Annotated in this window: 48 protein-coding genes; 33 read left to right on the forward strand and 15 right to left on the reverse strand. The window is 72.6% G+C overall.

Annotated features, from left to right (window positions below; genetic code table 11):
* Positions 1–164: 164 nt before the first annotated feature.
* Positions 165–3,026, reverse strand: a complete 2,862-nt coding sequence (locus ACIPAE_RS17365; protein ID WP_402445949.1) for a discoidin domain-containing protein — start codon at positions 3,024–3,026, stop codon at positions 165–167.
* Between the two features lie 393 nt (positions 3,027–3,419).
* Between ACIPAE_RS17365 and ACIPAE_RS17370 the strand changes: the two genes are divergently transcribed.
* Positions 3,420–3,839 carry a PPOX class F420-dependent oxidoreductase gene (locus tag ACIPAE_RS17370; RefSeq protein WP_329361646.1) on the forward strand — a complete coding sequence of 140 codons (420 nt, stop codon included), beginning with the start codon at positions 3,420–3,422 and terminating at the stop codon, positions 3,837–3,839.
* Positions 3,840–3,921: 82 nt separating this feature from the next.
* Here ACIPAE_RS17370 and ACIPAE_RS17375 read toward each other — a convergent pair whose 3' ends face one another.
* Positions 3,922–4,848 carry a zinc-binding dehydrogenase gene (locus ACIPAE_RS17375; RefSeq protein WP_402445951.1) on the reverse strand — a complete coding sequence of 309 codons (927 nt, stop codon included), beginning with the start codon at positions 4,846–4,848 and terminating at the stop codon, positions 3,922–3,924.
* Positions 4,849–5,087: 239 nt separating this feature from the next.
* Here ACIPAE_RS17375 and ACIPAE_RS17380 point away from each other — a divergent pair, with 239 nt between their 5' ends.
* The 15 genes from ACIPAE_RS17380 to ppk2 all read left to right on the forward strand — a co-directional run bounded on the left by ACIPAE_RS17380 (position 5,088) and on the right by ppk2 (position 22,107).
* Positions 5,088–5,642: a helix-turn-helix domain-containing protein gene (locus ACIPAE_RS17380; RefSeq protein ID WP_329361642.1), complete on the forward strand. Its 555-nt coding sequence runs from the start codon at positions 5,088–5,090 to the stop codon at positions 5,640–5,642.
* A 364-nt stretch (positions 5,643–6,006) separates the two neighbouring features.
* Entirely contained in the window at positions 6,007–8,232 is a 2,226-nt protein-coding gene (locus tag ACIPAE_RS17385; protein ID WP_402445954.1) for a glycoside hydrolase family 27 protein, read from the forward strand.
* 113 nt (positions 8,233–8,345) lie between these two features.
* A complete protein-coding gene (locus ACIPAE_RS17390; RefSeq protein ID WP_329361640.1) occupies positions 8,346–9,641 on the forward strand; it encodes an extracellular solute-binding protein in 1,296 nt (431 codons plus the stop codon).
* A gap of 1 nt (position 9,642) precedes the next feature.
* Entirely contained in the window at positions 9,643–10,599 is a 957-nt protein-coding gene (locus tag ACIPAE_RS17395; protein ID WP_329361638.1) for a sugar ABC transporter permease, read from the forward strand.
* Between the two features lie 89 nt (positions 10,600–10,688).
* Positions 10,689–11,504, forward strand: a complete 816-nt coding sequence (locus ACIPAE_RS17400) for a carbohydrate ABC transporter permease (RefSeq protein WP_402446477.1) — start codon at positions 10,689–10,691, stop codon at positions 11,502–11,504.
* Entirely contained in the window at positions 11,501–13,726 is a 2,226-nt protein-coding gene (locus ACIPAE_RS17405) for an alpha-galactosidase (protein ID WP_402445957.1), read from the forward strand. The genes ACIPAE_RS17400 and ACIPAE_RS17405 overlap by 4 nt, the downstream gene beginning before the upstream one ends.
* Positions 13,727–13,887: 161 nt before the next feature.
* Entirely contained in the window at positions 13,888–14,649 is a 762-nt protein-coding gene (locus ACIPAE_RS17410) for an SDR family NAD(P)-dependent oxidoreductase (protein WP_328473119.1), read from the forward strand.
* 43 nt (positions 14,650–14,692) lie between these two features.
* On the forward strand, positions 14,693–15,553 hold the full coding sequence (locus tag ACIPAE_RS17415) for a FadR/GntR family transcriptional regulator (protein WP_402445959.1): 861 nt from the start codon (positions 14,693–14,695) through the stop codon (positions 15,551–15,553).
* On the forward strand, positions 15,550–16,695 hold the full coding sequence (gene dgoD / locus ACIPAE_RS17420; RefSeq protein WP_328473123.1) for a galactonate dehydratase: 1,146 nt from the start codon (positions 15,550–15,552) through the stop codon (positions 16,693–16,695). Before ACIPAE_RS17415 ends, dgoD begins: the two co-directional genes overlap by 4 nt.
* A gap of 5 nt (positions 16,696–16,700) precedes the next feature.
* Positions 16,701–17,615: a hypothetical protein gene (locus ACIPAE_RS17425; RefSeq protein WP_402445962.1), complete on the forward strand. Its 915-nt coding sequence runs from the start codon at positions 16,701–16,703 to the stop codon at positions 17,613–17,615.
* A 124-nt stretch (positions 17,616–17,739) separates the two neighbouring features.
* Positions 17,740–18,363 (forward strand): bifunctional 4-hydroxy-2-oxoglutarate aldolase/2-dehydro-3-deoxy-phosphogluconate aldolase, encoded by a 624-nt coding sequence (locus tag ACIPAE_RS17430; RefSeq protein ID WP_329361629.1) that lies wholly within the window; start codon positions 17,740–17,742, stop codon positions 18,361–18,363.
* Positions 18,360–19,373 carry a sugar kinase gene (locus ACIPAE_RS17435; protein ID WP_402445964.1) on the forward strand — a complete coding sequence of 338 codons (1,014 nt, stop codon included), beginning with the start codon at positions 18,360–18,362 and terminating at the stop codon, positions 19,371–19,373. The genes ACIPAE_RS17430 and ACIPAE_RS17435 overlap by 4 nt, the downstream gene beginning before the upstream one ends.
* A gap of 171 nt (positions 19,374–19,544) precedes the next feature.
* The gene (locus tag ACIPAE_RS17440) at positions 19,545–20,693 is read left to right on the forward strand and encodes an inorganic phosphate transporter (RefSeq protein WP_329361625.1); all 1,149 of its coding nucleotides are present in this window, start codon (positions 19,545–19,547) and stop codon (positions 20,691–20,693) included.
* Between the two features lie 124 nt (positions 20,694–20,817).
* Positions 20,818–21,048 (forward strand): hypothetical protein, encoded by a 231-nt coding sequence (locus ACIPAE_RS17445; RefSeq protein WP_329361623.1) that lies wholly within the window; start codon positions 20,818–20,820, stop codon positions 21,046–21,048.
* 180 nt (positions 21,049–21,228) lie between these two features.
* Positions 21,229–22,107: a polyphosphate kinase 2 gene (gene ppk2, locus ACIPAE_RS17450; RefSeq protein WP_328474848.1), complete on the forward strand. Its 879-nt coding sequence runs from the start codon at positions 21,229–21,231 to the stop codon at positions 22,105–22,107.
* A 96-nt stretch (positions 22,108–22,203) separates the two neighbouring features.
* Here the strand turns inward: ppk2 and ACIPAE_RS17455 are convergent, their stop codons facing one another.
* Positions 22,204–22,527: an L-rhamnose mutarotase gene (locus tag ACIPAE_RS17455; protein WP_402445967.1), complete on the reverse strand. Its 324-nt coding sequence runs from the start codon at positions 22,525–22,527 to the stop codon at positions 22,204–22,206.
* A 266-nt stretch (positions 22,528–22,793) separates the two neighbouring features.
* Between ACIPAE_RS17455 and ACIPAE_RS17460 the strand changes: the two genes are divergently transcribed.
* From ACIPAE_RS17460 to ACIPAE_RS17485, 6 genes are all read left to right on the forward strand, one after another.
* Positions 22,794–23,642 carry an FCD domain-containing protein gene (locus tag ACIPAE_RS17460; RefSeq protein WP_366413687.1) on the forward strand — a complete coding sequence of 283 codons (849 nt, stop codon included), beginning with the start codon at positions 22,794–22,796 and terminating at the stop codon, positions 23,640–23,642.
* A 671-nt stretch (positions 23,643–24,313) separates the two neighbouring features.
* The gene (locus ACIPAE_RS17465; protein ID WP_402446480.1) at positions 24,314–26,674 is read left to right on the forward strand and encodes a discoidin domain-containing protein; all 2,361 of its coding nucleotides are present in this window, start codon (positions 24,314–24,316) and stop codon (positions 26,672–26,674) included.
* Positions 26,675–26,756: 82 nt separating this feature from the next.
* Positions 26,757–27,854, forward strand: a complete 1,098-nt coding sequence (locus tag ACIPAE_RS17470) for an enolase C-terminal domain-like protein (protein WP_402445971.1) — start codon at positions 26,757–26,759, stop codon at positions 27,852–27,854.
* Positions 27,855–27,960: 106 nt separating this feature from the next.
* Positions 27,961–29,367, forward strand: coding sequence for an ABC transporter substrate-binding protein (locus ACIPAE_RS17475; RefSeq protein ID WP_402445974.1), 1,407 nt, complete (start codon positions 27,961–27,963; stop codon positions 29,365–29,367).
* Positions 29,364–30,296, forward strand: coding sequence for a sugar ABC transporter permease (locus ACIPAE_RS17480; protein ID WP_329361613.1), 933 nt, complete (start codon positions 29,364–29,366; stop codon positions 30,294–30,296). Before ACIPAE_RS17475 ends, ACIPAE_RS17480 begins: the two co-directional genes overlap by 4 nt.
* Positions 30,297–30,300: 4 nt before the next feature.
* Positions 30,301–31,281, forward strand: a complete 981-nt coding sequence (locus tag ACIPAE_RS17485; RefSeq protein ID WP_402445977.1) for a carbohydrate ABC transporter permease — start codon at positions 30,301–30,303, stop codon at positions 31,279–31,281.
* A gap of 40 nt (positions 31,282–31,321) precedes the next feature.
* On the opposite strand, the gene ACIPAE_RS17490 is transcribed toward ACIPAE_RS17485, so the two are convergent.
* Positions 31,322–32,575: a Gfo/Idh/MocA family protein gene (locus ACIPAE_RS17490; protein WP_402445980.1), complete on the reverse strand. Its 1,254-nt coding sequence runs from the start codon at positions 32,573–32,575 to the stop codon at positions 31,322–31,324.
* 72 nt (positions 32,576–32,647) lie between these two features.
* On the opposite strand from ACIPAE_RS17490, the gene ACIPAE_RS17495 reads away from it, so the two are divergent.
* The 5 genes from ACIPAE_RS17495 to ACIPAE_RS17515 all read left to right on the forward strand — a co-directional run bounded on the left by ACIPAE_RS17495 (position 32,648) and on the right by ACIPAE_RS17515 (position 38,180).
* Entirely contained in the window at positions 32,648–33,862 is a 1,215-nt protein-coding gene (locus ACIPAE_RS17495; protein ID WP_329361608.1) for an ROK family transcriptional regulator, read from the forward strand.
* Positions 33,863–34,155: 293 nt separating this feature from the next.
* A complete protein-coding gene (locus ACIPAE_RS17500) occupies positions 34,156–35,391 on the forward strand; it encodes an ABC transporter substrate-binding protein (RefSeq protein ID WP_402445984.1) in 1,236 nt (411 codons plus the stop codon).
* Between the two features lies 1 nt (position 35,392).
* Complete coding sequence (locus ACIPAE_RS17505) at positions 35,393–36,376, forward strand: sugar ABC transporter permease (protein ID WP_366413681.1); 984 nt, start codon at positions 35,393–35,395, stop codon at positions 36,374–36,376.
* Entirely contained in the window at positions 36,369–37,202 is an 834-nt protein-coding gene (locus ACIPAE_RS17510) for a carbohydrate ABC transporter permease (protein WP_328473148.1), read from the forward strand. Before ACIPAE_RS17505 ends, ACIPAE_RS17510 begins: the two co-directional genes overlap by 8 nt.
* Positions 37,203–37,247: 45 nt before the next feature.
* Positions 37,248–38,180 carry a spherulation-specific family 4 protein gene (locus ACIPAE_RS17515; RefSeq protein ID WP_402445987.1) on the forward strand — a complete coding sequence of 311 codons (933 nt, stop codon included), beginning with the start codon at positions 37,248–37,250 and terminating at the stop codon, positions 38,178–38,180.
* Positions 38,181–38,260: 80 nt separating this feature from the next.
* Here the strand turns inward: ACIPAE_RS17515 and ACIPAE_RS17520 are convergent, their stop codons facing one another.
* From ACIPAE_RS17520 to ACIPAE_RS17545, 6 genes are all read right to left on the reverse strand, one after another.
* A complete protein-coding gene (locus ACIPAE_RS17520; protein WP_328473152.1) occupies positions 38,261–39,577 on the reverse strand; it encodes an alpha-glucosidase/alpha-galactosidase in 1,317 nt (438 codons plus the stop codon).
* Positions 39,574–40,566, reverse strand: a complete 993-nt coding sequence (locus tag ACIPAE_RS17525) for a carbohydrate kinase family protein (RefSeq protein WP_402445990.1) — start codon at positions 40,564–40,566, stop codon at positions 39,574–39,576. Before ACIPAE_RS17525 ends, ACIPAE_RS17520 begins: the two co-directional genes overlap by 4 nt.
* Before the next feature lie 4 nt (positions 40,567–40,570).
* Entirely contained in the window at positions 40,571–41,467 is an 897-nt protein-coding gene (locus ACIPAE_RS17530; protein WP_329361597.1) for a carbohydrate ABC transporter permease, read from the reverse strand.
* Positions 41,464–42,426: a sugar ABC transporter permease gene (locus ACIPAE_RS17535; protein WP_329361595.1), complete on the reverse strand. Its 963-nt coding sequence runs from the start codon at positions 42,424–42,426 to the stop codon at positions 41,464–41,466. The genes ACIPAE_RS17530 and ACIPAE_RS17535 overlap by 4 nt, the downstream gene beginning before the upstream one ends.
* 9 nt (positions 42,427–42,435) lie before the next feature.
* Positions 42,436–43,764, reverse strand: coding sequence for an ABC transporter substrate-binding protein (locus ACIPAE_RS17540; RefSeq protein ID WP_402445993.1), 1,329 nt, complete (start codon positions 43,762–43,764; stop codon positions 42,436–42,438).
* Between the two features lie 376 nt (positions 43,765–44,140).
* Positions 44,141–44,962, reverse strand: a complete 822-nt coding sequence (locus ACIPAE_RS17545) for an endo alpha-1,4 polygalactosaminidase (RefSeq protein ID WP_402445996.1) — start codon at positions 44,960–44,962, stop codon at positions 44,141–44,143.
* A gap of 308 nt (positions 44,963–45,270) precedes the next feature.
* Here ACIPAE_RS17545 and ACIPAE_RS17550 point away from each other — a divergent pair, with 308 nt between their 5' ends.
* The 3 genes from ACIPAE_RS17550 to ACIPAE_RS17560 all read left to right on the forward strand — a co-directional run bounded on the left by ACIPAE_RS17550 (position 45,271) and on the right by ACIPAE_RS17560 (position 48,195).
* Positions 45,271–45,621, forward strand: coding sequence for a hypothetical protein (locus tag ACIPAE_RS17550; RefSeq protein ID WP_402445998.1), 351 nt, complete (start codon positions 45,271–45,273; stop codon positions 45,619–45,621).
* A gap of 70 nt (positions 45,622–45,691) precedes the next feature.
* Entirely contained in the window at positions 45,692–46,810 is a 1,119-nt protein-coding gene (locus ACIPAE_RS17555) for a P1 family peptidase (protein ID WP_402446001.1), read from the forward strand.
* Positions 46,811–47,022: 212 nt separating this feature from the next.
* Positions 47,023–48,195, forward strand: a complete 1,173-nt coding sequence (locus ACIPAE_RS17560) for an AI-2E family transporter (RefSeq protein WP_402446003.1) — start codon at positions 47,023–47,025, stop codon at positions 48,193–48,195.
* Positions 48,196–48,255: 60 nt separating this feature from the next.
* Here ACIPAE_RS17560 and ACIPAE_RS17565 read toward each other — a convergent pair whose 3' ends face one another.
* Complete coding sequence (locus ACIPAE_RS17565) at positions 48,256–49,545, reverse strand: low temperature requirement protein A (protein WP_402446006.1); 1,290 nt, start codon at positions 49,543–49,545, stop codon at positions 48,256–48,258.
* 176 nt (positions 49,546–49,721) lie between these two features.
* Entirely contained in the window at positions 49,722–50,831 is a 1,110-nt protein-coding gene (locus tag ACIPAE_RS17570) for an alkene reductase (RefSeq protein ID WP_402446009.1), read from the reverse strand.
* A gap of 62 nt (positions 50,832–50,893) precedes the next feature.
* On the opposite strand from ACIPAE_RS17570, the gene ACIPAE_RS17575 reads away from it, so the two are divergent.
* Entirely contained in the window at positions 50,894–51,289 is a 396-nt protein-coding gene (locus ACIPAE_RS17575; RefSeq protein ID WP_329361583.1) for a MerR family transcriptional regulator, read from the forward strand.
* An 86-nt stretch (positions 51,290–51,375) separates the two neighbouring features.
* Here the strand turns inward: ACIPAE_RS17575 and ACIPAE_RS17580 are convergent, their stop codons facing one another.
* Both ACIPAE_RS17580 and ACIPAE_RS17585 read right to left on the reverse strand, forming a co-directional pair.
* Positions 51,376–51,846: a MarR family winged helix-turn-helix transcriptional regulator gene (locus ACIPAE_RS17580; RefSeq protein WP_402446011.1), complete on the reverse strand. Its 471-nt coding sequence runs from the start codon at positions 51,844–51,846 to the stop codon at positions 51,376–51,378.
* 80 nt (positions 51,847–51,926) lie between these two features.
* Positions 51,927–52,661, reverse strand: a complete 735-nt coding sequence (locus tag ACIPAE_RS17585) for an SDR family oxidoreductase (protein WP_329361580.1) — start codon at positions 52,659–52,661, stop codon at positions 51,927–51,929.
* 372 nt (positions 52,662–53,033) lie between these two features.
* Here ACIPAE_RS17585 and ACIPAE_RS17590 point away from each other — a divergent pair, with 372 nt between their 5' ends.
* Positions 53,034–54,416: a glutamate decarboxylase gene (locus tag ACIPAE_RS17590; protein ID WP_402446015.1), complete on the forward strand. Its 1,383-nt coding sequence runs from the start codon at positions 53,034–53,036 to the stop codon at positions 54,414–54,416.
* Positions 54,417–54,647: 231 nt separating this feature from the next.
* A complete protein-coding gene (locus tag ACIPAE_RS17595) occupies positions 54,648–55,544 on the forward strand; it encodes an ornithine cyclodeaminase family protein (protein WP_402446483.1) in 897 nt (298 codons plus the stop codon).
* Positions 55,545–55,703: 159 nt separating this feature from the next.
* Here the strand turns inward: ACIPAE_RS17595 and ACIPAE_RS17600 are convergent, their stop codons facing one another.
* Positions 55,704–56,873, reverse strand: coding sequence for a S1 family peptidase (locus ACIPAE_RS17600; RefSeq protein ID WP_402446018.1), 1,170 nt, complete (start codon positions 56,871–56,873; stop codon positions 55,704–55,706).
* Positions 56,874–57,057: the final 184 nt, after the last annotated feature.

Here is a 57,057-nt window from a genome sequence, read left to right on the forward strand (position 1 = left end):
GGCGGGGGGCGGCCGGCGCGCGTCCCCGCCGCGCCCCCCGGGGGGGGGGGGCCCCCCCCCCGGGGGGGGGGGGGCGGGCGGGGGGGGGGGGGGGGCCCCCCCCCCCCCCCCCCACGGCGTTTCGTCGATCCGGCGCACGCCCTTGCGTAGCGCCCCCGGTCCGCTCAGCTGGTCCAGATCTGGAACTCCGCGATCTGCCCCGCGGGCCAGCCGGTGTTGGCGGTGATGTTCAGCCGGAAGTAGCGCTGGGTGGTGGCCGGGAAGGTGATCGTGACGGTGTTGCCGGTCGCCGGATCGAAGGTGTAGGCGGCCGAGGACTTCACGGTGCCGAAGGTCGTGCCGTCGGTGCTGCCCAGCACGGACAGTGTCTCGGTCCGCGCGCCCCAACCGGCGGGCAGTTGCAGCACGATCCGCGACGCGCTGTGCGCCGCGCCGAGGTCGGTCTGGAGCCACTGCGGAAGCGCGTTGTCGGCGCTCTCCCAGTACGTGCTCCGGGAGCCGTCGGTCGCGTTCGACGAGGGGTAGACGTCGGTGTGGCTCGACTCGCTCGTCGGACGGTTCGCGGCGAGGTCGACGGCGGCGGAGCTGTCCGCGGTGAAGGTCAGGGAGTTGACGTTCCAGCCGCCGCTGTCCTGGTTCAAGGTGAGCACCTGACGGCCCGCGGGCAGCGTGACCTCGGTGTTCACGGTGGCCCAGTCCTGCCAGTCCCCGGTGCCGGGCAGGTCGACGGCGCCGCTGAGGTTCGCGCCCGCCGCGTCGGACAGGTGCAGCGCCCCCGGCACCGCCGCCGGATCGGCCACCCGCAGGCCGACGGTGTACGTCCCGGCCGTGGCGACGTCCACGGTGTAGCGGAACCACTGCCCGCTGTCGCTCCAGCCGAGGTCGTAGCCGCCGCCGGTGTCCGAGGTGGTCTCCAGATTCACCCCGTCCGCACGGTAGTTGTCGGCGTTGCCGTTGACGCTGGTGACGTGGTACGCCACTCCCTCGCCGCCGGTGTCGTAGTTCTCCGCCTGGACCGTGCCCGGGACGGCTGCCGCGGTGCCGCCGAACGGGCCCTCGGGTGCGGAGGGTTCCCAGTTGTTGCCGCTCAAGGTGGCGGTGAATCCGCTGGAGTTGTTGATGTACGCGGTGGCCCCGGTGTGCAGGCCGCTGACGGTGTTGCCGGTGATGGTCGCCGAGCCGGTGGGCGCGGGGTAGAACGGCGGCGCGATCACCACGCCGTTGCGGCCCGGGTCGGTGACGGTGTTGTCCTGTAGAAGGGAGTTGGTCGAGGTGGAGAAGTCGATCCCGTCGTAGAGCGAGTCCGTGACGGTGTTGCCGGTGGCGGTCACCGAGTCGACGACGCCGGTGTTCTGCCCGTCGCCGCCGTTGCCGATGTGGAAGGCGGGCTGGCCCTGGCTGTAGGCGTTGCCGCCGGAGCGGACGACGGTGTTCCCGGAGATCGTCGCGGACAGCAGGTCGCTGCCGTTGACGCCGAACCGCCCGGCGCCCAGGCCGATGTAGCGGGCGGTGTCGCTGATGTAGTTGTCGGTGACGTGGTGGCCGCTGCCGCCGTAGATCCCGATGCCCTTGCCGCCCCAGGGCGCGATCGAGGTGTTGTTGCTGACGGTGATGTTCGTCATCGGGTTGTAGAACGTCTGGGAGCCGTCGCTGTTGGTGTTGTAGTGCACCGAGTTGATGGCGATGGCGTCGTCCCCGGTGCCGCGGACGAAGTTGTTGGTGACGGTCAGGTTGTTGCCGGTGTCGGCGTTGAGCGAGACGTTGTTGACGTTGATGCCGTCCGCCCAGACCGAGGTGAGCCGGCTGTTGCGGACGGTGCCGCCGGTGCCCGAGGCCCAGAAGCCGGACATGGTGTGCTGGGTCCAGATGCCGTCGGCGACCCAGTTGGTGCCGGTGGTGTCCATCGCGCCGCCGTCGCCGCCGACGGTGCCGCGGCTGACCGCGTTGGCGTCGATGTGGAAGTTCTGCACGGTGCAGGAGGTCACGTCGAACAGCGCTGCCAGCGGCGTGCTGTTGGGCACGGGCACGTCGCGGTAGACGGTGCTGTACCACAGCCCCGCGCCCGCGATGGTGATCCCCTGCGCGGTCAGGCCGGTGGTGCCCTTGACGTAGAAGGTGCCCTGCGGAATCCAGAGGATCTTGCCCTGTGACTGGGCCTGGTTGATGCAGCTCTGGATCGCGGCCCGGCTGTCCACCGCCTGGCCGTCGGCCGCGCCGTTGGTCGGGGTGTCGTCGGAGACCGCGCCGCAGCTGGTGATCGAGATCGAGTTCGCCGGCTGGGCGAGCGGCGCCGGCGGGTTCTCCACGTCGACGGAGTCCACGTCGTAGGAGGACGCGCTGTTGGCGGCGTCCTTCTGGAGCGAGAAGGTGGCGCCGGCCGGGATCGGCGTGCCGGTGACGAAGGTGTGCGACTCGTCCCAGAAGACCCGGGGGTCGCCGTCGGCCGGGTTCTGGTTGTCGCTGGTGTTGTAGTTGTTGTTGCCTTCGTACACCCAGCTCTGCTTGGAGTTGAGGTTGAGCGCCTGCCGGAACACCCCGTTGACGTACAGGTCGAGCGTCGCGGTCTGGCCGCCGCCGGACGCCGAGTCGGGGATGCTGGCACGCACGTTGAGGAAGCTGATGGGCGATCCGGTGCTGTTCGTCCACCGCACGGAGTTGCCGGTGCCGCCGAGGTGCACGTAGGCGTGGCCGGACGCTTCGAGGGCGGCGCTGGAGTACTGCGTGGTCGGCGCCGACGTCAGCGAGGTGACGGTGGCGCCGCCGCCGGTGGTGCCGGCCTCGGCCTCGTAGGTCGTGAACGAGGTGGTGGCGCCCACCCCGGCGGTGGCGGCCGGCGCCTGCCGGGCCGCCTTGCGCGCCGAGGACGAAGCCGAAGGAGAAGCAGAAGCCGAGGACGAGGCTGGGGCCCGGCTCGCGGCCTGGGAAGCGGAACCACGTGCGGTGTGCGAAGCGGAGGGGGAAGCGGCGGCTGCCGGCACGGCCGACAGGCACAGCGCGCCGATCGCCGCGAGGGCAGTCGCCGCCAAGGTGCGCCCTGCGTGGCGGGTACCACGCGGAGGTCTGGGGATCGCCCGCATCTGAAGCTCCTTCAGTACCAGGGGAAATCGGCGCCCCGACCGTACAGATTCGCCCCATAGCCCGCAAGGTTCCGCGCAGGAAAAGAAAATTCGCGGCACGAACGTGGAAGATCCCCGCCGACGTGGGATCGCGGGGCGCCCGCCGGGAACCTCCCGGTCCGGCGCCCGCCCCCCGGTTCGCCCCCGGGCCGCCCCCGGTTCGGGGGGCCTTGTGCCTGCTGCGCACCGGCGGGTTCGGTGGGTTCAGCGCGTTCGGCGGGTTCGGTGGGTTCGGCGCGACGCGGGCGATGCAGAATGACGGTGATCCGGAACGCGACCACCGCACCACCGAGGAGGACCCTCATGTCCAAGCCGCCGCTGCCCGAGGACGCCGTCGCCATGCTGGGCAAGGCGAACCCGGCCGTGATCACCACGCTGCGCCCGGACGGCCAGCCGGTCTCCACCGCCACCTGGTACCTGTGGGAGGACGGCCGGGTCCTGGTCAACATGGACGAGGGGCGCAAGCGGGTGGAGCACCTGCGCAACGACCCCCGGGTGACGCTCACCGTGCTGGACAAGGACGGCTGGTACACGCACATCAGCCTGGTCGGCCGGATCGGCGAAATCGTCCCGGACGAGGGGCTCGCCGACATCGACCGGCTCTCCCGGCAGTACACCGGCAAGCCGTACGCGCGCCGCGACCGCGCCCGGGTGAGCGCCTGGATCGAGGTCGAACGCTGGCACGGCTGGGGCGCGTTGAAGGACAGCAGCCAGCCCGGCTGACCGATCCGCCCCGGGCCGGCGGGGGAGACCGGCGGTGACGGCCGGCGGGGGAGGAGGGACGGTCGGCCGGGCCGGGAGACGGTCAGCCGATGCTCAGCACCGCCTTGCCCCGCAGCCGGCCCGCGGACATCCGCTTCAGCAGCGGGCCGGCGCCTGCCCAGTCACCGCGGTGCCCGATCTCGACCTGGAGCCTCCCCTGCGACGCCAGGTCCAGCAGCGCGGCCATGTCCGCGGCGTCACGGCTGCCGTCGCCGTCGCTGTAGACGAAGTGGCGCAGGGTCAGGGCCGAGCCGTCCTGGAGCTGGCGGAAGAAGTCCAGCGTGATGGGGTCGCCGCTGGCCTGCCCGAACCAGAGGAACTGACCGCCGGGGCGCAGCTTGTGCGCGGTCTTCGAGCCCAGCTCGCCGCCCACGGACTCCAGCACGACGTCGAACGCACCGCTCTCGACGGCGTCGATGTCGAGGGCGACCTTGGCGCCCAGTGCCGCCATGTGCGCGGTCGGCTGGCCCTGCGCGGCGACAGCGGTGATCTCGGCGCCCTCCGCGACGGCGAGCTGGATGAGGACCTGGCCGACCCCGCCCCCCACGCCGGTGGCCAGGAGACTGCGCCCCCGGAGCGGGCCGGCCAGCGCGAGGAGCCGCTGGGCGACCAGGCCGCCCAAGGGGAGTGCGGCGGCGGTGGCGGAGTCCACGTTGCCGGGGATGGTCGCGAGGCGGTCGGCCGAGGCGGCGACGTACTCGGCGCCGGCGCCCCCCGAGGGCAGGTGCAGGACCACCCGAGTGCCCTCCGCCGGCCCGCTGCCGTCGGCCGCTGCCTTCGCGACGACTCCCGCCGCGTCGATACCGGGGCGGAACGTGCTCGAAGGGTCGCTCAGATACAGGAAGTCGGCCCGGTTGAGCGCGATGTCGGTCACCTGGATCAGCGCTTCGCCGCTCCGCGGTGACGGGAGATCGACCTCTCCCAGCGCGGTGAGAGTCTCCGGGTTGCCGGTCGGGATGAGCGCGCGCATGAACACACCTCTCTGAGAAACGGGAGTACCACTACCGGATTACCGTAACGCTTGAAACGGTAGTGGTGCAACCGGATCGAGCTGAGGTGGGTGGGGAGGGGCGAGGTGGGGCCTGTCCGGCGAGCGCTGCCGCCACAAGAAGCGGTAGTATCGCTACCGAATCTCTGCCGAATCCACCGCCGCTGCCGAGATGGGCGAACCGCCCCTGCTTCGGTGGGTGTCACGACCAGGAGTCCGGTTTGACCGCCACGCCACCGCGCGCACCGCGCAAGGACCAGGTCCGCAACCGGCGGCGCCTGCTCGACGCCGCCCGGCTGGCTTTCGCCGAGCAGGGGGTCGAGCTGAGCATCGAGGCGCTGGCCCGGGCCGCGGGCGTGGGGGCGACCACCTTCTACCGGCACTTCCCGACCAAGGACGACCTCGTGCTCCAGTTGCTGGAGGACCTGGCGGGCGGCGCGAGCCAGGTCGCGGAGGAGGCGGCCGCCCTCGCCGACGACTGGGACGCCTTCCGCACGGTGTTCGCCCGCGGATGCGTGCTCGACGACGAGGGGCTGCGGTTGTTCGACGCCCTGTGCAAGACGAGCCCGCAAGCGGCCGAACGCGGGCGGGCGATCACGGCCTCCCTGGTCACCCCGGTCGTCGACCGGGCCCGGCGCGGCGGTCGGCTGCGCCAGGACGTCGCCACCGAGGACGTGGTGGCGCTGATGCGGATGGCCGACTCGGCCTCGACCCCCGCGCAGCGAGAGACCGCGCACGAGGTGATGCTGGCCGGCCTGCGCGCCCCTGCCGCGTAGCGCCCTCGCGCACCGGGACCCGGGCGGCGACCTGTCGGCGGGCCGCGCGGGCCCTGCTGGTACGGCGGTCGGACCGCCCGGGCGGTCCGACCTTCTCGCCGCGCGGGCCGAGGGCCTTCTCGCCGCGCGGGCCGACGGCCTTCTCCCCGCGCCGCGCGCCCGCGCGCGCCGGTCCGCTCCCCACCGTGGACGGCCCTCGGCACCGAGCCGGCGGCTCCCCCTGGCCAGAGTTTTAGTTTATTAGTAATAAACGTTGACACGCTCCGGCGCCCCCCGCACAGTCTTCGCGTGGCGGGGCGTCCCCGAGTGCTCGGGTGACGCGGTCCCGCGACCTTCGCGTATCCCCGACTCCTCGGAGAATCAAGTGACTTCGCATCACGCAGGGCTCACACGCGTGCGGCGGGCGGCGCTGGCCGCGGGCGCCGCCACGCTGCTGGCGGTGGCGCTGCCCGGCGTCGCGCAGGCCCGCAGTGGCGGCCCGACGCCGAACGGCGCCACGCACGCGACCCCCGCCGGCCTGAAGGCCGGCTCCGCCCCCGGCGCGGCTGCGGGCGCCGCCCCCACCGGCGGATACGACAGCGGCCTCGCGCCGACGCCGTACATGGGCTGGAACACCTACTACGGCCTGGGCGCCCCGACCGAGGCGCAGGTCAAGAGCGTGGCCGACTACCTGGTCAGCAGCGGGCTGCGCCGCAGCGGCTACGACATCGTGTGGCTGGACGGCGGCTGGCAGGCCGACAACCCCCGTGACGCGCAAGGGAACCTGACGGCCAATCCCGAGCGCTTCCCCGACGGCATCCCGTCGCTGGTGAACTACCTGCACGCGCGCGGCCTGAAGGCCGGCATCTACACCGATGCCGGCGACTACGACCCGGCGAGCTGCGGGCTGGGCAGCCGGGGCCACTACCAGCAGGACGCCGACCTCTTCGCGAGCTGGAAGATCGACGCGATCAAGGTCGACTTCCTCTGCGGGATCGGCGAGAAGCTGACGCCCGGCCCGGCGTTCCGGCAGTTCAGCGACGCCGTGGCGAAGTCGGGCCGCGCGATGCTGCTCAACCTGTGCAACCCGCTCACCGACGACTGGGGCGTGCCCCACGACCCCGACCAGGACGCGCACAACACCTACGTCTACGGCCCGACCACCGCGGACTCCTGGCGCACCGGCACCGACATCGCGTGGGGCACGCCGACCGCGGGCGAGTTCCCGAACGTGCTGCGCAACATGGACGCCAACGCCGCGCACCCCGAGGCGCAGGGCCCCGGCCACTGGAACGACCCGGACTACCTGATCCCGATGCGGCCGCTGGCGGACGGGTCGTACGAGATGAACCAGGAGGAGTCCACCACGCAGCTGGTGATGTGGGCCGAGATGGCCTCGCCGCTGGTGATCGGCTCCGACCCGCGCACGCTGACCCGGTCGATGCTCGCCACGCTGGAGAACCCGGAGATCCTGGCGGTGGACCAGGACCCGCTGGGCATCCAGGGCGTGCGGATCGCCGGTGACGCCACCGGCGACACCTACAGCAAGGTGCTCCAGGGGTCGGGGCGCCGGGCGGTGGTGCTGCTCAACCGCTCCGACCAGCCCGTGCTGCGCACCGTGGACTTCGCCGGCGCCGGGCTGACCGGGAAGGTCGCCGTCCGCGACCTGCGGGCCCGGGCCGACCGCGGCACGCACCAAGGCGCGTACACCGTCAGCGTGCCTGCGCACGGCACCGCCTTCCTCGGGCTGTCGGGCACCGACACCGCGCCGGGCGTGCGGCTCGGCGGCGCCGCGTCGAGCGCCGACCCGGCGCTGGTGCGGGACGGCTCCACGCTCACCGCGTTCACCCGCGGGCGGGACGGCGCGCTGGAGATGCGGACCGGGCGGGACGGCCGCTGGTCCGGGCGGGCCACCGGACTCGGCGGGCCGACCGGCGGTCGCTTCACCGGCCAGCCCGCGGCGTACGGCTCGGCGGGCGGCCGGATCGACGTGTTCGTGCGCGGCACCGACGGCCGCGCGTACCTGCGGACGTACGACCATGGCCGGTGGGGGAGTTGGCAGGACCTCGGCGGCGGCCTCGCCGACGCGCCGACCGTGGCGTATCGCGGCCCCGGTGACTGGACGCTCTTCGCCACCGGCACCGACGGCACGGTCACCAGCCGCGGTACGGCGGCCGGTTGGACCTCGATCGGCGCCCCGAGCGGCCTCGCGCTCACCGGCCGCCCGTCCGCGGTGACCGACGCGGCGGGCCGCCTCCACGTGGCGGTGCGCACGGCCGACGACGCGGTATGGACCCGGGTGCGGGAGGCGTCGGGCAGCTGGTCGGCGTGGTCGTCGCTGGGCGGCACGGTCAGCGGCAGCCCCACCCTGGTCGCCACCGGCGGCAGCGTCCAGCTCCTCGCCCGCGCCTCGGACTACACGCTGTGGCAGCGGACGTACGACGCCCAAGGCGGCGGCTGGGGCGGCTGGTTCGCGCAGCCGGCCTTCGCGAGCGGCAGCTTCGACGGGGCGCCGGGCGCCGTCGCGGGCCCGGACGGCGGCGTGCTCGCGGCCTTCCGCGGGGTCGGCGGCGCGGTGTGGCAGAGTTCGCTCAGCACTCTTACTCAATAAATTACGAATTAATCTTGACGCCGTCGCGGCGTCCCGACAGTCTGTACGAGCCGAACGGGAGCTCCGCCGCCAGGGGGCGGGGCTCCGTCCGGCGTGGGCGCAAAAGGAGTCCCATGAACACCTCACCAACCACCCGCCGCAGCTTCCTCGCCGGAGCCGGCGCGCTCGGAGCCGCATCGCTGCTGAGCGGCTGCGTCACCTCCGGGTCCTCCGGTGGCAGCAGCAGCCAGGCCAAGGGCGGCACCGTCAGCTTCCAGTCCAACCTCTCCTCGCCGCAGGCCAAGTCCGCGATGCAGGACCTGGTGGCGGCGTTCAACAAGCGCGGCGGCGCCAAGGCGAGCCTGAACACCGTCGCCTCGGAGACCTTCCGTACCCAGCTCCCCACCTACCTCACCTCCGGCAACCCGCCGGACCTGCTCACCTGGTACCCCGGGTCGGTCGCGAACGCGTACGCCGAGAAGGGCCTGCTGCTGGATGTGGACGACATCTGGACCGGGTCCGAACTGTCCGGCTACTCCGACGCGCTGAAGAAGCTGTGCACCGACTCGCAGGGCAAGAAGGTCTTCGTGCCGGCCAGTTACTACTGGTGGGGCGTGTTCTACAAGAAGTCCAACTTCCGCAAGTGGGGCGTGACCGAGCCGAAGACCTGGGACGAGTTCCTGGCGCTGTGCGACACGTTGAAGTCCAAGGGCGTCGCCCCGATCGGGCTGGGCGCCGGCGCCGACACCGCCTGGGTCGCCTCCGCGTGGTTCGACTACCTGAACATCCGGATCAACGGCGCCGCCTACCACCGTGAACTCCTCGCCGGAAAGCACCGGTTCGACGACCCGCAGATCCACAAGGTCTTCGACACGTGGTCCCAGGCGCTGCCCTACTTCGACCCCAACGGCACCGCGCTGTCCTTCCAGGACGCCACCACCGCGATGCTCAACAACCGCACCGGCATGATGCTGATCGGCACCTTCTTCGCCGACGCGGCCCCCAAGGACCAGCTCGACGACATCGACTTCTTCCGGTTCCCGATCATCGACCCGAAGATGCCGCTGGTCGAAGAGGGCCCCACCGACGGCTACTTCGCCAGCGCGCACACCCACCACCAGGCCGAGGTCAAGGAGCTGATGCGCTACCTGGCCACCGCCGAGGCGCAGGAGATCTACCTCAAGGGCTCGTCCGGCACCTCCATCCCGACCAACCCCACCGCCAAGGACTCCGGCACCGCGCTGGTGAAGAAGGGGCGGGCGATGATCGAGAGCGCCGCGGACGTCACGCAGTTCTTCAACCGCGACTCCAGCGACGCGCTCCAGCCCACCGCGGACACCGCGCTGACGAAGTTCCTCGCCAAGCCCAAGCAGATCAACTCGATCCTCACCGGCTGGCAGCGCGACGCACAGAAGATCTGGAGCCAGTGACATGGCGGTACTGACCCCGGCCCGGGGCGGGAACGGGGGTGTCGAGGCGGGCGCACGCTTCCGCAAGGGCCTGCGCGGCGGCCGGCGCCGCGGCTCCACCCGGGTGCCGCCCGTGGTGCTCGCGTTCGTGCTGGTCCCGCTGCTCGCCGAGGGCTTCTGGGTGTTCTGGCCGGCCCTGCAGGGCTTCTGGCTCTCGCTCACCAAGTGGGACGGCGTCTCCCCGCCGCAGTTCATCGGCCTGGGCAACTACCGGGAGATGGTGCACGACACCGTCTTCCACACCGCGCTGCTGGACACCGTGCTGTGGCTGGCGCTGTTCGGCGGGCTGTCGGCGATCCTCGGCCTCGGCGCGGCGCTGCTGCTCCAGCAGGAGCGCCGCGGGGTCGGGTTCTACCGCGCCGCGCTCTTCCTGCCGGTGGTCTTCTCGCTCACCGCCACCGCACTGGTGTGGCAGGCGATGTACCAGCCGGACGGCCTGGTCGACAAGACGATGTCGGGCCTGGGCCTGGGCTCCCTCACCCACCCCTGGCTCGCCGACCAGGACACCGCCCTGTACGCGGTGATCGTGCCCGCCCTGTGGCGCCAGATCGGCTACGTCATGGTGCTCTACCTCGCCGGACTCAAGGGCATCGACCCGGCCCTGTACGAGGCCGCGAAGATGGACGGCGCGACCCGCTGGCAGCAGTTCCGGCACATCACGCTGCCGCAGCTCAGCAGCGTCAACGCGGTCGTGCTGTCGGTGATCATCATCGACTCGCTGCGCTCCTTCGACGTGGTGTGGGCACTGACCCGCGGCGGCCCGTACCACTCCTCCGAACTGCTCAGCACCTACATGTACTCCACCGCGTTCCAGTCCCTGCGGCTCGGCTACGGCTCCGCGCTGGCCGTGGTGATCTTCCTGCTGGCCTTCGGGGTCATCGCGACCTACCTGGTCCGGGCGTTCAAGGAGGCCGACTGATGGCACAGTCCACCGCGCCCGCTCCCGCGCCGGCCGCGTCCACCCGGGCCGCCGTGCCGGCCGACTCCCGGCACGCCCGCCGCCGCAGGATGTGGGGCACCGTCGCCTTCCACGGCAGCGCCTCCCTGCTGTCCGTGCTGTGGCTGATACCGATCGTCGTCGTCCTGATCACCGCCACCCGGTCCTTCGACGACATCGCCTCCCACGGCCTGGGCAGCATGCCGCACTCCTTCACCCTCGGCGGCTTCCGCTCGGCGTGGACCGACGGCGGCCAGCAACAGGCCCTGATCAACAGCCTGCTGGTCACCATCCCCACGGTGCTGGTCTCGCTGCTGCTCGCCTCCATGGCCGCCTTCGCGCTCAGCCGCTACGACGTCCCCTTCCGCCGCGCGCTGCTGCTGCTCATGCTCAGCGGCAACCTGCTGCCCCCGCAGATCCTGCTCATCCCGGTCTCCAAACTCAGCGAGAAACTCGGCCTGTACGACTCGCTGTACGCCCTGATCGGCGTGCAGGTCGGCTTCGGCGTCGGCTTCTACGTGTTCGTGCTGCACGGATTCATGCGGTCCATCCCGGCCGAGATCCAGCAGGCCGCCGTCATCGACGGCGCCGGGCCCTGGCAGATCTACACCCGGATCATCCTGCCGCTGGCCCGGCCCGCGCTGGCCGCGCTGACCGCGCTGTCGTTCACCTGGATCTTCAACGACCTGCTGTGGGCGATCACGGTGCTGCGCACCGGCAGCAAGATGCCGATCACCGCGTCCCTGCTGGGACTTCAGGGGCAGTACGTCTCGCAGTGGAACGTCATCGCGGCCGGATCGGTGATCGCCGCGGCCCCCACCGTGATCGTCTTCCTCCGCTTCCAGCGGCACTTCGTCGCCGGACTCAACCTCGGAGCCGTCAAGTGACCCCGCCCCCCGCCGAGCCCTCGGCATCCCGGCCGGCCCCCGGCAGCCAGTGGCTGCTGCGGACCGAGCACACCGTGTACGCCGTACGGCTCGAAGCCAGCGGCCGGTGGGCCGAGTCGGCCGCGTGGGGGCCGCACGGCGGCGAGACCGGGCCGTCCGCGCTGGACTGGTCCCGCCGCACCCACTTCGTCACCCCCGCCGACGCCGCCCCGGCCGAGTACATCCCGTACGGGCTGCGCCCGTTCACCGGCGCCGACCTCACGGTGCGCCGGCCGGACGGCGAACGCGGCACCTGGTGGACCTGCACCGGCGCGGAGCAGGACGAACACCGTTCGCTGCGCGTGGAGTTCACCGACGAGCGGACCGGACTGCGGGCCACGCTGCGCTACCAGACGGTGCCCGGCACCGACGTGCTGCTGCGGTCGGTCGACCTCGTCAACGGCGGCGACGAGGTGCTGCACCTGGAGGACCTGGACTCCGCGGCCGTCAACGTGCCCGTCCAGGGCGGCGCCCGGCTCACCTACCTCGCCGGCCAGTGGTCGCAGGAGTTCACCCGGCACCAACTCGACCTGGTGCGCGGGCGGTTCACGATCGGCTCCACCCAGGCGGTGCCCGGCCACGCCTACGCGCCGTGGCTCGCCGTCCAGGACGCCGCCGCCCCTGACGGCGCGGACACCCCCACCTACGGGGTCGCGTTGCAGTGGCCCGGCAACTGGCACATCACCGCCGACGCCGAACCCGGCGGGGCGGTCCGGGTGCGGGCCGGGCGGGTGCCCCACGAGGGCGCCGTCGCCCTGCCGCCCGGCGCCACCCTGACCACCCCCGTGCTCGCCTGCGCGTTCAGCCCCGAGGGACTCGACGGCCTGGCCGCCGTCTGGCACCAGTACGAGCGGCTGCTCGCGGGGGAGCGGCTGCACCGCACCCGCAAGGTGCTCTACAACTCCTGGGAGGCCACCGGCTTCGACGTCGAGGCGCCCGCGCAGCTCGAACTCGCGTCGATCGCGGCCGAGTTGGGCGTCGAGCTGTTCGTCGTGGACGACGGCTGGTTCACCGGGCGGTACGACGAGAAGGGCGGTCTTGGGGACTGGTGGCCGGACCCGGCGGCGTTCCCCGCGGCCGCGGGCGCGGGTACGAGCGACGGCGCTGATACGGCTTCGGGCCCGGCTTCCGGCTCCGGCTCCGACGCCACCGACGGCTCGGCGGGCCTGGACGACTTCATCGCCCGGGTCCGCGCCCTCGGCATGGACTTCGGCCTGTGGGTCGAACCCGAGGCGATCAGCCCCGCCGCCCGGCTCCACGCCGAGCACCCCGAGTGGGTGTACCGGATCGACGGCCGCCCGGTCACCCTGGTCCGCGAGCAACTCCTCCTCGACCTCGGCCGCGCGGACGTGCAGGACTTCGTGATCGCCACCCTCGACCGGCTGCTCACCGGCCACGACATCACCTACCTCAAGTGGGACATGAACCGGCCGCCCACCGAACGCGGCCGCCCCGGCCCCACCCCGCCCGGCGAGCTCGACCTCGACGCCGCCCACGTGGCCGGCTACCTGCGGGTCCTGGACCACCTGAGGGCCCGCCACCCGCACGTCACCGTCGAGGGCTGCGCGGGCGGCGGCGGCCGGATCGAGCACGCCACCCTGGCCCGTACCGACGTCGTGTGGCCCAGCGACAACACCGCGCCGCTGGATCGGCTCGCCGTCCAGCACGGCTACCTGCACGCGCACGCCGCGCACACCATGAGCTCGTGGGTCACCGACGCGCCCGGCGTCTTCGACCCCCGGCCGCGCTCGCTCGCCTTCCGCTTCGTGCTCGCCGCCGCGGGCGTGCTCGGCATCGGCGCCGACATCCGCGGCTGGAGCGCCGAGCAACGCGCCGAGGCCGCCGGCTGGGTGGCCCGCTACAAGGACGTGCGGGACGTGATCCACCACGGCCGGTCCCGGCTGATCGGTGGACCGGACGACGCGACCTGCGCGGTGCAGTACGACGCGGAAGGCGGCGGCCGGGTGGTCGTCGCCGCCTGGAGCACCGGACGGCTCGACGGCGCCCCGCTGGTGCCCGGCCGCCCGGCCCGGGTCCGGCTGCGCGGCCTCGACCCCGCCGCCCACTACGTCGACCACGACACCGGCACCACCTACAGCGGCGCCCACCTGCTGCACTCCGGGCTGCCGTTGAGCTGGAGCGCCGACCACGACGCCGAACTGGTCGTGCTGGCCCGGCAATGACCGCCCCCGCCGGCCCGGCGTCACTAAAGTCGCCAAGGTCACCGTCAGCGTCACCGTCAATGAAGCCGTTACGGCCGCGGCGGACCACCCGTCAGGTCCGCCCGGCCGGCCGGGACCGCCAGGCCCGACCGGAACCGCACCCCGAGGAGACGACCCACCCCATGGACGCACCAACCCCCCGCTTCGCCGGCCGCGTGGCCGTCGTCACCGGGGCCGCCTCAGGAATCGGCGCCGCCACCGCGCGCCGGCTCGCCGCCGAGGGCGCCGCAGTGGTCCTCGCCGACATCGCCGAGCAGGCCGGCGAGGCCGTCGCCGCCGGCATCCGCGAGCAGGGCGGAAGAGCCGCGTTCACCGCCGCCGACGTCTCCTCCCCGGAGGCGTGGCAGCGGGTGCTCGACCAGGCGCACGCCTTCGGCCCGGTCGGGGTGCTCGTCTCCAACGCGTACATCGTGGACGTCGCCCCCGCCCACGAGATGACCCTCGCGTCCTGGGAACGGCAGCTCGCGGTCAACCTCACCGGCGGGTTCCTGGGCTTCCGCGCTCTCCTGCCCGACCTGCGCGAGCAGGACGGCGCGGTCGTGCTCACCTCCTCCGTGCACGCCCACCGGGGTATCCCCGGCCACCCCGCCTACGCGGCCGGCAAGGGCGCGCTGCTGTCGCTGTGCGGCCAACTCGCCGTGGAATACGGGCCCGAGGTGCGGGTCAACGCGGTCCTGCCCGGGCCGATCCTCACCGCCGCCTGGGACCGCGTGCCGCCGGCGGACCGCGAACGCAGCGTCGCCGAGACCGCCGCCGGCCGGTTCGGCCGCCCCGAGGAGGTCGCCGCCGCGATCGCGTTCCTCGCCGCCGCGGAGGCGTCGTACATCACCGGCTCCAGCCTGCTCGTCGACGGCGGCTGGAGCGTCGTCAAGGCGTCCGCGTGACCGCAGTGCGACCCGAACCGACCTTGCAGAAAGGCAGAGACACATGACGCCATACGCGCGCCGCGGAGTGCACGGCCAGACCGTGGAGACTCTCGCGCGCCGGGTGCTCAGCGGCGAGATCCCGGAGGGCTCCACGCTCGACCTCCCCGCGTTGCAGAGCGAGTTGGACGTCAGCCTGACCGCGCTGCGCGAGGCGCTGAAGGTGCTCGCCGCCAAGGGCATGGTCGACGCGCGGCAGAAGCGCGGCACGTTCGTACGGGCCCGCGCCGACTGGAACCTGCTCGACGCCGATGTGCTGCGCTGGCAGTTCGCCGAGGGCACCGCGGCCGGCACCGACACCGGCCTGCTGCGCAATCTCGGCGAGGTCCGCGCCATCGTCGAACCCGCCGCGGTCCGGCTCGCCGCGCTGCGCCGCACCGCCGACGACCTCGCCGCCCTGGACGCGGCACTGACCGCGATGGGCGACGCGGGCGAGGGGCCCGCGCACGCCGTCGAGGCCGACCTCGCCTTCCACCGCGCCCTGCTCGCCGCCACCCACAACGAACTGCTCGAACGCATGGAGATGGTGATCGAGTCCGGCCTGGCCCACCGCGACGAGATCGTGCACTCCTCGCCGCACGGCGAGGACCCCGTGCCCAGCCACCGCGCCGTCCTGGACGCCGTCCGCGACCAGGACCCGGACGCCGCGGAACGCGCCATGCGGGCACTGCTGGAGCAGGCCGTCCGCGACCTGGACCTGGTGCACGGCTCGGGCGCGGAGCAGCAGGCGCGGAAGCCGCCGCGGGAAACCCAAGGATCGCGGGGAACCCAAGGGTCGCAGGGAACGCAGGGAACGCAGAACACCCAGGGAACCCCGGCGGACACGCCGTCGGGACCGCAGTCCGTTTCGGAGGACACGAAGTGAAGATCGTCCGCGTCGAGACCTTCCTCGTACCGCCGCGCTGGCTGTTCTGCCGGATCGAGACCGACGAGGGCGTGGTCGGCTGGGGCGAGCCCGTCGTGGAGGGCCGCGCGGAAGTCGTGCGGGCCGCGGTGGACGTGCTCGCCGAGCAGCTGATCGGGCAGGACCCGCTGCGCATCCAGGACCACTGGCAGGTGCTCACCAAGGGCGGCTTCTACCGGGGCGGCCCGGTGCTGTCCAGCGCGGTGGCCGGCCTCGACCACGCGCTGTGGGACATCGCCGGGAAGGTGTACGGCGCACCCGTGCACGCCCTGCTCGGCGGCGCCGTCCGCGACAAGGTACGGGTCTACGCCTGGATCGGCGGGGACGAGCCCAGCCGGCTCACCGAGCAGGTCACCGCGCAGGTCGAGGCGGGCTTCACCGCGGTCAAGATGAACGGCGCCGGCCGCACCGACCCGATACCCAGCGCGGCGGCCACCGCCGCCGCCGTCGCGCGGGTGGCCGCCGTACGCGAGGTGCTCGGCCCGGACCGCGATGTCGCCGTCGACTTCCACGGCCGCTTCACCCCGGCCGGCGCCCGCCGGGTGCTCCACGAACTCGCGCCGCTGCACCCGCTGTTCGTGGAGGAACCGCTGCTGCCCGAGCTGGGCCACCTGCTCGGGCCGCTCGCCGCCGGCACCTCGGTGCCGCTCGCCACCGGCGAACGCCTCTACGGGCGGGCCGAGTTCCTGCCCGTGCTCAGCGCCGGGATCGCCGTCGCCCAGCCCGACCTGTCGCACGCCGGCGGCATCACCGAGGTCACCCGGATCGCCGCGCTCGCCGACACCTTCGGCGCGCAACTCGCCCCGCACTGCCCGCTCGGCCCGATCTCGCTCGCCGCCAGCCTCCAAGTCGCCTTCTGCACACCGAACTTCCTCATCCAGGAGCAGAGCCTCGGCATCCACTACAACAAGGAGGCCGACCTGCTGTCCTACCTGGTCGACACCGAGCCCTTCCGGTTCGTCGACGGCCACGCGCACCGCACCACGCTGCCCGGACTCGGCGTCGACGTCGACGAGGCCGCGGTCCGCGCCGCCGACCGGTCCGGCCACGCCTGGCGCAACCCGGTGTGGCGGCACGCCGACGGCTCGTTCGCGGAGTGGTGAGCGGCGTGGCCAGCGACGTGCCGTCCGACGTCGTCGTCGTCACCGACCCCGCGCACGGCGGCCGTTGGACCTCCCTGCGGGCCGGTGACCGGGAGTGGCTCTGGCACCGCGACGAGCCGCGCCGCCCCGGCGCCGCGCCCGGCGACCCGTTCGCCGACGCGGGCGGCGTCGAGGAGTGCGTGCCGACGGTGCGGGGCACCCCCGACCACGGCGACGCCTGGACCCGCCGGTGGACCGACGACGGTGACGCCGATGGCGACGCAGATGGCGATGGCGATGGCGACGGCACGCACACCGTGCACTGCCCCGACTTCCGGCTGAGCAGGCGCATCCGGCACCTGCCCGGCCGGGCCGTCGCCGACTACCGGCTCACCGCCGCCCCCGGCCACCGCTTCCTGTGGGCGGCCCACGCGCTGCTCGCGGTCTCGCCCGCCGCCCGCCTCGACCTGCCCGCCGCCACCCCGGCACGGCTCTACGAGGACGGCGGCGCGGCATGGACCCCCTTCACCTGGCCGCACGCGCGGCCCACGGCCGCCGGGGCGGCGGAGAGCGGCGGACCCACGACCGCCGCGGGTGGCGCCACCGTCCGCGACATCCCCGCCACCCGCGACATCCCCTTCGACCGGCTCGGCCCCGACGACGGCTCCGCGTTCGGCGCGATCGCGCTCGCCGCGCGGGCTTCCGTGCACGACGGCCCGGACACGCTGCGGTTCACCCTCGAAGCGGACGGCGGGCAACCGGTGTCCGTCGCCGTCTGGCGGAACCTGCGCGGCTTCCCCGCCGGCGCGCCCTACCGCTCGATCGGGGTGGAGCCGATGCTCGGCCGCGTCTTCGACCTCGCCGCGGCGGGGGAGGGCGACGCGGCGGTCGTACCGCCCTCGGGCGAGGTGCGCTGGCGGCTCACCGTCACCGCGGCCTGAACGACCCGGCCCGCGCGCGGCCCGGCTCCGGCGCCCACCGCGACCGGGCCCAGGGCGTACCGGCACCTCCCGCCGCCGACCCGTCGCCATCGCACCCCACCCCACCACCGAAAGGACACCGCAGGTGGACCTGCTCACCGCGTTGCACACCCACCGCCTCGTCGCGATCGTGCGCGGCGACGACCCGCGCGCCGCGCTGCGCTCCGTACTGGCCCTCGTGGAGGAGGGCGTCACCCTGGTCGAGGTCTCGCTCAGCGGGGAAGGCGCCCTGGACGTGATCGCACAGGCCCGTACCGCGCTCGGGCCGGACGCGCCGCTGGGCGCGGGCACCGTACTGACCGCGGCCGACGCCCGCGCCGCGCACCTGGCCGGGGCGGACTTCGCGGTCACGCCGGGGCTCGGGGCGGGCGCGGTGACCGCGCGTGACCTGGGCATGCCGGTGCTGGCCGGGGTGATGACGCCGACCGACGTCATCGCCGCCCAGGCGATGGGCGCCACGGCGCTCAAGATCTTCCCCGCCGCTCAGGCCGGCGGCCCCGGGTACCTGCGCGCGCTGCGCGGACCCTTCCCCGCCGCCCCGTTCGTGCCGGTCGGCGGCGTGGACGAGGAAGCGGCCCGCGCCTACCTCGCGGCCGGCGCCACCGCCGTCGGCATCGGCACCCCGCTGCTCGGCGACGCACCCCACGGCGGCTCCGTCGCCGACCTGCGGCTGCGCGCCCGCGCCTTCCGTGCGGCGGTCGCGGCATGAGCGGCGGCGCACCCGCGGCGCCCTTTCCGTACGGGGGCGGCCCGATCGTGTGTGTCGGGGAGACGATGGCCGCGTTCGTGCCGGAGCCGGGCGCGGGGCTCGCCGAGGCGGAGACGGTGCGCGTGGCGGTCGCCGGGGCGGAGTCGAACACGGCGATGTACCTGGCCGAGCACGGCGTGCCGGCGCGGTGGGTGTCCGCGGTGGGCGCCGACCCGCTCGGCGCCCGGGTCCGCGCGCAGGTGGCGGCGTGCGGGGTGGACGTGCGGGGGGTCCGCAGCGATCCGGCGCGGCCGACCGGCCTGATGGTCAAGGACCCGGGCCCGGACGGCACCCGCGTGCACTACTACCGGCGCGGTTCGGCGGCCTCGGCCCTCGGCCCCGGGCTGCTCGCCGACCCGGCGGTGCGGGACGCGGCGCTGCTGCACCTGACCGGGATCACGCCCGCCCTGTCGGCGTCCTGCCACGACCTGGTCCGGCACGCGCTGGACGGCCCGCACCCGGTGAGCTTCGACGTCAACTTCCGGCCCGCGCTGTGGAGCCCGGGACAGGCCCCGGACGTGCTGCGCGACCTGGCCGACCGCGCCGACCTGGTGCTGGTCGGGCTGGACGAGGCGCAGGCGCTGTGGGGCCCGCGGATCGCCGCGCCCGCCGACGTCCGCGCGCTGCTGCCCGGCCCGCGGCTGCTCGTCGTCAAGGACGGTGCCCGCGCGGCGACCGCCTTCGACGGCGCGACCGCGTACACGGTGCCCGCCCGCGCGGTGCGCGTGGTGGAACCGGTCGGCGCGGGCGACGCCTTCGCGGCCGGGTTCCTCGCCGGCCTGCACCGCGGCGAGCCGCTCACCCGCGCGCTGCGCCTGGGCCACCTCACGGCCGGCGCCGCGCTCGCGGTGACCGCCGACCACGGCCCGCTGCCGCCGCCCGAACGGATCGCGGAACTGCTGGCCGCGACCGACGACGTGTGGCGCCGCCGCACTCCCGGCGCACCGCCCGGTACGCGAGTCCCCGGGTGAGCGCGGCCCGCACGGCGGCCGTCAGCTGCCGGCGGGAACGGAGGGGCGGGGGAGCAGACGTGGTGCCTGGCCGGGTGCCCCGCGGGGGTCGAACCACACTCGTTTCCCGTGCGTACCGTACCTTCACGTCCATGTCTCGCTGAGTACGCCAAGTGATGCTCTCCTGGTGACGTGGACCACATCACCTTTCTTGTGGCAATGGTCATCGTCACGGCGCTGGCCTTCGACTTCACCAATGGCTTCCACGACACCGCGAACGCCATGGCGACGTCGATCGCCACGGGTGCGCTGCGCCCGAAGGTCGCGGTGCTGATCAGCGGGGTGCTCAATCTCGTCGGGGCGTTCGTGTCGACCGAGGTGGCGCGGACCATCTCCGGCGGCATCGTGAACGACAAGCTCGTCACCCCGGGCATGATCTTCGCCGGGCTGGTCGGGGCGATCGTGTGGAACCTCGTGACCTGGCTGCTGGGTCTGCCGTCCAGTTCCTCGCACGCGCTGTTCGGCGGGCTGATCGGAGCGGTGTGGGTGGGCGCGGGACGGAAAGGGGTCAACTTCGACCAGGTGGTCGAGAAGATCCTGATACCCGCGGTCGCCTCGCCGCTCGTGGCGGGGCTGGCGGCGCTGGCCGCGACGTACTTCGCCTACCGGATCACCCGGCGAGCCTCGGCCGACCGGGTCTCCAAGGGTTTCCGGATCGGGCAGATCGCCTCCGCCTCGCTGGTGTCGCTGGCCCACGGCACCAACGACGCGCAGAAGACCATGGGCGTCATCACGCTCGCGCTGATCTCCTGCGGCGCCCTCGGCGCGGGCTCGGGCCCGCCGGTGTGGGTGATCCTCACCGCGGGGGTGTCCATCGCGGCCGGTACGTACATCGGCGGCTGGCGGATCATCCGCACCATGGGCAAGGGCCTGGTGGACATCGAGTCGCCGCAGGGCTTCGCCGCGGAGTCCGCGTCGACCGCGGTGATCCTGACCTCCGCCAACCTCGGCTTCGCGCTGTCCACCACCCAGGTCTGCTCCGGCGGCATCCTCGGCGCGGGCGTCGGCCGCCGGCTCGCCGAGGTGCGCTGGGGCACCGCGGGCCAGATGGCGCTGGCCTGGCTGGTGACGCTGCCGGCCGCCGCGGCCGTCGGCGCGGTGGCGGCGAGCGCGGTGGTGCACGGCGGCACCCTCGGCACCGTGCTGATCGCGCTGGCGGCCGTCGCCGTGGCGGGCGTCATCGTGGTGCTGTCCCGCCGCCACCCGGTCGACGCGAAGAACGTCAACGACGGCCACGTCACCCCGGCCCCGCCCGCCGCGGGCGCCCGGGTCGGGGTGTGAACGGCCGCGCGCGGTCCGGGCGGATGCCGCCGGGACCGGAACGCGGACGGTGGCGGGGACAGGGACAGGGACGGGCCCGGGAGCCGCGGCGGCAGCGGGGAAGCGACGGCGGGAGGACGGCGACATGCACGTGAAATGGGGTTCGCTGGTGGAGGTCGCCGTGGTGAGCTTCGGCGCCACCGTCGGCGTCGTGGTGCTCTTCGCGCTCGGCGTGTGGGCGCTCGCCGCCCGCGACCAGCACCGCGCGTCCGGCGGCGAGGGCACCGCGCAGGCCATCAGCGCGGGCGCCTGCTTCGTGGTCTGCGCGTGCGCGGTCCTCTACGGCCTCTACCTGATCATCCCGCAGTTCCACTAGCGGACGGTCGGACTGTCGGACCGGTGGACCCGTCGACCGGCGGGCCCGGTGGCCCTGGCGGAACGACGACGTACGGCCGAGGATGGTGCCGCCCGCCCCGCGCGGGCGGCGGACGTGGACGGAAGGACGGGTGAGACGGTGCGGCACACCAGCTCCGGCACCGGTGACCTGCTCGCCGGTATGACGGTCGACTACACCGACCAGGACGACCCGGTGCTGGTCCGCGCGGACGGCAGCACCGTCGACACCTGGCGGGAGAACTACCCGTACGGTCAGCGGATGGAGCGGCCGGAGTACGAGCGGCACAAGCGGCTCCAGCAGATCGAGCTGCTGAAGCTCCAGCGCTGGGTGAAGGAGACCGGGCAGCGCCTCGTCATCCTCTTCGAGGGGCGCGACGCCGCCGGCAAGGGCGGCACCATCAAGCGGTTCATCGAGCACCTCAACCCGCGCGGCGCCCGGGTGGTCGCGCTGGAGAAGCCCAGCGAGCGCGAGAGCGGCCAGTGGTACTTCCAGCGGTACGTCGCGCACCTGCCCACCGCCGGCGAGATCGTGCTGTTCGACCGCTCCTGGTACAACCGGGCGGGCGTGGAGCGGGTGATGGGCTTCTGCACCGACGACGAGTACCACCGCTTCATGCGGCAGGCGCCCGCGTTCGAGCGGATGCTCGTGGACGACGGCATCCAGCTGGTGAAGTTCTGGTTCTCCGTCTCCCGCAACGAGCAGCGCACCCGCTTCACCATCCGCCAGGTCGATCCGGTGCGGCAGTGGAAGCTCAGCCCGATGGACCTGGCCTCGCTGGACCGCTGGGACCAGTACACCGCCGCGAAGGTCGCGATGTTCCACGAGACGGACACCGCGTACGCGCCCTGGACGGTGGTGAAGAGCAACGACAAGAAGCGGGCCCGGGTCGAGGCGATGCGCAGCGTGCTGGCCCGCTTCCCGTACACCGACCGCGACGACGAGGTGGTCGGCGAGCCGGACCCGCTGGTCGTCGGCGCCGCCGCGAACCTGCTGGAGGCGGGCGAGGACGCCGCGGCCCGGTCCCTGCTGAGGCCGTGAACGGTCGCACCGGGCGGACGGATTGATCTGATTCATTTCCCGGGCTCCCTGCGGATGGTCGTCGTCCGGGGCCCGGGCCGTCGTCGGGGACCCGGGTCAGTCGAGGTGGAAGACCTCCTCCGCCGGCACCCACCACTCGCCCGGGGCGGCGCTGTCCAGGGGCTGCTGGCACGGGTCGGTCAGCTCCCACCACCGTCGGGTGACGGGGTCGGCGGCGATGGCCGCGGTGTCCGCGGCGTAGTCGACGCCGGTGTACTCCAGGTAGCTGAAGAGCAGGCCGTCGCGCAGGAAGATCGAGTAGTTGGCGATGTGGGCCCGCTTGAGGGCGGCCTGCACGCCGGGCCAGACGTCGGCGTGCAGGCTCCGGTACTCCAACTCTTTCTCCGGCCGCAGCCTGATCACGGTGGCGAATCGCCGCATGGTGTCGGTCCTCCCGTCCGGCCGCCGCGCCCGGTGGCGCGATGACGGCACAGATCTGCTTCATCGATCGGGAAGAACCCTATGCATCCCGTCTCGGTCCGGCAATCCTCCGGAGCCGACCGGACTGACTGGGAGAGTGTGATGCGATTTGCACCCATACAGTCCGGGAGTTGGCGGGAAAATGATCCGAGGTCTTCCCTTCCCGTAACGTGGATGCCATAGTGACGGCGCAAATGAACGTGATTAATCGACGAGGAGGTCGCCCGGTGTCTGGCGAACGTGGTGCCCTGCCCCCGACCGGCGACGGTGACGCGGCGGGTGGCCGTTACCGGCCGGGCTATGAACTCGTCGCCGACCAGGTGCTGAGCTACATCGCCGACCAGGGGCTGCGGCCGGGCGACCGGTTGCCCACGGAGCAGGGGCTCGCCGAGATCCTGGGCGCGACCCGCAACGTGACCCGGGAGGCGGTCAAGGTGCTGGCCGCGATCGGGCGGCTGAGCGTACGGCGCGGCGCCGGCATCTTCGTGGCCGAGTCGCCGGGCGGGCCGGTCGACGACCAGCTCGCGCACTTCCAGCCGACCAGTATGGAACACGTCCTGATGCTGCTGGACTACCGCACGCTGATCGAGTCGGAGACCGCCCGGCGGGCCGCGGCCCAGGCCACACCCATCGAGGTCCGGGCGATCCGGGAAGGAGCGGAGAGCTCGCTCGTCGCCGGTCGCGCGGCGGACTCGGACGCCTTCGCCCGTGCGGACGCGGACTTCCACGACGCGATCGGGATCGCCGCGCACAACGTCTTCCTGCGGGCCGGTGTCGGAAGCGTCCGGCGGTTCGCCGCGCAGTCGGACGTGCTGCTCTTCCACGGCGACGTGCCCGGCTCGCTGGAGGTCGCCGGACGCCAGCACGTCGCCATCGCCGAGGCCATCGCCGCGGGCGAACCCGAAGGCGCCGCCGACCTGATGGCCGAACACATCGCCACCACCCAGCACCAGTTCGAGCGCAAGATCCGCGACCGGGTCTTCGACCTGGCCGGCAACCGCGGCACCACCGCGGCCGGCGGCGGGTCCAAGGGCGACGAGGCCGCACCCCCCTCACCTCGGTCGTCCGCCTCCTAGCCCGTACGACCCGCACCGACCGCTCCACCCGTTCAACCCGCACCGTCTGTTCACCCCGCACCGTCTGTTCTGGCCGCGCCACCCGTTCGCCCCGCCACCTGTCCAACCCGTTCCGCCCCCGCGTCCCCACCCCGCCCCGTACCGACCCCGCCTCGACCCGCGCGCCCGCTCCTCCTTTCGCGCGCCCGCTTTCGAACTCGTGCGCCCCGCCACCGCATCCGCGCGCCCGCCACCGAACTCGCGTGCCCGGCAAGCACATCCGCGCGCCCGCCACCGCATCCGCGCGCCGTCCCCGCGTCGCTCCCGTCCCGCCCCTCCGCGCGGACCGAGCCGCCCCATGCCATCAGGCCCGGCACCCACCGGGTCCCTCGACCAACCCCTCCCCACCGCCAGGCGATTGGATACCCGTGTCCATACCCGCAGCCCCACCGTCACCACGCCTTCGCACTCCCGTGCGAAGGGGCGCCCTCGCCGTGCTCGCGCTCGCCGCCGCGCTCCCCTTCACCTCGGGCCAGGCGCTGGCCGCACCCGCCGGCTCCGCCCCCCAGCCACCGCCCCTCACCGTCCACGTCTCCCCGGACACCGGCCGGGACACCGGCTCCGGCAGCGCCGCGCACCCCTTCCGTACCCTCGAACACGCCCGTGACTACGTGCGCACTGTCAACCACGACATGCGCGGCGACATCCACGTCGAACTGGCCTCCGGCACCTACCGCCTGTCGAAGACCTTCGCCCTCACCCCGCAGGACTCCGGCAGCAACGGCCACCGCATCGTCTACGAGGCCGCGCCCGGCGCCCACCCCGTGATCAGCGGCGGCAGCCAGGTCACCGGCTGGACCCTCGCCGACCCCGCCCACCACGTGTACAAGGCGCACGTCGGCGACATCGACACCCGCCAGCTCTACGTCGACGGCGAGTTGGAGACGCGCGCCCGCAGCGCCGACAACCCGGCCGGCTTCACCAAGACCGCGACCGGCTACACCATCACCGACACCGCTCTGGACGCGTACAAGAACCAGTCGGACATGGAGGTCGTCAGCCGCTGGGGCTGGATGCTCATGCGCTGCCCCGTGCAGTCCATCTCGGGCACCACCATGACCGTCCAGCAGCCCTGCTTCCACAACGCCAACCTGCACCAGGGCGAGGAGATCCAGAACCCCACCTGGCTGGAGAACGCCCGCGAACTGCTGGACACGCCCGGCGAGTGGTACCTCGACAAGAGCCAGGGCGAGCTCTACTACCTGCCCAAGCCCGGCCAGGACCTGAAGACCGCCGACGTGACGGTGCCGCGCGTGCAGGACCTGGTCGACCTGAACGGGACCGCCGCCCACCCGGTGAGCGACGTCTCCTTCCAGGGCATCACCTTCGCCGACTCCACCTGGCTGGCGCCGAGTTCGGACGACGGCCTGGTCGAGGGCCAGGCGGGCTTCCGTATCACCGGTGACGACAACCCCGACTTCGACTCCACCCGCCTGAAGTGGGTGAAGACCCCCGGTGCGGTCAACGTCAGCCACGGCCACCGGATCGGGTTCCAGGGCGACACGTTCACCCGCCTCGGCGCGGTCGGCCTCAACCTCAACACCGGTACCCAGGGCACCGACGTCACCGGCAACGTCTTCAAGGAGATCGCCGGCACCGGCATCCAGGTCGGCGGTGTCGAGGTGGTCGACGCCCATCCCACCGACCCGCGCGACATCACCAAGGACAACACGGTCGACAACAACGTGGTCACCAACGTCGCGGACCAGTACGGCGGTTCGCTCGGGATCTTCGCCGGCTACACCGACCACACCGTGATCACCCACAACAAGGTCTACGACCTTCCCTACAGCGGCATCTCCGTCGGCTGGGGCTGGGGCCTGACCGACCCGGGCGGGGACACCAACTACCCCGGAAACTCCGGCGTTCCGATCTGGGACACTCCCACCACCAGCCGCGACACCGTCGTCACCGACAACGTGATCAGCGACATCATGAAGTCGCAGGCCGACGGCGGCGCCATCTACACCCTCAGCGCCGACCCTGGCGGCGTGGTCTCCGGGAACTACATCAACGGCACCACGCCCACCGCCTACGGCGCCATCTACCAGGACGAGGGCAGCCGTTACTGGCACACCACGGACAACGCCCTGTGCGACGTGGCCTTCCAGTGGCTCTTCCTCAACCACGGCATGGACATCACCGCGGAGCGCAACTTCACCTCCCAGCCGGCGATGAACACCCAGGCCAACAGCACCGGCGACACGATCACCGGCAACACGACGGTGGACTCCTGCGAGCAACTGCCCGCCTCCATCGTCGACAACGCCGGCCTGCAACCGGCCTACCGGCACCTCGACCCCGGTCCGGCCGTCACCGACCACACCGCGCCCACCGCCCCCGGCCGGCCCGCCGCGGTCACCGACTTCCCGACCGTCGCCGACCTGACCTGGCCGGCCGCCACCGACGACACCGGCGTCACCGGCTACGCGATCCGGCAGGGCGGCACCGTGGTCAGCGCCTCCACGGGCACCTCGGTACGCCTCGCCGGTCTCACCGCCGGCGCCACGTACACCTTCACCGTCACCGCCCGCGACGCGGCCGGCAACGAGTCGGCGCCCGGCAAGCCGCTGACCGTCACGATGCCCGCCGGCGGCGACCTCGCCCTGCACCGGCCGGTCACCGTCAGCTCCTTCTCCGACCCGAACACCCCCGAACTGGCCGTCGACGGCGACCTGTCCACCCGGTGGGCGCAGGGCCTCGGGCTGCCCGACCCGTCCTGGATCGAGGTGGACCTCGGCGCGCAGTACGACGTGACCGGCGTCATCACCACCTTCGAGAAGGCGAACGGCTACCAGTACCGCGTCGAGGTCTCCACGGACGGCACCGACTGGACCACCCTCGACGACCACACCGCCACCGCCACCACCCAGCAGACCGCCTACTCGCCCGCCGCCACCCCCACCCGCGGCCGCTACGTCCGGCTCACCGTCACCGGCTCGAACTACAACGGCGGCAGCATCTACGAACTCCAGGTCTACGGCTGGTCCTAAGGCGCCCGCCCGCTCCGGCCGCACGGACCACGGCGCCCTCTCCTCTCACCGGCGCCCTCTCACAGAAACGACACACGCACGGATGAAGATCACTCATGTCGAAGTCCACCGGATCGACGTTCCGGCGGCGGACCCGCCCTTCTCCTGGCGGCACGGCCTCAGCGGCAGCGCGCCGGTCGGCGACGGGGCGGTCCTGCACATCGGCACCGACGAAGGCGCCGAGGGCGTGGCGCTCTTCGCCCGGCCGGGTGCCGCCAACACGCTCACGGACCTGGTGGACCGGGTCTTCCGGGAGGAACTGCTCGGCGCCGACCCCTTCCGCCGTGAATGGCTGTGGCACCGGGTGTGGGAGCTCGACCGCATCCACGAACTGCCGCTGCCCACCCTCGGATTGATCGACACCGCCCTGTGGGACCTGGCCGGCCGGGTCAGCGGGCAGCCCGTGTGGCAACTGCTCGGCGGCTTCCGCGAGTCCATCCCCGCCTACGCCTCCACCTCCACCTTCGACACGACCCGGGAGTTCCTCGACGTCGCCGACCAGTGCCTGGCGCTGGGCTACCGCGGCATCAAGCTGCACGCCTGGGGCGACGCCCGCCGGGACGCCGCGCTGTGCCAGGCGCTGCGCGCCCACGTCGGGCCGGACGTCCCCTTGATGTACGACGGCTCGGCGGGCTTCGACCTGCCCGACGCCATCCGCCTCGGCAGGGCCCTCGCCGAGGCCGACTACCTCTGGTACGAGGAGCCGATGCGCGAGTTCAGCGTCAGCGCGTACCGGCAGCTCGCCGAGTGCGTCGACGTACCGCTGCTCGTCGCGGAGACCTCCGACGGCGCCCACATGAACTCCGCCGACTTCATCCGGGCCGGCGCCGCCACCTTCGGGGTGCGGGCCGGCACCACCCTGCGCGGCGGCATCACCGGCGCGATGCGCACCGCGCACCTCGCCGACGCCTTCCGGCTGCGCGCGGAGGTGCACGGCTCCGACATCCCCAACCACCACCTGTGCATGGCCATTTCCAACACCACCTACTACGAGTCCCTGGTGACCGCCACGCAGGTCGTACGGGAACGCCACGTGGACGACCAGGGACTGGTGCACGCCCCCACCGGGCCCGGCATCGCCCTCCCGCTCGACTTCGGCTACGGCAGCGCGCTCACCCGCTTCGTCGAGCAGCCCCGCTGACCGCCCCGCCGGCAGCGGCACCACCAGCGCTCCTGACTCCACCAGCGCTCCCGACTCCACCAGCACTCCCGACACCACCCTCACCCGCAGCAAGAAAGGCACCACGATGAAGACGACGCTGTCTTCCGGTTCCGCGAGAACCACCCCGCGCCGGTCGGCGGTACGCACCGCCGTCGCCGCGGTCGCCCTGGCAGCGGCCACCGCCCTGGTGGCCGGATGCGGCGCCAGCGCCGACACCACCAAGGACGCCGGCACGGCCGCCGGGCACGCGGCGTTCACACCGGCCGCGCAGAAGGCCGGCTCCCCGATCACGGTGTGGGCCGACGCCACCCGCCTGCCGTCCGTGCAGGCGTACCAGAAGGCCCACCCGGACGTGAAGATGAAGGTCGTCACGTACGACGGCGGCGCCGACGGCTCCAGCTACCTGCAGACGAAGGTCGAGCTGTTCGACCGTACCGGCAGCGGCTGGCCCGATGTCGTCTTCGGCTCGCCGACCGACGTCACCTGGGCGTCGGCCCCCACCAAGCCCGGCGCCATCCCCTTCGCCGCCCCGCTGGACCAGAAGCTGGTGCCCGCGAGCACCCTGGACGGCTTCGCGAAGGGGTCGCTGGCGCCCTGCCAGTTCGACGGGCACACCTACTGCCTGCGCAACGACATCGCCCAGGTCGTGCTCTGGTACAACAAGACCCTGATGGACAAGTGGGGTTACACCGTCCCCACCACCTGGGCGCAGTACGAGGCGCTCGGCGAGAAGGTCGCCAAGGAGCACCCCGGCTACCTCGTCGGCTCGGTCGGCGACACCAACTCCCAGGAGTCCTACCTCTGGTCCAGCCAGTGCCCGGCCTTCGACCTGGTGAAGCCCGACACCCTGCGGGTGGACCTGAAGGACCCGAAGTGCACCCGGATGTCCACCCTGCTCGACAAGCTGATCTCCGCCAAGGCGGTCAGCACCCAGGGCTTCTTCAGCCAGGGCTTCGCCAAGGACAGCGGGTCCAAGGTGCTGATGGCGTACGGGCCGTCCTGGTACGGCCAGTACCTGTTCAAGACCGCCTTCCACACCCCCGCCAAGCAGATGGCCGCCGCGGCGCCGCTGACCTGGCCGGGGGAGACCACCGCGGCCACCGGCAACGTCGGCGGCGGGGTGTGGATGGTCTCCGGACACAGCAAGAACCTCAAGGCGTCCACCGACCTCGCCACCTGGCTGACCACGTCCGACGAGAACCAGGCGTCCGCCCCGACCTATCCCGCCTACACCAAGGCGGCCACCGCGTGGCTGGCCAACCCCGCCAACCGCGACTACTTCGCCGCCGACGTCAGCGCGCCGTTCCAGCAGGCCGCGAACGAGGTATGGACCGGTTGGTCGAACACCAGGTTCTCCGACGCCACCGCCTGGTCCAGCGTGGTCCTGCCGGCGCTGACCGCGGGCAAGTCCCTCACCGCCACGCTGCCCGCCTGGCAGAGCGCCATCAGCAACGAGGCGAAGAGCGACGGATACCAGGTGACCACCGGATGACGCTGCTGGACACCCGGCGCGTCACCGCTCCGGTCCGCCGACGCGGCCCCGCGCCGCGCCGGCGGACCGGCGGGGCCGCCGGCCGGCTCTTCGTCGCCGGCTACACGCTGCTGCTGCTCGCCTTCGGCGTCTTCCCCACCTGTTACGCCTTCTACCTCGCGTTCACCAACGACGCGGGCCAGTTCACCGGCATCAACCAGTTCACCAAGGTCGCCCGCGACTACCGCTTCGGCCCCGCCTTCACCCACGTGCTGGTCTACCTCGTGCTGTGGCTGGCCGTCCTGGTGGTGCTCACCGTGCTGACCGCGGTGGTGCTGCGCAGCCGGGTCCGCCCCGGCCTGTCCGCGCTGCTGCGCTTCCTGTACTACATCCCGGGCGCCCTGGCCGGCGTGGCGAGCGTGCTGGTCTGGCTGTTCATGCTCGACCCCGACGTCAGCCCGGTCTCCTGGCTGCTGAAATCCCTCGGCCTGGGCAGCTTCGCGGCCGTGCTCGCCCCCGGCAACCTGCCGGTGATCTTCCTGCTGATCGCCTTCTGGACCGGCGCCGGCGGCTGGATGGTGGTGATGTACGGGGCCCTGAACAACATCTCCGACGAGGTGCTGGAGGCCGCCCGGATGGACGGCGCCGGGCCCTGGCGGATCGCCTGGCACATCCAGATCCCGATGATCCGGCAGTGGATCGCCTACATGACGATCCTCGCCTTCGCCGGCGGCACCCAGCTGTTCGTCGAGCCGCAGCTGCTGCAGACCGCCAGCCTCGGCCGGGTCAGCCCCACCTGGTCGCCGAACCAGCTCGCCTACGTCTACGCCTTCCAGAAGGGCGACTTCAACGGCGCCGCGGCCATCTCGGTCTTCCTGCTCGCCCTCGGCCTGCTCTGCGCCGGCGTGCTGGTGGCCCGTACGAACATGTTCACCTCGGAAGAGAAATGACGCCATGACAGAAGCCACGACGGACGTGGCGACACCCGCCACGACACACGCCACCAGGGGCGCCGCGCGGCGGTCCGCCCTCGCCCCCGCCCCGCGCGCCGCCGGATGGCGCACCGCGCCCTCGCGGGCCGTCTCGGTCCTGGTCATCGGTGTGCTGCTCGCCGCGCTGCTGGTCTTCTTCGTGCTGCCGGTGGTGTGGCTGCTGCTGGCCCCGACCAAGACCGCCGGCCAGATCACCCACGACAACCCGCTCTCGTTCGGCTCGCTGCACCAGGTCGGCGCCGCCTGGCGGCACCTGTACGACTTCCAGGACCACGTGCTGCTGGTGTGGCTGCGCAACTCCGCGGTCTACTCGCTCGGTTCACTGGTGCTCACCCTGCTCACCAGCCTGCCGGCCGGCTACGCGCTGGCGCTGACCCGCTTCCGCGGCCGCAAGACGCTGCTCCTCGCCACCCTGGTGACGATGATCATGCCGTCGGCGACGCTGGTGCTGCCGATCTTCCTGGAGCTGAACCGCTTCCACCTGATCGGCACCATCTGGTCGGTGATCCTGCCCTTCTCGTTCTACCCGTTCGGCGTGTACCTGGTGTACATCTACTTCGCCACCAGCCTGCCGCGCGACCTGCTGTCCGCCGCCCGGATCGACGGCTGCTCGGAGTGGCAGCTGTTCTCCCGGATCGCGCTGCCGCTGGCCAAGCCGGTGGTCGGCCTGGTGGCGTTCTTCAGCTTCGTCGGCAACTGGAACAACTTCTTCCTGCCGTACCTGGTACTGCCCAGCAGCGACCAGTTCCCGATCCAGGTGGGGCTCAACCAACTGCTCACCTCCACACCGTCGTTCAACCCGGTCGCCGGTGCCGGGCTGAACATCACCATCCCGGAGCTGGCGCTGGCGATCATCGTCGCCATCCTTCCGGTGCTCGTGCTCTTCCTGTTCTCCCAGCGCACCCTGGTCTCGGGGATGCTGGCCGGCGCCACCAAGGAGTGACCTCGGCGGGCGGCGGACCGGGCGAACGGGCCCGCGGGGGCTACGGCGCCACGTCGACCACGGTGCCGCTGATCCGGGCCCGCTCCGCCGCCCACACCACGCGGTGGCCGGCCAGGCTGGTGGCGGCGTCGGACCGCAGCAGCTCCGCGTCGCCGGTCGCGACGGCCGCGAGGAAGGCGTCCATCAGCGCCTCGTCGCCGCCGCCGTGCCCGTCGGCGGCGGACGCGCCCGCCTCGGCCCCGACCTCGACCGTCTCGTCCGCGCCGGTGAGGAAGTCCACCCGGCGGATGCTCCGGCCGTCGCCGTCGAGGAAGCCGCGGGTGCCCATCAGCCGGGTCCTGCGGTGCTCCATCGGCGTGAACGCGCTCATCGTGAACGAGCAGGTGGCGCCGTCGTCGAACTCCATCGACACCACCTGGTGGTCCACCACGTCGTTGTCGCAGGCGTACACGCAGCGGCCGTACGGCCCGGTGCGCAGCGCCGCCAGCACCCCGGCCTCGGTGTGGTCGTCGGTGACCGCCGACAGCGGCCAGAACCGGCTGTCCGCGTCGGCGAGGCAGTCCAGGTACAGCCGCTTCGCGGAGTACGGGCAGGTGGACTCCAGCGGGCAGTCCAGGCACCGCCCGGCGGCGTCCTTCGGGGCGTCCTCGGCACGGAAGTGGGTCAGGCTGCCGAAGGAGCCGACCCGCCGCGGCGCCCGGCCGAACAGGTGCAGCAGCCAGTCGATGTCGTGGCAGGACTTGGTGAGCAGCATCGGCGCGGAGGTGCCGGAGTTACGCCAGTTGCCGCGGACGAAGGAGTGCGCCTGGTGCCACCAGCCGACCGGCTCCAGGTGCTGCACGCTCACCAGCCGGCCGATCGTCCCGTCGTCCAGCATCCCCTTGAGCGCACGGGTGTAGGGGGTGTAGCGCAGCACGTGGCAGACGGCCAGCATGATCTTGTTGCGCTCGGCCGCCGCCGTGATCACCTCGGCCTCGGCCTCCTCGGTGGCCATCGGCTTCTCCAGCAGGATGTGGTAGCCCTGGTCGGCCAGCGCCACGGTGGGGCCGCTGTGCTGCCGGTCCTGGGTGGCCACGATGGCGGCGTCGGCGAGCGGTCCGGCCGCGGCCAGTTCGGTCCAGTCGGTGTACACGCGGTCGGCCGGGACCGCGAACTCGCGCGCCGCGGCGGCACGTCGCCCGGGGTCGGGCTCGGCCACCGCCACCACCCGGCCCTCGCCGGTGTCATGGGCACGGCGCGCGTACGACAGGCCGCGCAGCCCGGCGCCGACGAGAGCTAGAGTCACCCGAGGCATGGGGTCCTTTCCCGTACTTACGAAGGAGTCCCTCATTATTAGGTGTGTGGCAACCGATCTCAAGGGGGCCTGGTGACCGACGCTGCGCCGGGCGGCGACCTGTCCCAGCTCCGGCGGCTCAACTCGCTCGCGCTGATCGGCGTGTTGCGCGAGGAGCCGGGGCTGACGCTGACCGAAATCTCCCGCCGGACCGGGCTGTCCCGGGCCTCCACCGAGGACGTGGTCCGCGAACTGCTGGAGCGCGGCTGGCTGGCCGACGTGCCGGCCGCGGCCGGCGCCGTGGGCCGGCCGGCCCGCCGGTACCGGTTCCGGGCCGACGCCGGCCGCGTGCTGGGCGTGGACATCGGCGGCCACAAGATCCTCGCCCTGGTCGCGGACCTGGACGGCACGGTGCTGCACAGCGGCCGGATCGCCGTCGCGCCCGCGATGGGCCGCAAGCAGCGGCTGGCGGCCCTGGACCGCGCGGTGGCCGACGCGCTGGCCGGGGCGGGGGTGGCCGCCGACGGGATCTGGGCGGTGGGCGCGGCCACCACCGGGCTGGTGGACGGCGCGGGCCGGGTGATGCTCTCCGAGGCGCTGCCGGAGTGGACCGGGGTGGACGTGGCCGGGCACCTGGGCCGGCGGGTGGGCGGCCCGGTCCTGGTGGAGAACGACAGCAAGCTCGCGGCGCTCGCCGAGTCCTGGCGCGGCGCGGCCCGCTACGCCAAGGACGTGGTGCTCATCCTGGCGGGCCTGCGCACCGGCGCGGGCCTGATCATCGACGGCAAGCTGCACCGCGGCTTCGGCAACGCCGCGGGCGAGATCGGCGCGCTGCCCGCGTCGGGGTGGATCAGGGCCCAGGAGCACCTGAAGTCCTGGCCGGCCGCCGAGCCCGCGGGCGACATGGACGCGGCGGCGGAGGCGGTCTTCGAGGCCGCGCGGGCCGGCGACCGCAAGGCGGCGGCGGTGGTACGCCGCTACGTCCGCGACGTCGCCGTCGGCGCGGCGGCCCTGGTGCTGACCCTGGACCCCGAACTCGTGGTGATCGGGGGCGGGTTCTCACGATCCGCCGACCTGATCGCCGAGCCGCTGCGGCGCGAGCTGGACCGCTGGTGCATCCGCACGCCCGAGGTGCGGGTGTCGGAGTTCGGCGACGAGGGGGTGGCGCTGGGCGCGCTGCGCCTCGCGCTCGACCACGTGGACCGCGAACTGCGGGAGAGCGCCGACCTCGGCGGTCCCGAGCGCTTCGCGCGGGGGCCGGGCGGGGCGGGTCGGGGCGGCGGCGGCCGGGGCGACGGGGGCCGCTGACCTGGTGGTACGGTGCGGCGCCGGGTGGCGGAAACGCTTCCGCGACGCCGCCCGTAGCCGTGCCCGCGCGGCACGCGGCAGGCCCGGAACGCGGCACGCGGCAGGCCCGGAACGCGGCGCGCGAGGAGGGTCGGCACGCGGCGGCAACAACTTCGTAACCGCCCCGGGTATTGACTTAATTTCCCTGGACTCCATGATTAGGCGAACTCGATGCCCTTGCTGGCCGGTCGGCGCGGAGGGCTTCTCGACTGTCGGGAGGACATGGGATGCGGAACTCGGTGCGGTGGCCTGCGATGGCGTTGGGGGTGGTCCTGGCCGCCTCTGCCTGCTCGTCGGGCGGAAGTGGTTCGGCGTCCTCCGACGGCAAGGTCACGCTGTCCTACGGGGTGTGGGACGCCACCCAGAAGTCGGCGATGGAGCAGCTCGGGAAGGCGTTCACCAAGACCCACCCGAACATCTCGATCAAGGTCGAGCTGACCCCGTGGGCCGACTACTGGACCAAGCTGAAGGCCGCGGCGACCGGCGGTGCCGCTCCTGACGTGTTCTGGATGAACGGCCCCAACTTCCAGCTGTACGCGTCCAACGGCGTGATCCGCCAGCTGGACGACGACATCGCCAAGGACAAGGTGCCGCTGTCGGCCTACCCGAAGCAGCTGGTGGACCTCTACACCTACCAGGGCAAGCACTACGGCCTGCCGAAGGACATGGACACCGTCGGCGTCTGGTACAACAAGTCGCTCTTCGACGCCGCCAAGGTGCCCTACCCCAAGGCCGGTTGGACCTGGAGCGACTTCCAGCAGGCCGCCGCGAAGCTGACCGACAGCAGCAAGGGCCAGTACGGCACCGACGCGGAGCTGACCAGCTTCCAGGAGTACCAGTACAACACCATCGCCCAGGCCGGCGGCCACGTCATCTCCGCCGACGGCAAGAAGTCCGGCTACGACGACCCGAAGACGATCGAGGGCCTGCGCTTCTGGACCGACCTGATCGCGAAGAAGGAGTCGCCCGACCTCAAGACGATGACCGACACCGCGCCGCTCCAGCTCTTCGAGGCCGGCAAGATCGCCATGTACTGGGGCGGTTCGTGGGACGCGACGGAGTTCGGCGGCAACAGCTACACCAAGACGCACGTGGACGTCGCCCCGCTGCCCAAGGGCGTCAAGCAGGCCACCGTCATCCACGGCGTCGCCAACGTCGTCTCGGCCAAGACCCACCACGCCGACCAGGCATGGCAGTTCGTGAAGTTCCTCGGCTCCAAGCAGGCCGCGGACATCTTCGGCGCCAAGGGCACCATGCCCGCCTACAACGGCACCCAGGGCGCCTGGATCGCCGCGCACCCGCAGTTCAAGCTCCAGACCTTCCTGGACGAACTCCCGTACGCCGTGCCCTTCCCCGTCTCCAAGGACACCGCGGCCTGGAACGAGGAGGAGCTGACCTACCTGACCAAGGTGTGGAACGGCGACGAGTCGCTCGACAAGGCGGCCAAGGAACTCGCCGCGGCGATGAACGCCTCGCTCGCCAAGGAGTGACATGACGATCACCTCCACCCCGGGCGCCGCCCGCACCGAGCCGCCGCCGCCCGACGGCCGCCGCCCGGGCCTGGCCCGCCGCCGCCCGCGCCGCGACCGGGTCGTCGAGGCGCTGTGGGGATACGCGTTCATCGCCCCGATCGGCCTCGGCCTCGCGGTGTTCTACCTGTGGCCGGTCGTGCAGACCGCGTACTTCTCCTTCACCGCCTGGGGCGCCTTCGGCGGCCACACCTGGAGCGGCCTGGACAACTACCACCGGATGCTGCACGACCACGAGTTCGGCCAGGCGATGGTCAACACCCTTGCGTACACCGGGCTCGGACTGGTCTCCATCCCGCTGGCGATCGTCTTCGCCGCCCTGCTCAACCGGCCCGGCCTGCGCGGCATCGGCGTCTACCGCACGCTGTTCTTCCTACCGGTGGTCACCATGCCGGTGGCCATCGCCATGGTCTGGCGGTGGCTCTACAACGGCGACTACGGGCTGGTGAACTACCTGCTCTCGCTGGTCGGCGTCGACGGCCCCAACTGGATCGCCGACCCGCGGGTGGCGCTGTACGCGCTGGTCGCGGTCGGCGTGTGGAGCAGCATCGGCTACAACCTGGTGATCTTCCTCGCCGGCATGCAGGCGATCCCGAAGGAGTACTACGAGGCCGCGGAGATCGACGGCGCGGGCCCTGTACGGCAGTTCTTCTCGGTCACCATCCCGCTGCTGTCGCCCACCGCGTTCTTCGTGTCGGTGATCTCGGTGATCGGGTCGCTGCAACTGTTCGACCTGGTCTACGTGATGGCCGGCTCCGGCGACGCCGCCCGCGCCAACCCCGCCTTCCCGCGCCTGGAGACCGTCGTGCAGCTCTTCTACGACCGGGCGTTCGTCACCAACGACCGCGGCTACGCGGCCGCGATCGTCATGGTGCTGCTGCTGGTCATCATCGCCCTGACGGCCCTTCAGTTCCGGATGCAGAAAAGGTGGGTGCACTATGGCTGAGGCCCGTTCCCGGCGCACGGGTTCGCACTTCGGCGTCCACACCGTGCTGATCGCCGCCTCGCTGGTGATGGTCGGGCCGTTCGTGTGGGAGGCCGTCACCTCGCTGAAGTCGCTCACCGACGCCACCCATGTGCCGCCGTCGCCGCTGCCCGGCAGCCAGTGGTCGAACTACCGCAAGGTCTTCGACCTGCTGCCGTTCGGCCACCAGTTCCTCAACACGCTGCTGATGGCGCTGGGCCGCACCCTCGGCCAGGTCGTGCTGTGCCCGATGGCCGCCTACGCCTTCGCGCGGCTGCGCTTCCCCGGCCGCGGCGTGCTGTTCGGGCTGTTCCTGTCGGTGCTGATGGTGCCGCCGCAGCTGTTCATCATCCCGCAGTACCAGATCATGTCCGACCTCGGCTGGCTCAACAGCCTCCAGGCGCTGATCCTGCCCGGCATGTTCAGCGCGTTCGGCGTCTTCCTGCTGCGGCAGTCGTTCCTGGCGCTGCCCAGGGAGTTGGAGGAGGCCGCGCGGATCGACGGCGCCGGGCCGTTTCGGATCTACTGGTCGGTGATGCTGCCGCTGGTGCGCCCCGGTCTGGTCGCGCTCGGCGTCCTCGCCCTGCTGTGGAGCTGGAACGACCTGTTCTGGCCGCTGGTGGTGAACACCGACCCCGACAAGATGACCCTCTCGGCCGGACTCGCCTCCCTCCAGGGCCAGTTCCAGACCGACTACCCCGTGCTGATGGCCGGCTCTTTGCTCGCGTCGCTGCCGGTCATCGTGGTGTTCGCCTTCCTGCAACGGCAGTTCGTGCAGGGCATCGCGCACACCGGAGTCAAGGGCTGACCGGCCCGCTCCGCCACCCCACCCCCCACCGTGAAAGGGGCACACGTGTTCTCATCCCACCGATCGACCCACCGATCGACCTCCCACCTCCCGGCGGCCGGCTCCGGCCGGACCGCCGGGCGGGCACGGGCGGCCGTGCTCACCGCGGCGGCCACCGCGCTCGCGCTCACCGCGCTGGGCACGGCGGGCGCCCCGGCGAACGCCGCCGCCGGCGTCCAACACGTCGCCGTACCCGCCTACTTCAACCCCTCGGACGCGGCCGGCGCCGGCTACTGGAACCAGATCGACCAGGCAGGACCCGGCGTCGGCATCGCCGTCGCCAACCCCTCCAACGGCCCCGGCAGCGCCGCCGACAGCGGCTACGCCCAGGCCGTACGGTCGGCCACCAATTCCGGCACCAAGGTGATCGGCTACGTGGACACCGGCTACTTCGGCACCACCGGCCGCACCACCCGCGACGGGCAGACCACCGTCGCCGCCTGGACCGCGCAGATCCAGGCGGACGTCGCGAACTGGTACTCCTGGTACGGCTCCTCGGGCCTGGCCGGGATCTTCTTCGACGACGCCCTGAACGACTGCGGCACCAACAACGCGCACGTGAACCTCTACTCGGGGATCAACACCACCACCAAGCAGGCGCACCCCGGCGCCCTCACCGTCGACAACCCCGGCGCACCCGCCGACCAGTGCTACTCCTCGGCCGCCGACATCCTGGTGATGTTCGAGGGCAGCTACGCCACCTACGCCTCCTGGACCCCGCCCGCCTGGGAGCTGAACGCCACCGACCCCGGCAAGTTCTGGCACCTGGTCTACGCCACCCCCACCCAGGCCGACCTTGACACCACCGTCTCGCTGAGCAAGCAGCGCAACGCCGGCTACCTCTACGCCACCCCCGACGACCTGCCCAACCCCTGGGACACGCTGCCCACCGGCAGCTACTGGTCCGAGGAGCTGAGCGGGACCGCCGGCGCCAGCTGACCGAAAGGCCGCGCACCGCGGGGAGTTGCCTCCCCGCGGTGCGCGGCCGGTGCGGTGCGCGGCTCGTCAGGCCGGGCGCATCAGCTGCCGAGCACCGCCCGCAGGCCCGGCTGGAGCAACTCCCCGTGCGCGCGCACCATGTCGTCGCACAGCTGCCAGATCTTCTCCACCGGCAGCGCCGCCGCCGTCGCCGGGTCGGCCATCGCCGCGTGCCGGATGTGCCGCGGATCGTCCTCGACCGCCGCCCGCACCACCAGGTCGTTCATGCTCAGGTAGGAGCGGTTCAGCGCCGCGCACTGCGGCGGCAGCGCCCCGACCCGGGTCGGCTGCACACCCAACGCGTCGACCAGGCACGGCACTTCGACGGTGCCGTGGGCGGGCAGGTTGTCGATCAGGCCGCGGTTGGTCACGTTGCCGTAGACCGTGCGGGGCGTGCCCGTCACGATGCTGTGCACGATCTGCGGCGCGTACTCCATCGTGCCGGCCACCGGCAGCGGGGTGCCGGCCGCGAGCGAGTCGCGGGTCTTCTCGTACTCCGCCACGTTGTCGGCCACGATGTCCAGGTAGGTGCCGATCGGCAGCCGCAGCCGCTCCACCTCGCTCGCGTGGCCGAGGTACCACGGCACGTACTCCGAGGAGTGCTCGCTGGTCTCGGTCGGGTAGTAGCCCAGCCGCCGGTACATGTCCACGCGCACCCGGCGGCGCAGTTGCGGGTCCCGCTCGATCAGCGCGTCGAGCCGCGGGTACACGCTCTCGCCCTGGTGCTCGAAACGCAGCACCCACGCCTGGTGGTTGACGCCGGCGGCTTGGTAGCGGACCTCCTCGAACGGCACCTCCAGCAGCTCGCACAGGTCGTGCATCGTCCAGTACACCGAGTGGCACAGGCCGACCACCCGGGTCAGCCCGGTCGCCTCGGCGAGGTACTGGACGTTCATCGCCATCGGGTTGGTGTAGTTCAGCAGCCACGCGTCCGGGCACACCTCCGCGATGTCCTGCCCGAGCGCCTTGAGCAGCGGGAAGGTGCGCAGCGCGCGGAAGATGCCGCCGACGCCCAGGGTGTCGCCGATGGTCTGGCGCACCCCGTAGCGGGCCGGCACCTCGAAGTCGGTGCGGGTCGACTCGCCCATCCCGACCTGCACGATGTTCACCACGAAGTCGGCGCCGGCGAGCGCCTCCCGGCGGTCGGCGTGCGCGGTGATCCGCGGCCCGGCGCCCAGGTGCGCGGCGATGTGCCGGGCCGCGCCCTCCGCGGTCGCCAGCCGCTCCGCGTCGATGTCGTGCAGCGCGATGTGCACGCCCTTCAGCTCCTCGAAGGCGAACAGGTCGGCGAGCAGCCCCTGGGTGAACACGACGCTCCCGGCGCCGATGAACGCGATCTTGGCAGTGGTGGTGGTCACGTGCTCTCTCCGTGGTTCTGCCCCGGGTCCGGGGCGGTGGTGCGGGACGCGGCCAGCGCCTCGTCCCAGGTGGGCTGTGCGCCGGTGCCGCCGTACGCGCGGGTGGACAGCGCGCCGCAGGCCGCGGCGAGGGCGAGCGCGCCTTCGAGGGGCAGGCCGGCCAGCATCCCGGCGACGAACCCCGCGTCGAAGCTGTCGCCCGCGCCGACGGTGTCCAGCGGCGTCACCGGCACCGCGGGCGTACGCAGCAGGGCCGTGCCGTCGTGCGCGAGCGCTCCGTCGGCGCCGTCCTTCACGACGACGGTCGGGCCCTGGCCGGCCAGCGCCGCGGCCGCCCGCTCCAGGTCGGCCGCGCCCGAAAGCGCCCGCGCCTCCTGGGCGTTGGGCAGCAGGTAGTCGGTGACCGGCAAGGCGGCCGCGAGGCCCGCCGGGTCCCACCGCCCCTCCGGGTCGTCGTTGGTGTCGAGCGAGGTGGTCGCGCCGTGCCCGCGGGCGGTACGGAACAGGTCCGGCAGCGCCGCGGCGAGCTTCGGCATCAGGAAGTACGAAGCGGCGTGCACATGGCGGCAGTCGGCGAGCAGCGCGGCCGGCACGTCGTCGCCGGTGGTGGCGGCCAGCGTGCCGGGCGCGGTGAGGATGGCCCGGTCGCCGCCCTGCTCGCCCGGCCCCGCGGCCCGGTTGAGGACCGCGGTCAGCGGCGACGGCAGGCCGGGGTCCTCCCGCAGCGCGTGGGTGTCCACCCCCCGGGCGGCGAGCGCGGCGCGGACGTACGCGCCGGTGTCGTCGGCGCCGATCCGCCCGGCGAAGGCGACCTTCAAGCCGAGCCGGGCCGCGCCGCAGGCCATGATGGCCGCCGAGCCGCCCAGCGTGAGCAGCCCGGTGGAGACCAGTTGCTCGCGCTGCCCGAAGGCGAGCGGCCCGGTCAGCGGGCCGACCACGACATCGGGGTTGACGTCCCCGACCACCAGCAGGTCGAACGTGGGTGGCATCGGATCAGCCCTTCAGGCCGCTGGAAGTGATGGACTGGATGAACGACTTCTGCGCGCCCAGGAAGGCGAGCAGCACCGGCAGCACCGTGACGACGTTCCCCGCCATCACCGCCGACCACTTGGTGTGGTGCTGCCCCTGGAAGGTGGTCAGCCCCAACTGGAGCGTGTAGTGCACGTCGTGGTTGATCGCGATCAGCGGCCAGGTCAGGTCGTTCCAGGTGCTGAGGAAGGTCAGCACCGCGACCGTGCTCAGCGCCGGCCGGGACAGCGGCAGCACCACCGACCACAGCACCCGCAGCCGCGAGCAGCCGTCGATCCAGGCCGCCTCCTCCAGCTCCCTGGGCAGCGACAGGAAGAACTGCCGCAGCAGGAACACCGCGAACGGCGTGACCAGCGACGGCACGATCAGCGCGCCGAGCGAGTCGATCAGCCCGAGCCGCTTCATCACCAGGAACGTCGGGATCATCGTCAGCTGGAACGGGATGGCCATCGTGGCCAGCATCGTCACCAGCAGAATCCGCGACCCGGCGAACCGCATCCGCGCGAAGGCGTACCCGCCCAGCGCGCCGAAGACCAGGTTCGAGGCGACCGCGGACACCGACACGATCAGCGAGTTGGCGAACCAGCGCGGGAACATCGCGTTGCCCAGCACGTAGCGGTAGCCACTCAGGTCGATGTGCGAGGGCCACAGCGCCGGCGGGAAGCGGTTGATCTCCGCGTCGCTCATCACCGAACTCAGCAGCAGCCACACCAGCGGTATCGCGAACAGCAGCGCCAGCGGGGCCAGTGCCAGGTGCCAGGCGCTGAACGGCAGCAGCCGGCGGGCCCGGCCGCCGGGCGGGGCGGCGGACGGCGTGTCCGAGTCGGGGACGGCACGCGCGGGCGCCGAGGTCGCGGTCATCGGGTGGCTCCTTCCAGGCGGTCCGTGCCGCGGCGGCGCAGCAACCGGGTTCCCGCCGCGAGCACGAGCAGGGCCACCGCCAGGACGTACGCGGCCGCCGCCCCGTATCCGGCGGTGAAGTTCTGGAAGGCCATCTCCCAGATGAAGTAGACGATCACCGTCGTCGAGCCGAGCGGGCCGCCCTTGGTGGTGACGTACACCAGGTCGAAGACCTGCAAGGACTCGATCACCTGCCACACCAGCAGGAAGACGTTCACCGGGGTGAGCGTCGGCAGCACCACGTGCCGCAGCAGGTGGCGCCGGCCGGCGCCGTCCAGCCGGCCCGCCTCCAGCAGCTCCGGCGGCACGTCCTGCAACGCGGCGAGGTAGACCACCAGGCAGAAGCCGGTGCCGCTCCACAGCGAGATCGCCACCAGGACGTACAGCGCCTGCCCGGGGTCGGTGAGGAAGCCCTGCGCGGGGATGTGCAGCGCGTGCAGCACCGAGTTGGCCGCGCCGAACTCCGGGTCGAGGATGAAGGAGAACAGCACGCCCTGCGCGGTCGCCGAGATGACGAACGGCACGAAGATCAGCGTCCGGTACAGGCCGACCAGCCTGATCCTGCGGTTCAGCGCGAGCGCCAGCACCAGCCCGAGGGCCATGCTCAGCGGCACGTACAGCGCCGTGTAGATGAGCGTGTTGCGCACCGCCTGGCGGAAGTTCGGGTCCTGGGTCAGCGCGTGGTAGTTCTGCAGCCCGACCCAGCGGCTGGGCGTGACCAGGTCGTCGGCCTGGAAGGACAGCAGCAGCGACCAGATCACCGGCAGGACGCTCAGGCCGAGGATGACCAGCACCGAGGGCATGACGAACGCCCACGCGGCGGTCGACTCCGAGCGCCGCCGGCGGCGTCGGGCCCGCCGCAGCTCGGCGTCGGTCGGGGCGCCGGCGGGCAGGGTGAGCGGGGTGGGAAGGCGAGGCATGGGTCCTCCTCAGCGCGGGATGAGCAGAGCGGCGTTGGACTGGCGGGCACAGTCGTGCATCGCCTTCGCCGGGGTGGCGCGGCCGAGCAGCACGCTGACGATCGCCTGGCCGAGCGCTGCGGAGATCTGCGGGTAGGCGGCGTGGTTGGGGCGGACCCGGGCGGTCTCCAGGGCCTTGGTGAAGACCGTGAGCGCCGCGATCTTGTGGGACTGCGCGATCCACTGCGGTGTCGCCTCGGTGGCCCGGCTCAGCGGCAGGCTGCCGGTCCTGATGCCCCAGCGCACGTCCTGTGCGGGCTGGATCAGCCAGGACACGAAGGTACGGGCGGCGGCCACCCGGGCGGAGCCGTTGTCGAACAGCGTCCAGGTGTCGGGTCCGGCGATGGTGATGGGCTTGCGGCTGTAGCTGGGCAGCGGCACCACCTGGTAGTCGATCTTCGCCTGGATGATGTCGGGCAGCGCCCAGGGGCCGGCGACGACCATGCCCATCCGGCCGGAGTTGTAGACCTGGTACATCTGCTCGCTGCCGGGCTTCGGGTCGACGTAGACACTGCGGTCCTTGGCGAGCGCGGCGACGGTCTCCAGGGCCTTGACCCCGCTGTCGGCGAAGCCGATGCTGTGCCCGTCCGAGGCGACCACCTCGCCGCCCAGGTCCCAGACCATCGGCCACAGCCGCCAGACCGTGTCCTCGTCGCCCACGCCCGGCCAGCCGGTGCCGAACACCCCCGCGCCGGTGTCGCTGAGAGCCTTCGCGGTCTCGGTGAACTCCTGCCAGGTCCAGCCCGGTCGCGGCAGTGCCAGGCCCTTCGCCGCGAACAGCTTCTTGTTGCAGATCACGGCGAGCGAGTCCAGCACGGCGGGCGCGGCGCGCACCCGGCCGTTGACGGTGACGGCGTCGCGGGACGCCGGCCAGAACCGGTTCCACGGTGTCGGCCCGTTCCGCACGGTCGCGGTGAGGTCCACGACCTTCGGGCTGCGCGCGACGCTGGCCAGGTCGGAGCCGAAGATGTAGGCGATGTCCGGATACGAGCCGGACGCCAGGGCCGCGGTGACCTTCTGGAGCATCGAGTCGGACAGCACGCCGCCGCCCGGATCGACCCTGATCGTCGGGTGGGTCCGGTTGAACTCGGCGACGAGCCCCTCGATCGCGGCTCTGCCGACGTCGGTCTGACCGTGCCACAGCTCGACGGTCACCCGGCCGTCCTTGCCGACGCCGTCACCGTCGCCCGCACCGCACGCGGACAGCAGCGGCCCCGCGGCGGCCACCGCGGCGCTGCCGCGCAGCAGGGTGCGGCGCGAGGGCCGGTCGCGCCCGGACGGCGGTTGTGGCCCGGTCATCGGGACCTCCTGGGAGACGGACAAGGCAGAGGCATGGGACACCACCGGATCGCGGAACGGAGCGGACGGGGAGCGGAGGGGACAGGGGAACGGCCGGCGGACGTGCGGAACGCCGCCTGGAGGGACGCGTGGAGGAAGGTGTGTCGGAAGGAGCGGGGGAGGGGACGGCCGGGGGAGCGGCGTGATGAGCGGATGAGCAGATGAGCGGGCGCGAGGGCGTACGAGGACGCCAGGGCGAGGGCCGCGAGAGCGGCGGGCGGCGGCGAGAGCGCCGAGGTCGAGCAGGAGCAGGAGCAGGAGCAGGAGCCGGGGAGGCGGGCGGGCGGCACGCGTGCGGGCGCCGGGGCATCGGCACGCGTGCCGCCCGCCGCGGACGTCAGCAGGTCTGGCGGACGTAGCCCTTGCTGCCGGCCGGAGAGACGTCCAGGTCACGGCGGACGACGCTCAACTCGTCGCCCCAGCCGGAGCACGCCTTCTGCAGCCCCTTCGCGGTGTACTCGATGACGATGACGTGGTCGCCGAACGCGGCGGTGTAGTCGCCGCACTCGTCGTACGTCCCGCACTCCTCCGCGACCGCGAAGTCCAGTCCGGTCTTCGCCCGGTCGCCCGCCAGCTCGGAGGTGTTCTTCTGCGCGATGGCCAGGCCGTCGGCGTGCGCGTGCGCGGACAGCAGGGTGATGTACGCCTCCGCCTCGGCGGAGGTCAGCAGCTTGCCGGAGCGGCTGTAGCTGTCGTAGTTGTCGGGCTCGATCGCCTGGTAGCCCTTGGCCGCGCAGTCGTCGATCCAGCCGTCGACCTTCTCCGCGATCCGCTGCCGCTTGTCCGCGGTGCTGGTGTCGAGCAGCGCCTCGCCCCAGTCCTCGTCGTAGACGACCTTTCCCTTGGCGTCGTGGAGCAGGAGGTCGGAGTCCCAGTCGCCCTCGGCGCCGGGCTGCGCCTGGAACGCGTTGACGTAGCAGATGTTGTACAGCCCGGCGGCGGGCGGGTCGGTGTGGTCGCGGCTGACCACGCTCACCCCGGCGGGCGGGGTGTACGCGCCGCCGATCTGGTAGTCGAAACCGGCGTGGGCCGGCGGCGGTGACACCGCTTCGGACGCCGCGCCGGCCTGGTCCATCGCGAGCGACGGGACGAGTGCGGCGGCCAACAGCGCCGGAAGCGCGGTGAGTCGGAGAGCGGAACCGCGGTCGATGCGCATCATCGAGCTCCTGATGATGGAGGGTACGTCCCCGCCTCGGACCCTGCTCGGTGGTCCTGGCGACTTTGTCCGGGCTTGCGGCGCAACTGCGGGCCGCTTACCGGCTAGGCGTACCTCTGGCGCCGGTACTCGTATTCCGGCGCTTGCCCGGGAGTAAATCGCGCAGATTCCCCCGTGTCAACCGCGCGTTTCTGCGCAGTTGGGGCACGTACGAGTCAAGAACGCGCAGCGCGCCCCGAGTTCCGCGCACGGACCCGTGCTGATCCCGGGGGAAGCGGTGCGTCCACGACGGCTGCGGGAAGGATATGCGTATGGACACGCAGGAGATCTACCGGGACCGCTGGATTCGCTGCACGCCGGACGCCGTGCGCATCCGCGGCTACTACTTCCCCTGGGGCACCAAGGCCGTGCGCTACGCCGACATCCGCGACGTGCGGCGGGTGACCCTCGGCCTGCTCAGCGGCCAGGCGCGGATCTGGGGCACGTCGAGCCCGACGATATGGGCGAGCCTGGACCCGGGCCGGCTGGGCAAGAGCGAGGGGCTGCTGCTCGACGTCGGCAAGCACATCCGCCCGTTCATCACCCCGGACGACCCGGCCGCCGTCGAGGCCGCGATCCGCGCCCGTATCGCGCCGGAGCCGAAGACGGATGGCAAGGTGTGAGCGGAGGAGAGGTGTGAGCGGTGGACACGCCCCCGGGGCGACGGCGCGATCGATGTGAGCGGGTGAGGCGATGACCACGGGCGGAGCCGAGCGGCACGGCGCGGTCAACGCGCTCACCGACATCGCCGGCCTGCGGGTCGGCCATGCGCAGCGCGCCGGCGACGGGTGGCTCACCGGCACCACCGTGGTGCTGGCCCCCGAGGGCGGCGCCGTCACCGCCGTGGACGTGCGCGGCGGCGGCCCGGGCACCCGAGAGACCGACGCGCTCGACCCGCGCAACCTCGTCCAGAGCGTCGAGGCGATCGTGCTGACCGGCGGCAGCGCCTACGGCCTCGACGCGGCCGGCGGGGTGATGGCATGGCTGGAGGAGCAGGGGCGCGGCTTCCGCGTCGGCGGCCCCGGCCAGGTGGTGCCGGTGGTGCCGGCCGCCGCGCTGTTCGACCTCGGCCGCGGCGGCGACTGGTCGGCCCGCCCGGACCGGGCGATGGGCCGGGCGGCGGTGGAGGCGGCCGCCGCGACACCTGAGGGCGCGCCGGTCGCGCAGGGCTGCGTCGGCGCCGGCACCGGCGCGGTCGCCGGCGGCCTCAAGGGCGGCGTCGGCACCGCGAGCACCGTCCTTGCGGCCGGGACCACGGTGGCCGCGCTCGCCGCGGTGAACTCCTCCGGGTCGGTGGCCGATCCCGACACCGGCGCCCTGTGGGGCGCCCTCCCGCGGTGGGCCGACGAGTTCGGACTCGACGGCTCGCCGCTGCCCGCGGCCGTCCACGACCGGGCCCGGCAGCGGTTGGCCGCCGCGGCACGGCGGCCGCCGCTGAACACCACGCTCGCCGTGGTCGCCACCGACGCCGTACTGACCCGCGCGCAGGCGCAGAAGCTCGCCGGCGCCGCCCACGACGGGCTGGCCCGCGCGGTCCGCCCGGTGCACCTGCTCTCCGACGGCGACACGGTCTTCGCGCTGGCCACCGGACGGCGGCCGCTGCTGACGCCGGACGCCCTCGCGACCACGGACCCGGCCTTCGGCGTCCATCTGGCGGCGGGCGCCCTCGACGCGGTCCTCGCGGCGGGCGCCGACGTCCTCACCCGCGCCGTGCTGCACGCGGTGCTGTCCGCGGAGGGCGTGCGCGGGCCGGGCGGCGACTTCCCCGCCTACCGCGAGCTGTACGAGATCCCTCGGGCGGACGGCGGCTGACACCGGTCGCCGGCACCGGCCGGTGGCCCTGTCCGCCGGCACCGTTCGCGGCCCTGCCGCCCGATCGGCGCCCATCGGTTCCGCCGACCAGGGGGCAGCGGGTGACGCGGCGGCGCCGGCGCCGTTGGTACGGGTGGACGCGCGGGCGGCGCCACCGCACCACCCGCGCGCACTGGTCCGTGCGGTCCACCGTCGCGAGGGAGCCCCCTGCCATGACCGACCTTCCCGCCGACACCGCGCTGCCGCCGGCGCCGGCCGCTCCCGCGATCGGCGCCTCCTCCACCTCGAACGCTTCCTCCACGTCGTCGGCTTCCTCCGCCTCCCCCCGCCGGCCGCGCGCGGGCGCGGTCCTCCCGGCGGTCCGCCGCTCCTGGTTCGGCGTCGGCTTCGGCACCGGTCTCGGCGCGGTGCTCGCCTGGATGCTGGTGCGGACCGTGCTGCGGATGAGCGAGCTGCTGACGCTGCTGCTGCTCGCGGTCTTCATCGCGGTCAGCCTGGAACCGGTCGTGGCGTGGCTGTGCCGGCGCGGGATGCGCCGGGGGCTCTCGGTGGCGGCGGTGGCGGCCGGGCTCGCCGGGGTCCTGGCGGGCTTCGTGGCCCTGGTGATCCCGCCGGTCAGCGCCGCGATCACCGCGCTCACCGACGACGTGCCGCGCTGGCGCAGCCAACTGCACGACCACCACACCACCTTGGGCCGCCTGGAGGAGCACTACCACGTCATCGAGAAGGTCCGGCAGAGACTCGGCTCCGGCGGGGGCGCGTCCGAGATCGCCGGGGGAGTGCTCGGCGCCGGGCAGCTCGTGGTCAGCGCGGTGGCCTCCACCGCGATCGTCATCACTGTCACCCTCTACGTGATGGTGGCCCTGCCGACGATCAAACGGTTCTGCTACCGCTTCGTGCCCGGCACCCGCCGGACCAGGGCCGAGTCGGTGAGCGAGGAGATCCTCAGCCGGGTCGGCCGCTTCATGCTGGGCAACGTCGCCACCTCGGCGATCGCCGGCGCCGCCACCTTCATCTGGTGCGAGACCACCGGCGTGCCCTACCCCGCCGCCCTCGGCTTCTTCGTCGCCCTCATGGACATGGTGCCGGTGATCGGCTCGACCGTCGGCGGGGTCGCGGTCAGCCTGGTCGCCCTGTCGGTGTCCCTGCCCGTGGCCCTGGCCACCGCCGCGTTCTCGATCGCCTTCCGCGTCGCCGAGGACTACCTGATCATGCCGCGGGCGATGAAGTTCGCGGTGGACGTCCACCCCGTCGTCACCGTCGTCGCGGTCCTGATCGGGGGGAGCCTGCTGGGCATCGTCGGCGGGCTGGTGGCGATCCCCGCGGCGGTGGCGCTGGGCATCGTCCTCGACGAGTACGTCTTCCCGCGCACCGACCGGGCGTGAGCGTACCGGGCGTGAGCGCACCGGGCGGCGTCCTCAAGGTGCCCTCCGCCCGGCACCGCCTCAGCCCTCGTCCCGCCGGGCGAGGTCGTCGAGCATCCGCCGCTGGTGGCGGTGGCCGACCGTCTCGTACCCGACGACCGTCACGAACGGCGCGAGCATCACCACCAGCAGGCACACCGACAGCGCGGCACCGGCGGCGGCCAGGGCCACCGCCACGACGAGGACGACCAGCGTGAGGGAGATCAGCAGCAGGTGGAAGCGGTCCCGGGCGGACAGCAGCAGCGCGTGTAGCAGGTAGATCGTCAGCACGTACACGCCGACCGGCAGCGCCAGCGCCAGCACCACCGCGGTCGAGCTCAGCTCCGAGTGGCGCTCCAGGTACAGCCCGGCGACGTGCAGCCCGGCGCCCGCCCCGGCGATCCCGAGGAAGACGGGGATGTGCCCGTACCCGAAGAGGTAGCCGCGGCTGCGGCGGTGCACCAGGATGTCGCCGAACGGGGTGGCGAAGTACACCCACCACATCCCGAAGGTCAGCCCGACGCCGGCGACCACGACGGCCACCGCGGTGCCGGTCCAGTGCGTGCCGTCCGCGCCGCCGAGCAGACCGCCGGACGACGCGACGGTGCCGACCACGCCCTCGCCCAGCGTGATGATCGCGAACAGGCTGTACCGCTCCGCGACGTGGTGCGGGTGCCAGGGCGTGCTGCCGGCGCCGCCCTGGCCGAGCACCGGCAGCATCAGCTCCAGCGCCGCCAGCACGGCGAAGACCGCGAAGACGGCGGCGCGCGGCAGATGCGTGAACGCGATCACCGTCCAGGCGGCCTGGACGGTCACCGTCCAGCGGATCATGGCCATGCCGATGTCGTGGAAGGGCGGCGAGTCGCGGGCCGCACGCCACCACTGGAGCACCATCGCGACGCGCATCACCACGTATCCGACGACCATCGCGCGCAGTTCGAGGCGGCCGCCGTCCTCGACGGAGTGGAACATCGCCGGCAGGCCGAGCGCGAACACCACGACACCGATCATCTGCACCATGGTCAGCGCCCGGTAGAGCCAGTCGTCGGTGCCGAACGCGGACGCGAACCAGCTGAAGCTGATCCACGCGATGCAGATCGCGACCATCGCCAGCACGAACGCGGCGACTGCCTGCGCGGCGTGCCCCCCGGCGAGCATCTCGGCGAACTGCTCGGCCGCGGTGCCGACGGCGACCACGAACGTCAGGTCGAGCAGGAGTTCCAGCGGGGTGGAGACCCGGCCGTGCTGCTCGGGGTCGCGGCCGGTCATCGGCACCCGCTGATGCGCCACCCTGCCGGTTCCTGGGGTGCTGCCGGGTTCGGAGTCGGTCATGCCCAGCATGATGCCGGACGCGACCGCCGTTCCCGCGTCAGCCCGCGGTCCCTCGCGGCGCCGGGGGATCGGCCGCCCGAACGTCCGCACGTCCGCGCGCCCGAAAGTCCGCGTGCCCGAACGTCCCCGTGCCCGAACGTCCGCGTGCCGGACCGGTGTTGCGTCACGGACCGGTGTCACGCCACGGGCGGGTGGAACGGGTAGTCGGTGTAGCCGGTCGCCCCGCCCACGTACATCAGGTACCGGTCCCGTACCGGATTGACGGGGGCGCCGGTGCGGAGGCGCGCGACCAGGTCGGGGTTGGCGAGGAAGGGGCGGCCGAGGGCGATGAGGTCGGCGCCGGCGGCGAGCAGGAGTTCGGCCGCGTGCCGGCCGCCGTCCGCGGGGAGCCGGTCGGCGGGCAGGAGCGGGTTGGCGATCAGCGCGCCCGGCCACTGCTCGCGGATGTCCCGGTAGACCGCGGAGCCGGGTTCGGCGAAGCCGACATGGAGGTAGGCCAGGCCGTGGCCGGCCAGGGCGGAGACGAGCGCCGGGTACAGCGCGCCGGTGTCGTCGCCCTCGTCGATGCCGTTGACGGCGCGCCCGGGGGAGATCCGCAGCCCGGTGCGCCGCGGGCCGATCGCGGCGGCGACAGCCTCGGTCACCGCGACGGTGAAGCGGATACGGTTCGCCACGCCGCCGCCCCACGCGTCGGTGCGGTGGTTGGTGTTGGGGGACAGGAACTGGTGCAGCAGGTAGCCGTTGGCGCTGTGCACCTCGACGCCGTCGAAGCCCGCGGCCACGGCGTTGCGGGCGGCGGCGGCGAAGTCGGCCACGGTGGCGCCGATGTCGTGCGGCGTCATCTCGCGGGGGACCGGCGCGGGTCGCTTCCCGGCGGGGGTGTGCAGGAGTTCGGGCAGCGCGATCGGCGACGGCGCGAGCGGGGTGTGGCCGCTGGTGTCGGGGTGGCCGACCCGGCCGCCGTGCTGGATCTGCAGGAACATCGGTCCGCCGCCGGCCGCGCGCACCGCCTCGGTGACCCGGCGCCACCCGGCCACCTGCGCACCGTCGTGGACGCCGGTGGTGTTCGGGTACGTCCGGCCGACGGCGTTCGGGGTGGCGGCCTCGGCGACGATCAGGCCCGCGGTCGCGCGCTGGGCGTAGTAGGTCGCCATGAGGGCGGTCGGGACGCCCTCGGCGGTGGCCCGGTTGCGGGTCATCGGCGCCATCACCAGGCGGTTGGCGAGCCGGAGGCCGCCGACGGTGGCGGGCGCGAGGAGGTTCGGCGTCGTTCGGGTGTCGGTCATGGCGGCCACGCTAGGAGTTAGCATCAATGTCAGATTCAACCGGGAAGAGTGTGAGGTACGTCATGCGGATCGGTGAGCTGGCCAGGTGCACGGGGGTCAGTGAGCGGTCCCTGCGGTACTACGAGCAGCAGGGGTTGCTCAGCGCGGACCGCACTCCCGGCGGGCACCGCGAGTACGCCGAGAGCGCGGTGGACCGGGTCGTCCGCATCCAGCAGCTCTACTCGGCCGGACTGTGCAGCGCCAAGATCGTGCAGCTGCTCCCGTGCATGCGGGACGCGGACGGCGGCCCCTGCGAGTCCGCCGGAACCCAACTGGTCGCCGACCTCACGGTGGAGCGCGACCGCATCGACCGGATGATCGACGACCTGCGCCGCTCCCGCGCCGTACTCGACGACGTGATCGCCGCGGCAGCCTCCCCCACGCCCCCCGCGAACCCGGAAACCCGGCGGGGGAGTTGACGTTTCGGCGGGGCGCGAACGGTACGCCGGGCCGGCTCGTGCCGCAGCGAGGTGGCGGGTCGTCCCGTGGCCCGGGTTCCGCCGGGTCACTTCTCGGGGGTGGCTTGCCCGCTCTGGGTCGCGTCGGCTGCGAGGAGGCGGGCGAGGAGTTCGGTGAGCTGCCGTAGGTCGTCGGCGGGGAGGGCGCCCACGGCTGCGGGTGGGCGCAGCAGGATGGCGTCGGCGGTGGCCAGCGCGTCGTGCCCGGCGGCCGTGAGCGTGACGAGTTTGCGGCGCCGGTCGCCGGGGTGCGGGCGGCGCTCGACGAGGCCGTGGGCCTCCAACTTGTCGACGATGAGCGTCGCGTAGGGGGCGTCGACGCCGTTGGCCGCGGCGAGCTGGCTGAGGGTGCGCGGTCCCTCGCGGAGCTGGAAGAGGATCTTGCCGCGACCGCCGCCGAGCCGGAAGCCGAGCGCTTCTGCGAGCTCGCCGTGGCGGTTGTGGGCCTCGACGAAGCGCTGCATCAGGGCCCAGACCTGCCGGCCGGGGTCGGTGGATCGTATCGAGGAGCCTGCCATCGGTCGTGTCTCCCGCGTCCTTCAGTACCGTGGCGGCCCGAGCCGCCGCGCGGTGTGCCCGGCCTGCTGTGGTGCCGGGTTCACCACGCCACCGTACGGCCGAGGTAGTCGACGTAGTGCAGGCCGGGCGTGCCCTGGAGGGAGTCGAGCGTCCTGACGACGTTCGGGATGCTCTCGTCGACGCTGAGCCGGCCGTCCGGGCCGCCGACCCCGATCCGCACCCAGCCGGGGGCCATCAGCACCAGGGTCCGCCGCTCGCCGGCGTGCCGTGCCGCGTAGCTGCGCATGAACGTGTTGAGCGCGGCCTTGCTGCCGCGGTACACCTCGTGGCCGCCGCGCTCGTTGTTGGCCACGCTGCCCTGACCCGACGACATCACCCCGATCGTGCCGTCGGGCTCGACGTGGTCCTGGAGCGCCTCGATGACGCGCATCGGGCCCAGCGCGTTGGTGACCATGACCCGGTTGAACTCGTCGGTCTCGGTCTGCGCCACCGTCCCCTCCGGCTGGTTGGTGACCCCCGCGTTCACGAAGAGCAGGTCGAACCGCCGGTCCGCCAGCCGCTCGTGCAGCGCCGCGATCCGCGCCGGCTCGGTGACGTCGACCGTCTCGATCTCGATCCGCCCCCCGGAACCCTCGGCGAGGTCGTGCAACTCGGTCCGGTCCGGCCCCCGCACGGTCGCCACGACCTGCCGCCCGCCGCGAGCCCACTCCCGGGCCAGCTCGAGCCCCAGCCCCCGGGACGCGCCGATCAACAGCACCCGCCCGCCCGACTCGTCCGGCTCGCCGGAGTGCGGCTCCACATTAGTTGTAGTCATAGCAATAATTGTGTGCCTTATAAGCAATCCGGTCAACCACCCCCACCCCCCACCCGCGCGCCCCGCCGACTCGGGCCGTCGGCTTCGCCTTTTCAGGATGGCCAAAGCCCTTGCGGATACGAATGGTTGATCGCGGACGGCCTGGCAACAGCAGGTGACGAGCGCGCGACGCCGCTCATCGTCCGCAGAGGACACAGAGGAGATACACCGTGAAGAAGATGGCCAAGCAAGCGGCTGTTACTGCCCACGTTGACGGCACTCGCCGTCGGTGCTTCGGTCACCGACCGCCGGCCCCCCCGACCGCCCGCGCGTCCCGGCGTCGAACACCTGGGCGGGGCTGGCATGCTGGGCCGCTGACGTCAGACAGTCGACATGGGAGTGATCGTGGTACACCGTCACGACAGCAGCGAAGCGCTGATCGACCCGGCCTACACCACGCGCCTGGGGTGCATACAGGTGCCGAAGAACAGGCTGCCCGATCAGGAGACGGCGCCCCAGGCGGCGTATCGCATGATCCACGACGAGCTCCTGCTGGACGGAAGTTCACGGCTGAACATGGCCACGTTCGTGACGACGTGGATGGACCCCGAGGCCGAGAAGCTCATGGCCGAGACGTTCGACAAGAACATGATCGACAAGGACGAGTACCCGCAGACCGCGGAGATCGAGCGCCGCTGCGTCAACATCGTCGCGAACCTCTTCCACGCGCCCTCCTCGGGCGACGCGATCGGCGTGTCGACCATAGGCTCCTCCGAGGCGGTCATGCTCGGCGGTCTCGCCATGAAGTGGAAGTGGCGCCAGCGCCGCCAGGCGGCCGGGCTCCCCGCGGACCGCCCGAACCTGGTGATGGGCTCCAACGTCCAGGTGGTGTGGGAGAAGTTCTGCCGCTACTGGGACGTCGAGCCCCGCTACGTGCCCATGGCCGCCGACCGGTTCACCGTCGACGCCGACGAGACCATGACGTACGTGGACGAGAACACCATCGGCGTCGTGCCGATCCTGGGCACCACCCACACCGGCGAGTTCGAGCCGATCAAGGACATCCACGACCGGGTCGTGGCCTACAACGCCGAGCACGACACGGACATCGCGATCCACGTCGACGCCGCGTCGGGCGGCTTCGTCGCCCCCTTCCTCCACCCCGACCTGGAATGGGACTTCCGGCTCCCGCAGGTGAAGTCGATCAACGTCTCCGGCCACAAGTACGGCCTCACCTACCCGGGCATAGGGTTCGTCGTGTGGCGCTCCGCCGAGGACCTGCCCGAGGACCTCGTCTTCCACGTGAACTACCTGGGCGGCGACATGCCGACCTTCACCCTCAACTTCTCCCGCCCCGGCAACCAGGTCGTCGGCCAGTACTACAACTTTGTACGCCTCGGCCGGGAGGGCTACACCAAGGTCATGGAAGGGCTGCGGGACACCGCGCACTTCCTCGCCGACGGCATCGCGAAGCTCGACGCCTTCGACGTGATCAGCGACGGCACCGACATCCCCGTCGTCTCCTTCAAACTCGGCGACCCGAGCAAGTTCACCGTCTTCCACGTCTCCGACGAACTGCGCCGCGACGGCTGGCAGGTGCCCGCGTACACCATGCCGCCCAACGCCGAGGAGATCGCCGTCCTGCGCATCGTGGTCCGCGAGGGCTTCAGCCGCGACCTGGCCGAATCCCTCCTGGCCACCCTCGCCAAGGCCATCGACCGCCTCACCACCACCCCGCCCGCCCACGAGGCCGGTTCCGGCTTCGCCCACATCTGACCGGCCACGGGTTCCCGCGGGGCACCCGGGCCGGTCCGCTCCCCACCGGCCGGCCCGGCAGCCTTGCGACCAAGGGCTGAGCGGCGTCGGTCGTCCGGCGGATGCGCCGACCGCCGTGGATTCGACAGTGTGGTGCGCCGGGTCGGCTCTCCGGCTCTCCGGCTCGGCGCTCGGCTCGGCTCGGCTCGCCGGGCGCTCCGCCCTCCGGGAAAGGCGTGATCGGTGTCCCCCATGGTGTTCGACGACGACGATGTCCGCGACCGGCTCGACGCGGCGACGACCGTCCGGGTCATGCGGTCGGCGCTGGTGGCCCACCATGACGGCGCCCTCCGCGCGCCGCCGCGGGTGCGCGCCGACCTCGGCGCGGGGGACCTGGTCTTCACCGCCGGGTGCCTGCCCGCCCAGGGGCTGTTCGGCTTCCGCGCGTACGACACGTTCGCCGGGGCCGAGCAGTTGGTCGCCGTGTGGGATGCCGCGGACGGCACGCTGCGCGCCCTCGTGCACGGCGCGGAACTCGGCGCGCGGCGGACCGGGGCGATCGGCGCCCTCGCGGTGGACGTGGCGGCCGGGCCCGGACCTGTTCGGGTCGGACTGGTCGGCACGGGCACGCAGGCGTGGGCGCAACTGTGGGCGGTCCGCGCGGTCCGTCCGCTCCAAGCCGTCACCGTGGCGGCCCGCGACCTGCGGCGCGCCGAGGAGTTCGCCCGCCGCGCCACCGCTGAACTCGGTGTCGCCGTCCGCGCGGTGGCCCGGGTCGAGGACGCGGTACGCGAGCGCGAGGTGGTGATCGTGGCGACCTCCAGCGCGGTGCCCGTGCTGGAGGCCGACTGGATCGCGCCGGGCACGCATGTGACCACGGTCGGCCCCAAGACCGTCTCCCGGCACGAACTGCCCGCGTCACTGGTGGACCGCGCCGAGGTGGTCCTCACGGACTCCCTTGCCCAGGCGGGCGGTTACGCCCAGGCGCACCTGTTTCCCGCCGACCGGATGGTGGCGCTCGGCGCGGTGCTGGCCCGCGCGGCGACCGGCCGTACCGGCCCGGACCAGATCACGGTCTTCTGCTCGGTCGGTCTGGCCGGCACGGAGGTCGCGCTCGCCGCGGCGCTGTGCGAGGCCCCCGCGCGGTAGGCGCCGCACAAGGGCAATGGAGCCGCACCCGGGCAATGGAAGCCGCGCGACCCCCGGCGATGAGCGCCGACGGCCCGCCCCGGGGGTATGGGGGCCCGGGACGGGCCTGAGGTGGTGCGGGCGGTGCGGGCAGTGCAATCGGTGCGGGCGGTGCCGCAGTCAGCTGGTCTGGAGGGTCAGACCGTACGCGGACAGGATCGGGTTGACCGGCTGGAACCAGGTCTCACCCCCGGAGGTGCAGTCGCCGTAGCCGCCGGAGGTCACCCCCTGGGCCTGGTCGCCGCTGATGAACGAGCCGCCGGAGTCGCCCGGTTCGGCGCAGACGTTGGTCTCGGTGAGCCCGTAGACGCTGCCCTCGCTGTAGTTGACCGTCTCGTTCGTGCCGAGGATCGTCCCGCAGTGCCAGTGCGTGGTGGAGCCCGAACGGCACACCGAGGAGCCGACCGGGGCCACGTTGGAGCCGTGCACCAGCACGTCGGAGACCGTGCCCCAGCCGAGCACGACGTTCACCGTCCACCAGCCGCTGCCGACGTTGACCCAGGAGTAGTCGTTGCCCGGGAAGGTGCCGGCCTGGAAGTTGCCGACGTAGGAGCCGTCCCAGCCGTAGACCGCCGCACCCTGCTGGGAGCAGTGGCCCGCGGTGACGAACCCGCCGATCACCGAGAAGCCGATCGAGCAGCGGATGCCGTGGCTGGTGAAGGGGTCGCCGCCGACCGTGCCCGCTGACAGCGTTGTCGGGGCCGCGGCGGCGGTGGTCCGTACCGTGACGGCCCGCGCGCTGTCGCCCCGCTCGGCCCTGGCGACGAACGCGCGCACCGCCGCGTCCTGCGCCTGGTCGGCGCGCACGTCGATCACGACCTGGTTGGACCGCAGGTCCACGCCCCAACTGCTCACCCCCGTCGGGGCCTTGTGCTGCCTGGCCAGCGTGTCGATCGCGGACTTCGCCGCGTCGAGCTGCTTGGCGGTGCGGGCGACGACCTTGGTGGTGGCGCCGGTCTTCGCGACGGCCGACGCCGCGTGCGCGTCGGTGACGGCGACCACGAGCTTCCCGTCGGCCTGGTCGAACCACGAACCGCCGTACGAACTCCCCGCGGCCTTCCGCGCCTTGGGGCTGAGGGTGGTCGCGGCGGCCTGCTGCCGCAGCCGCTGGTGGGCCTGGGCCGGGGTGAGGCCCAGGTCGTGGACCATCGCCGTCAGTACGGCGTCGGAGGCGTCCGCGCGGGCGCCGGCGGCCGGGGCGGCGTCGGCCGTCATGGCACCGGCGCCGGTGAGGGCGGTCGCGACGAGCAGGGCGGACAGGCCCACTATCGTGCCGATTCTGCGTCTCATGACACTTCTTCTTCCGTCCGGGGGGAGTGAGACCGAAGCGAGCGAGAGAGCGCTCTCGCGTGATGCGGGGTCATCGTAGGACCAAAAGAATGCCATGTACAGGTCAAGTCGATACCGGGCGGGAGCGGGCGCCCGGTTCGGGCCGCGGCTCCCGCGCCCGGTCGTCGGCGGTGCCTCTGACCTG

The sequence above is a fragment of the Streptomyces sp. NPDC087270 genome (assembly GCF_044744625.1).
In the GTDB taxonomy this organism is placed as follows: Bacteria; Actinomycetota; Actinomycetes; order Streptomycetales; family Streptomycetaceae; genus Actinacidiphila.

Excerpts from the sequence above, each read along its gene's own strand:
- ACIPAE_RS17370 (WP_329361646.1), top strand. The coding sequence starts at position 3,420 with ATGTCCAAGCCGCCGCTGCCCGAGGACGCCGTCGCCATGCTGGGCAAG.
- ACIPAE_RS17375 (WP_402445951.1), bottom strand. The coding sequence starts at position 4,848 with ATGCGCGCGCTCATCCCGACCGGCAACCCGGAGACTCTCACCGCGCTG.
- ACIPAE_RS17390 (WP_329361640.1), top strand. The coding sequence starts at position 8,346 with ATGAACACCTCACCAACCACCCGCCGCAGCTTCCTCGCCGGAGCCGGC.
- ACIPAE_RS17395 (WP_329361638.1), top strand. The coding sequence starts at position 9,643 with ATGGCGGTACTGACCCCGGCCCGGGGCGGGAACGGGGGTGTCGAGGCG.
- ACIPAE_RS17400 (WP_402446477.1), top strand. The coding sequence starts at position 10,689 with ATGTGGGGCACCGTCGCCTTCCACGGCAGCGCCTCCCTGCTGTCCGTG.
- ACIPAE_RS17410 (WP_328473119.1), top strand. The coding sequence starts at position 13,888 with ATGGACGCACCAACCCCCCGCTTCGCCGGCCGCGTGGCCGTCGTCACC.
- ACIPAE_RS17415 (WP_402445959.1), top strand. The coding sequence starts at position 14,693 with ATGACGCCATACGCGCGCCGCGGAGTGCACGGCCAGACCGTGGAGACT.
- ACIPAE_RS17435 (WP_402445964.1), top strand. The coding sequence starts at position 18,360 with ATGAGCGGCGGCGCACCCGCGGCGCCCTTTCCGTACGGGGGCGGCCCG.
- ACIPAE_RS17445 (WP_329361623.1), top strand. The coding sequence starts at position 20,818 with ATGCACGTGAAATGGGGTTCGCTGGTGGAGGTCGCCGTGGTGAGCTTC.
- ppk2 (WP_328474848.1), top strand. The coding sequence starts at position 21,229 with ATGACGGTCGACTACACCGACCAGGACGACCCGGTGCTGGTCCGCGCG.
- ACIPAE_RS17455 (WP_402445967.1), bottom strand. The coding sequence starts at position 22,527 with ATGCGGCGATTCGCCACCGTGATCAGGCTGCGGCCGGAGAAAGAGTTG.
- ACIPAE_RS17465 (WP_402446480.1), top strand. The coding sequence starts at position 24,314 with ATGCGCGGCGACATCCACGTCGAACTGGCCTCCGGCACCTACCGCCTG.
- ACIPAE_RS17470 (WP_402445971.1), top strand. The coding sequence starts at position 26,757 with ATGAAGATCACTCATGTCGAAGTCCACCGGATCGACGTTCCGGCGGCG.
- ACIPAE_RS17475 (WP_402445974.1), top strand. The coding sequence starts at position 27,961 with ATGAAGACGACGCTGTCTTCCGGTTCCGCGAGAACCACCCCGCGCCGG.
- ACIPAE_RS17480 (WP_329361613.1), top strand. The coding sequence starts at position 29,364 with ATGACGCTGCTGGACACCCGGCGCGTCACCGCTCCGGTCCGCCGACGC.
- ACIPAE_RS17485 (WP_402445977.1), top strand. The coding sequence starts at position 30,301 with ATGACAGAAGCCACGACGGACGTGGCGACACCCGCCACGACACACGCC.
- ACIPAE_RS17490 (WP_402445980.1), bottom strand. The coding sequence starts at position 32,575 with ATGCCTCGGGTGACTCTAGCTCTCGTCGGCGCCGGGCTGCGCGGCCTG.
- ACIPAE_RS17500 (WP_402445984.1), top strand. The coding sequence starts at position 34,156 with ATGGCGTTGGGGGTGGTCCTGGCCGCCTCTGCCTGCTCGTCGGGCGGA.
- ACIPAE_RS17505 (WP_366413681.1), top strand. The coding sequence starts at position 35,393 with ATGACGATCACCTCCACCCCGGGCGCCGCCCGCACCGAGCCGCCGCCG.
- ACIPAE_RS17510 (WP_328473148.1), top strand. The coding sequence starts at position 36,369 with ATGGCTGAGGCCCGTTCCCGGCGCACGGGTTCGCACTTCGGCGTCCAC.
- ACIPAE_RS17525 (WP_402445990.1), bottom strand. The coding sequence starts at position 40,566 with ATGCCACCCACGTTCGACCTGCTGGTGGTCGGGGACGTCAACCCCGAT.
- ACIPAE_RS17530 (WP_329361597.1), bottom strand. The coding sequence starts at position 41,467 with ATGACCGCGACCTCGGCGCCCGCGCGTGCCGTCCCCGACTCGGACACG.
- ACIPAE_RS17535 (WP_329361595.1), bottom strand. The coding sequence starts at position 42,426 with ATGCCTCGCCTTCCCACCCCGCTCACCCTGCCCGCCGGCGCCCCGACC.
- ACIPAE_RS17540 (WP_402445993.1), bottom strand. The coding sequence starts at position 43,764 with ATGACCGGGCCACAACCGCCGTCCGGGCGCGACCGGCCCTCGCGCCGC.
- ACIPAE_RS17545 (WP_402445996.1), bottom strand. The coding sequence starts at position 44,962 with ATGATGCGCATCGACCGCGGTTCCGCTCTCCGACTCACCGCGCTTCCG.
- ACIPAE_RS17550 (WP_402445998.1), top strand. The coding sequence starts at position 45,271 with ATGGACACGCAGGAGATCTACCGGGACCGCTGGATTCGCTGCACGCCG.
- ACIPAE_RS17555 (WP_402446001.1), top strand. The coding sequence starts at position 45,692 with ATGACCACGGGCGGAGCCGAGCGGCACGGCGCGGTCAACGCGCTCACC.
- ACIPAE_RS17560 (WP_402446003.1), top strand. The coding sequence starts at position 47,023 with ATGACCGACCTTCCCGCCGACACCGCGCTGCCGCCGGCGCCGGCCGCT.
- ACIPAE_RS17565 (WP_402446006.1), bottom strand. The coding sequence starts at position 49,545 with ATGACCGACTCCGAACCCGGCAGCACCCCAGGAACCGGCAGGGTGGCG.
- ACIPAE_RS17570 (WP_402446009.1), bottom strand. The coding sequence starts at position 50,831 with ATGACCGACACCCGAACGACGCCGAACCTCCTCGCGCCCGCCACCGTC.
- ACIPAE_RS17575 (WP_329361583.1), top strand. The coding sequence starts at position 50,894 with ATGCGGATCGGTGAGCTGGCCAGGTGCACGGGGGTCAGTGAGCGGTCC.
- ACIPAE_RS17580 (WP_402446011.1), bottom strand. The coding sequence starts at position 51,846 with ATGGCAGGCTCCTCGATACGATCCACCGACCCCGGCCGGCAGGTCTGG.
- ACIPAE_RS17585 (WP_329361580.1), bottom strand. The coding sequence starts at position 52,661 with ATGACTACAACTAATGTGGAGCCGCACTCCGGCGAGCCGGACGAGTCG.
- ACIPAE_RS17590 (WP_402446015.1), top strand. The coding sequence starts at position 53,034 with ATGGGAGTGATCGTGGTACACCGTCACGACAGCAGCGAAGCGCTGATC.
- ACIPAE_RS17595 (WP_402446483.1), top strand. The coding sequence starts at position 54,648 with ATGGTGTTCGACGACGACGATGTCCGCGACCGGCTCGACGCGGCGACG.
- ACIPAE_RS17600 (WP_402446018.1), bottom strand. The coding sequence starts at position 56,873 with ATGAGACGCAGAATCGGCACGATAGTGGGCCTGTCCGCCCTGCTCGTC.